Raw genomic sequence first — 57,671 nt, 5'->3', positions numbered from 1 at the left:
CAATTGGAAGTCAAAGCCTGGAACTCGAATTTTTGTAGCAGGAAGAGGTGCAGTCCGCTTTGATGTCCCGGAAGATTGGCATTTTGAACCGGATACTAATTCGTTCCGGTTTACGGATAAAAAGCCGCCGGATGATGATTGTCGTTTGGAGGTTTCGTTTAATTTGCTACCACCTGGTAACTGGGCAGATTTTCCGCTGGTGCCGCTATTACAGAAGGTGGTTGAAGATGATACGCGGAATCCGATCGCTTTTGGGGAAATTATCCAATTGAAGCGGCAAACTGCCCGCGTTGTTTGGACTGAATTTAAGTTTATCGACCCTCCAGAACAGCGGGAAGCTTTTTCGCGAATCTGTATTGGATTGGGTTCTAATGTTCAGTGTTTGATTACTTTTGATTACTGGGTTGACGATGCAGAGCGTTTGACTCCTGTCTGGGATACGGTGATGGATTCGTTAGTTCTGGGTTTGTTTATTAGCGACCCTCGAACGGGGTTCGCACGTCCAGACTAGACCGATTTTCTGGGAAACTTTCAACTACTAATTTTGCTAAGTGTTGGATTGGCAAGCTACCAGTCAGTAAATTTAGAACCTACACTAAACTTTACAACCGCTTTGCCATGTAAATATCTGGCTTGCCAATTCCGTTCGCGTCGGGCATCACTCCCACGATCGCAAAACCCATTTTTTGATAAAATTCGTAGGGATGACCGCGCAAATTTCTAATTTTGGCGACGTGTTCCCAAACGTTAGGATAAAGATTGATGCCTGAAAGAGTGGTTTGATTGTCTTGGTCGTCGGTGCCCACCCACAGCACGATCCCTCCCCGGTTTTTAGCTTCTGCTGCTAAATCAGCTACGAGCGATCGACCAATTCCTTGTCCGCGAAATTCTGTTCTCACTACCAGCGGGTGCAGTTCCCAAACATTACCGTCATACTGTTTAATCCCGCCAATCCATCCCAAAATTTGATTGCTGTCGCCGACAGCAATTCGACTGATGCGATCGGCTCCCAAAGATTCTTGCACTTCTTGCAAAGCAGAATTTATATCGGGCCAAGCATCGGGCCAATGCTCTTTAAAACCTTCAAGTATTAATCTAGCTACCTGTTGAATTTTTGGCTCGTCGCCAGCACGCAAATCGGTAATTTGTACGTTCATGAATTTACATACTAAATTAAGGATTACGGACTAATACGCTCACAAACCGGATTTTATAACCGGGGTAAACGGCAAAAACGAAATATTATTCATAGTCTTCACGCTTATTATGTTCGCAAAGCGAAATTTTTTTATTGAAAACTTGCGATCGCCCGTTAGCCAATCCCTCGAAGAGGATCGCCAATTCCCCGCAAAATACTAACACAAGTGCCGTACAATTATCCCACCATCCGGCATCAACCAACCTGCTAACCTCATGCTTTGCGATTACCTGGTACAAATCCTCACCGCCCGCGTCTACGATGTTGCTCAAGAAACAGCCCTAGAAGTAGCCCCGAATCTATCAGCACGGCTCAACAATAAACTTTTGCTGAAGCGAGAGGATATGCAGTCGGTGTTTTCCTTCAAACTGCGGGGTGCTTACAACAAAATGGCGCAACTGTCGCCGGATTTGCTAGCACAAGGTGTCATTGCAGCTTCCGCCGGCAACCACGCCCAAGGAGTCGCCCTCGCCGCCCGCCACCTGGGAACTCGCGCGATCATAGTCATGCCCGTAACGACGCCGCAGGTAAAGGTAAATGCGGTCATATCCCGGGGTGGAGAGGTCGTTTTGCATGGGGATGCTTACGATGATGCCTACGCCTTTGCGCGCCAATTAGAGGCCGAAAAAGGTATGACTTTTATTCACCCTTTTGATGACCCCTACGTGATTGCTGGACAGGGTACGATCGGCATGGAAATTCTGCGGCAACATCAAAAACCAATTCACGCGATTTTTGTGGCAATTGGTGGCGGTGGATTGATTTCGGGAATTGGGGCCTATGTCAAGCGGTTGCGGCCGGAAATTAAGATTATCGGCGTCGAACCGGTGGATTCCGATGCAATGAATCAATCGCTGAAAGCGGGTAAACGGGTGCGTTTGTCGCAGGTGGGTTTATTTGCTGACGGCGTTGCTGTGCGGGAAGTGGGGGAGGAAACTTTTCGGTTGTGTCAGGAGTATGTGGATGAGATTATTTTGGTGGATACGGATGATGTTTGCGCGGCGATTAAGGATGTTTTTGAAGATACGCGATCGATCTTAGAACCTGCCGGCGCTTTGGCGATCGCAGGTGCGAAAGCTTACGCCGAACGGGAACAAATCGCAGGAGAAACATTAATTGCTGTTGCGTGCGGCGCGAACATGAATTTCGATCGGCTGCGTTTTGTAGCAGAAAGAGCCGAGTTTGGCGAACGCCGCGAAGCCATTTTTGCAGTCACAATTCCCGAACAACCGGGAAGTCTCCGCAGGTTTTGCGAATGTCTGGGCAAACGCAATTTAACTGAATTTAGCTATCGCATTGCGGATGAAAAAGAGGCACATATTTTTATCGGTGTACAAATTCAAAACCGTGCCGATGCGGTGAAGATAGCCGCAAGTTTTGAAGATTGTGGCTTCAACACTTTGGATTTAACTGATGATGAATTAACGAAATTGCACGTGCGGCATATGGTGGGCGGGCGTTCGATGCTGGCACATCACGAATTGTTTTATCGCTTTGAATTTCCCGAACGTCCGGGTGCGTTGATGAAGTTTGTGAGTTCGATGAGTCCTAACTGGAATATCAGCGTTTTTCACTATCGAAATAACGGCGCCGATTACGGGCGAATTGTGGTGGGAATTCAAGTACCGCCCGATGAGATGCAGGAATGGCAGGCTTTTTTGGATACGCTGGGCTATCAGTATGGGGATGAGAGTCAAAATCCGGCGTATAAGTTGTTTTTGAGGTAGGGTTTTTGGGGAAAGTTACCCTCTTTATGAAGTTGAAACCGGGGCAACCAGGGGCAGGGCTGTTTCATTCTCACGAAAATCGCGATTTTGACTCTTGTAGTGCCAAGAATGCCTACCCCCCACAGACGATTTCACAGGCCTTTGGGACATGGGGGCAGCCACGGGGGGCAGCCCCTACAAGAGAATGAAACTGCCCTGCAACCAGGGGGGGATTGCCCCTACAAAAACGAATTACTCGCAACGCGAGACTAAGAAATCAGCCGGATAATGAAGCTGTTAAGTATAATTAAGGAAAGAACACTAAATTTTGATATTTTTATGCAAACACCACAAGCCGGACAAATACCGGAAAACTTAATACAAAGTCTTTATGAAACTGATTTTTATGCTTGGACTCAGGAACAAGCCAAACTCCTCAAACATCGAGAATGGAGTCAACTTGACCTACCTAATTTAATCGAGGAGATTGAGTCATTGGGAAAACAAGAACGCGCCGAATTAAGAAATCGCTTGAGTATTTTGATTGGACATTTGCTTAAATGGGAATATCAAGTCTCGAAACGAAGTCGCAGTTGGGTGAATACAATTTGCATCCAGCGTATCGATATATTAGAGTTACTAAAAGAGAATCCAAGTCTCAAACCTTACCTACAAGAAGCTCTCCAGACAGCTTACCTCAAAGGAATGGCATTAGCTTCTGGAGAAACAAATCTGCCGCGAAAAACTTTTCCAGAGAATTGTCAGTATACGTTAGAAGAAATTTTTAGCGATGCTTTTTATCCTGGCGAACCTGCAACAGATGATGTGATGGAATGAAAGCGATATTAGTTTTTGAATTAGGGCGATCGCGCTTTGGTTTTTTGGTTAGGGCGATCAATCTTAAGCCTAATACTTAGAACTTAAAGTCTTATATGTGTAATTGGATAATTATAATTGGAATCGCATCATACTTAGTTCGCATTTTGGTAGCGATTGAGCTTTGGTTTTTTGGTTAGGGCGAGCTTTGAGAATTATTCACATATTCTACAGCTTGAAGCACGTGTAACTACACCATCAATGTCTAGCAACCGCCAAGGCAGACGTAAACTGGAAGCGCTCCCGAATCATGCGATCACCAAATCCTACCTTTTGGCACGTTCCATGTTGGCATATTCCAGGTTGACATCTTTCAGATTAGCACCACGCAGGTCGGCACCACCCAGGTCGGTACCTTGCAGGTTAGCACCACGCAGGTCGGCACCACGCAGGTCGGTACAACGCAGGTTGGTATTATACAGGTTGGCACCACATAGGTTGGCACCACTCAGGTTGGCATCAATCAGATCGGCAATATGCAGCAAGGCACCACTTAGGTTGGCACCACTCAGGTTAGCATCTTCCATACTGACAAGCATCAGGTTGGCATTTTCCAGGTTGGCATTTTTTAGGTTGGCATTTTCGAGCTTGGCATTTTCGAGCTTGGCACGATACAGGTTGGCATATGTCAGGTTGGCCTTTTCCAGGTTGGCCTTTTCCAGGTTGGCACTTGTCAGGTTGGCACCACTCAGGTTGGCTTTTTCCAGGTTGGCTTCTTCCAGGTCGGCATTTTCCAGGTTGGCACCACTCAGGTTGGCACCACTCAGGTTGGCTTTTTCCAGGTGAGCACTACTCAGGTCAGCACCACTCAGGTTGGCACCACTCAGGTTGGCATCACTCAGGATGGCTATAGTCAGGTCAGCACCACGCAGGTCGGCATTAGGTCCGATTTTCGCTAAGGCAAGTGGATCAGCCATGAGGTTCCAGTAATTAATATTTATTGCTAATGCTGTTAAGTAAAACTCAGATGTAAACAACTACACGGCCTGCTATGTTCCCTTTGTAGACATCTGAATAAATGCCTGCCACCGTTCTGAAAAAGTCAACGCCTAAACGAACCACTTGTCAGAGGTTTTACCCCCATATACTATATCTAAACAGTATATATCTTCTGCCATCTATTTCATCAAGATATCAGGCAGTTTTTGCCCTATATCCTCAATCACATAATCAGAAAAACTCGAAGCAAAATGCCTACCTCCACTCTTCATTTGGTAGCCAGATTGCCGTGATTGGTTATTATACCAATAATGAACATGGTTGCCATCTGGATCAGACTCACTGGCAGGTGCTACAAGGAAGCCTATTACAAGACCTGATGATGTATCAACGTTAAACTTAACTTGATACCCAGGCAATTCAGAGTAAGTATTCCAAGTTCTTGGCCAAACTCGATCTCTTCCCATAAATCACCTCCTAATTTTTTTTCCATCCTAGACCGATCGCACAAAAAATGTAAAGGGGAAAAAGTTGGAAAAAGTGGGAACTTCCTAAAATTCGGATGCGAGGCCCAAAAAGTTGGAAAAAGTGGGAAAAAGTTTGGTATAGTAAGCATACCTATGTCACCATCCCACCTATGGATAGTCCTCAGATATTGCAATTTGTCGATGAAGCTGTCTATACCAACACAGGTAAACGTCTAAATAACTTGCAGCGGAGGATTATCGCAGGAATACTGAATCGTCAAAGATATGCTGACGTTGGAGAAACTTATGGTTATAGTTCCCAGCACGTTAAAAAGGCTAGTCACGAGCTTTTACAAATGTTATCTGAAGTCTTTGGGGAACAAGTTAAAAAAAGTAATCTTGAATCCGTGCTAGAACGGCATATAAATCAGACTATAACAACTTTGGGTAATAATAATACTTTTAAAGATAGTAACAAAATTAGCTACATTAACAATTGTCCTAATCCTTCGACTCCTACCCCCGATATAAGTCAGCCGGAAATTCCCGACTTGCAGGAGGAAAGCAATAATCAAACTAAGATTGAAACAATAGATAAATTACGGCAGTTTGGCTTGAGCGACGAGCAAATTGCAGAAGCGCTAAATATACCTTTAGAGCAGGTTAAACAGGTGGACTTCGAGGAGTAAATCTGTGCTATCTCCGAATTTTACTGGCTCGGGCGATTCCCTACGGGATAGCTTCGCTTCACGCTCTTAGTTGTTTTGTTATAATCATCGAAGGTTGCCTTGTGGAAGTAAAAAAAATATCCCCAGATTTTTTCAGCTATGAACACAAAACTCATTGAATCCTTAGTACAAATCATCCAGACACTCTCAGAAGACGAGCAATTGCTAATAAAAGCAAAACTATTTAATAACATCCCCTATCCTTCTACTGTGGAAATAACCCAGTTAGCCCAAAGCGGAGGAGCATTTCAATTCCTGGAGGACGAACCTGATATTTACACCCTTGAAGATGGAGAGCCAATTTAGTGAAGCTAAAAAAAGGAGATATTGTTTTAGCTGAATTTCCCTTTACAGATTTGAGTCAGAAAAAGTTACGTCCGGCTTTAGTGCTGTGGGCAAGTTCAACCATAGATGAAATTACGATCTGCTTCATTTCTTCGCAAAATGTCACTAGCCTAAGTTTAGATGAATTTGCTTGAAATGCTTCAGATGCCGAATTTCCCAGCACTGGATTAAAAGTATCTTCTAAAGTTAGAGTGACTCGGATTGTCAGTCTTGAACAGAGATTAATCCTGAGACGATTGGGCGAGTTAGGAAGTCAGCAAATGCAGGAATTGAATGCAACTATCATACAAGCATTTCAATTAGTATAGCCTTGTTTACTCTCGCGTACTTGGCGGAAACGATCGCCAATCCCTGCAGTAAAAGTTTCGCCATCAATCGGTGGAGTATGTTCGGACATGGCAACAGCAGCATCTATCTTAACTCGTACACCATCGCTCCACTGGCGATCGGCGCGATCGTACTCATCTAACAATCGCAAAGCAACTTCCAGCACTTCTTCGGCAGAACCATATTTACCAGTTTGCAGTTTAGTTTGGATGAATATCTCTTGGGTTTTTGTCAGAGTAATGCTCATAGTATTGATTTACTCGTTTGCTTTAATTGTATCGCATCAGTCCTCGAAACCAGTGGCAAAATCTGGATTTCGCGCTCGATACCAATGATAAGCTCGATCGCTCTGAGATTGGGCGATCGCATCCTCATCTTTCGACTTATCCTACAACTAGCAATTCATTAAACTTATTTTTCCTATCCGACGATATCGTCAGCGGCTTGTAAACCTCACCTTCATAGAATTTCCAGACATATCCCAAACTGAACGATCGAAAAGCTGGAGGCGAACCAATCGCCTGCCAAATATTATCAGATTTTTCCCATGAAATACCTCGGAAAATCTCAGGATTCGGGGCACCCTACAACACAAACTAGAATCATCGCGCCAACTCATAGGCAATATTCGTGATGCGGCCGCGCCAGTAGGGCAATAGCGAGCCATCAGACAGTTGCCACGCCACCTCACCCGAGAGCGGAATCCGCATACCGTCTCGCAATTCGTAGTCCCAGAAACGGCCTTGCCAGGGCGCAAACACCAGCCCCCCGTTAACTGTACGGGCGCGGGCCTCGGCGCGGATACTGGCGATTAGCCCTGCTTCATCAAAGCGGAAATCCAGGGAAACAGCCGTGTCGCCATCCTGTAGCGTTGCTCTGGCCGAAGAATTGTCGATCGCCTCCCAGCGAACACCCTGACTCGGCAGCAGTCTCGTCGGATACCAAGCCGCCTCCGCGAAAAAGCGCATCAGTTCCCCTTGTGCAGCTTCTGGAGTGCCGCGGATATCCGCCAGAGTCACCAGGCCAAGCAGCGCTGCATGGAGGATGCCTTCGCCAGAAATGTAGGCATCATGAACAAACGCATTGATACCGGGCATCATGGCAATTCGCCCGTCCCAATCAAAGCCAGGGCGCTGAGTAATTACCAGTTGAGTTGAGGTGAAGGCGCTCCATTTTTCTGCCGTTTCGCTCATGTTAAACGTGCCTTCGTGGGAAACCCGCGCTGCTACAATTAGCGGTTGTCCATCCTTGATCACCGCGCGAAAGTAGCGCTGCACTGGCTGGGGTAAATCGGCAATTTCCCGCGCATCAAATGTGAGAGGTTTAATCGGCAAGCGTGCAGCTTCCAGATTGGCTCGCAGTTCCTTGGTACCCAGATGCCAGCGGTATGCTCCAAGGGCGATCGCGCCAACAATGCCAACTACAAGGGCAAGGATGATTAGTACGATCGCCGATCGCCACATGGTGATTCCTCTTGATAGGTAAAAACGAGTTAATCAAGCGCGAGTCCTAAACCCATCGACCCACTACAACTCTCAGCGTTCCATCTGCCAAAGTTTCCTCTTCTTCAACATGAAAACCCTCTGACTGCACCGCCGCCATCAAACTTTTGCGCGCGTATTTTTGACTAATTGAATTGATAAATTCCTGTTGATTAATTCGAGCGCCCCAAAAATCCGCCACCAATTCGTAATCCTCTCCGCTGCGGCGAAAACCCAAATCGTAACCATTGGATTGCCGAATCACGTACTCGGCATTAGTTTTGTCACCCCGATAACCCCGTACCTGCACATTGGACTCTACTTGATAACCCAGCTCTTCCAACACTTGATGCAGCAGTTCGCCGTTCTTGATCTGAACCTTGATAGTTGTGAAGTGTGACATATCACTTTCGGATTTTTGTGTAAAACGCTGATTTGATTATAATACTATAAACAGCAACAGTCAACAAGTTAGAATTTGCGATCTTAAACCTGGTTTGAACGTCAGCGAAAGCAGCCCGGTTACAAGCCCCCGGATTCATATGTTCAGAAAATCACAACAGAGTATCCGATAACAATTGCCCCGATTTATCCGTGCGTGAGTTCGAGTTTTTTACTCATCCAATTCTTCAATCTAAAATCCCAAATCTAAAATCCCAAATCTAAAATCTAAAATGATATGATGGCCGACAATCCTAACCAACCTAGAGAATATGATGCCGTCCTCGGCGGCAAAAGTCAAATCCCGATCGCCGGCGCTGTTTTAGGAGGCATTGCCGGAGTCAAGCAGCGCTTCAACAGCCCTAGTATCGAGTCGCGAATTGCCGCTGTTAAAGATGCTCCTAAATACGGAGGCGCTGGTTTAAATTTAGCAATTGAGGCGCTGCTTGACCCCGCAGCAGAAGTGCAGCGAGTTGCTTATTTAATTTTGCGACCGAGGACAGAACCTCTAGTGCGCCAAGCTTTAAAAGACTTCGTGCCTTACAAGCTTTTTGACTGCATCCGCACGGTCAAAACAGGGACAAATGTTGCGATTAGTCCCGGAGGATATAACACGGCGAGTTTGCACGGGAAAATAATTAGAATTTGCGATGTAGAGACAGGAGAAATACTCTATACTGTTGACAAGTATGCCCGCGCTCAAGAAACTTTTGTGCTTTGCCAAGAAAGCGAAGTTTTTGTGAGGAGCAGAAATACTCCAAAACACCGCGCGATCGAAATTTGGCAGGAAGGAGAATTGCGGCATACTTCCCTCGGACATGAAGCGGAAATTAGCGCAATTGTCATCAGTCCCGACAGTCAAGTTATCGCCAGCGGTTCGGCAGATACTACTATCAAAATTTGGAATTTAGAGACGGGAAAGTTAATCTGTACTTTTGGCAGTCTTTTAACTTGGGGAGCTCATAAAGCAGGAATTGTTAGTCTTGCTTTTAGCCCGATCGCACAAACTCTCGCTAGCAGCAGTTCTGACGGTACAATTAAACTGTGGAACCTCCGCAGCAGAGAGTGCTCCCAAACAATTAAGGGTTATGCGAATTGTCTGGCTTTCAGTCCAGACGGGCAGACTTTGGCTACTGGCGGCTGGGACAGAAATATTCAACTGCGGCAGCTATCGAATCCAGATAGTTCAATCACTTTGGCAGGGCATTTTAACTCGATAAATGCGATCCTCTTTAGTCCTGACGGAGGCACTGTTGTCAGTGCTAGTGCGGATGGTAATATCAAATTTTGGAATGCCAGTACCGGCGAAAATATTCACACTCTCAGCGGACATCAAAACTCTGTTACTTGTCTTACTTTTAGCAGCGATGGTGAAACTATTATCAGCGGCAGTATAGACAAAACTGTCAAAATTTGGGGAGTTAATTGAAGGAAGTTCGGCAACCAGCACTGTACAAGATGTAGCGGATGGAAGAAATAGGGAATAGGGAATAGGGCAGAAGGCAGAAGGCAGAAAGAAGAGGGCATCGACCTCATGATTTTCACAAATTAAGTACCTCCTAACCATTCAGGCGCTGGCTGTATTTACAAATTCCAGATTCCCGATGCCTCGGTGCGTGAATCTACGCAAACAAATATAATAAATTTACAATCCCAGTTCTTGTGCAAGCCGAGGATTGCGGAACTTGTTTTTGCACTAATACAAATACTTACCGTAAAAATACCGACTGGGAGGCATTATTCAGCTTACTATAAATTTGTAAACTGTCGCCCAAAGGCCTGAGCGAGCCGCAATTTGTGAATCCTTTAAAGTACCTTTAATATTATCGCATCTTGGTCGGATGAGTATTCCTGCTAATTGTAATATTTCACTTAAAAAGTTTATGCTTAAAAGATAGGCTGGGGTTAAATATACAGTGCGCCCTAGAGTAACCATGTCACACTGCAACCAATCCATCTGTCGTTCCCGCCATTTCGCAGAAATGTGCGATACTGCTGCCAGTTGGCAGCAAAAAGCCGATCGACTAACGGTAGAATTAAACACCACCCAGGATCTGCTTCACGCAGAAATCGATCGGCTCAAACAAGCCAACGAAACCCTTCACGCCGCTGTCAGTTGTGCCCCAATTTTCCTGTGGGCAACCGACAGAGAAGGCAAGTTAACCCTTGCAGCAGGGAAAGGATTAGAAAATTTGGGACTCAAACCAGGTGCAACTGTCGGGCTATCGATTTTTGAAGTTTACAGCAGCCAGCCAGATATCTTAGAAAATATTGCCGAGGTATTAGCAGGAAACGATCGTACTTGGAACGTCCGAGAGAGGCATTTTATTCACGAAATTCGATCGGCAGCGCTGCGAGATGGAAACGGCGAAGTGGTTGGGGCAGTGGGTGTTTCTACAGAAATTACCGAGCGCGAGCAGTCGATCGCAACTCTGGAAACGGCAAATCAAGAATTAGAAGACAGACTTCAGCAGCAGACGGCAGTCTTCAATGCAGCACTTGCCGAAAGCGAAAAAAAGTACCGCAACCTCCTCGAAACTTCCGAAGAATTGATTTGGTCGATCGATATTGAAGGTTTCTTGACTTTTGTCAATTCCGCCGCCAAACGCATCTACGGTTACGAACCGCCAGAAATGATCGGACGCAGCTTCACCGATTTTTTAGTTCCCGAGCAAAAAACTAGACCAATAGAAATATGTGCACAACTTTTAGCGAGAACTAAAATTCAGTCACAAATCGCTAATTCTCCTTACGAAACAGTACACATTCGCAAAGACGGTACTCCCGTCTACCTGCGCGTCAACAGCATCGTCAACCAAGCGGAAAACGGCGCTATTTTAGGCTTGTGCGGAACGGCGACAGATATTAGCGATCGCAAGCGATCGGAAGAAGCACTCAAAGAAGCTACAGACCAACTTCGGGCCGTGTTGGATGCCGTGCCCGGACTGATTTCTTGGATCAGTTCAGATTTGCGGTATATTGGAGTCAACCAGCACTTAGCAACCTCGTTCAACCTGTCTCCTGAAACCTTTGTAGGTCAAGAAATCAACTTTCTCGACAAAGGCTCGACTTTTGGAGAACTGATCCGAAACTTTTTTAACAGTTCATCTCAGCAAATCTGGCAAGAAATAGAAATAGAAATTAACGGTTCCGTCCGCAACTATTTGATAGTAGCTCAGAAATATAATCAGGGAAATGCAGCAGTTTCAGTAGGGATAGACATTACCGACCGCAAACGCGCCGAAGCTCAAAAAACCCAATTAATCGCTTCTTTGCAAGAGTCGGAACGCAAATTTCGCAGCCTTTACGAAGCCACCAGCGACGCAGTAATGCTACTGGAAGAAGACGAAGTTTTTGACTGCAACCACGCCACCCTAACCCTATTTGCGTGCAGTAATAAAGAACAGTTTTACGGTAAAAAATTAAGCCAATTTTCGCCGCAATTTCAGCCGAGTGGACAAGACTCATCCAGTCTAGTAGCACAGAGAATATCGACAGCAATGAAAACAGGTAGCTGTCGCTTTGACTGGTTACACCAACGGTTAGACGGTTCAGAATTTCCCGCTGAGGTGCTGTTAAATGCAATGGAAATTAACGGGAAAAAAGTAATTCAAGCAGTAGTGCGGGACATTACAGATCGCAAGCGCGACGAGGATGGCATCAAAGCATCCCTTGCAGAAAAAGAAGTTCTACTCAAAGAAATTCACCACCGCGTCAAAAACAACCTCCAAGTTATTTCCAGTTTGCTCAAACTTCAGTCCCGCTACATCCAAGACAGCCGCGTTAGCGAAATGTTAAAAGAAAGCCAAAACCGAGTCAGCTCAATGGCTCTGGTTCACGAACAATTGTATCAATCCAAAGACTTGTCAAAAATTGACTTTGCTGAATATATCCAAAATCTCGCCCACAATTTATTCCAAGCTTATGAAATTCATGCAGAATGCGTTAATTTAGAAACAAATATTATGCCGTGTTTTCTCAATATTGATACGGCAGTTCCTTGCGGATTAATTATTAATGAACTTGTGACAAATGCCCTTAAATATGCTTTTAAAGGACAAATAAAAGGTAAAATAAACATAGATTTTTCTTTAAATAAAAACCTATTTTGCGTCCTAAGCGTGAGCGACAGCGGAATTGGTTTTCCTCAAGACTTAGATTATCGAAAAGCCCGAACTTTGGGTTTGCGACTGGTCGGGTCTTTAGTCAAGCAGATCCGGGGCAAAATAGAGCTCTTAGACACTGCTGGCACGAATTTTAAAATAACCTTTCCCCAACCCAAATACACTCATAGGAGAGAATTTAGTGTCCCAGAAAAAAATTTTGATAGTTGAAGACGAGAGCATCGTTGCGGAAGACATTTCCGACAGTTTAATCTCTCTAGGATATAGAATAACTGGTATGGTCTATTCGGGAGAAGAAGCGATTGAATCGGCAGCCAAATTCCGACCCGATTTAGTTTTGATGGATGTTAACTTGCAAGGAGAAATAGACGGTATTACCGCAGCCGAAGAAATTCGTTCGCGATTTCAAATTCCAGTAGTTTATCTGACAGCTTATGCCGATGAAAATACTTTGCGACGAGTCAATAGTACAAAACCCTTCGGCTATATTGTCAAGCCATTTGAAGAAAAAAACTTGCACACAACTATTCAACTCGCCCTCTACCGACATCAGTATGACAGCTTGACCAATCTGCCGAATCGTTCATTGTTGCGAGAAAAGTTAAGCCGAATATTAGATGGTCAAAAAGAATTGTCAGGAGTCGTTCCGCTTGTCACGCTTAGCTTAGATAAAATCAACCGCATTAACAGTACCTTGGGACACGATATCGGCGACTCTGTGCTTTGTACCATCGCCCAGCGGCTAAGTAACTGCATGGAAAACATTGATATTGTTGCTCGCTTGGAAGCTGCCGAATTTGCGCTGATTTTCAAACCTGTTGAAGAAAAACAGGATGTGGCTAACATTGCTCAAAACATTTTAGATATTGTATCCCAAGGCATGATTGTCAAAGATTGCGAAGTCTATGTCACTGCTAGTATGGGTATCTGCTTGTATCCAGGGGACGGCATCGACGGAGATGAAATGCTGAAAAATGCTTATATAGCAATGTATCAATCTCAGCTAGAAGGCGGTAACACTTATCATTTTTACAGTGCAAAAAATGCCAGTTATTTCATCAATACACTTCTTCAAGAAACTTCCCTGCGCCATGCTTTAAAAAGTTCAGAATTTGAAGTATACTATCAGCCGCAAATAGAAATTAAAACAGGTAAAATGATTGGTGCTGAAGCTTTGGTGCGCTGGAATCATCCAGAACGGGGGCGAGTTTCCCCGGGGGAATTTATTCCAATGGCTGAAGAAATGGGCTTGATTGCACCGTTGGGCGAATGGGTATTAGAGACTGCTTGCAGGCAAGCTCAAACATGGCAAAGAGCAGGTTTGCCGCCCCTGCGAGTGGCAGTTAACGTGTCAGCCCGTCAATTCGAGCGCCAAAATTTCACGGAAAGAGTCAGGGAGATATTAACAGAAACTGGTCTCGATCCCAAGTATTTGGAATTAGAACTGACGGAAAGTCTGGTTTTGCAAGACGAAATTGCAGCAGCTAAAGCTTTTACGGTGTGGAGGGATCTGGGGATTAGGATAGCAATTGATGATTTTGGGACGGGATATTCTTCTTTGAGTTATCCAAAACGCTTTCCATTTGATGCGATAAAAATTGACAAGAGTTTTATTCGGGATATTGCAGACGATCGCCAAAATGCAGCGATTACAGTAGCTATTATTCAAATGGCACACTGCATGAACATGAGGGTGGTTGCTGAGGGGGTAGAAAATGAGCAGGAACTAGATTTTTTGTGCGATCGCGAGTGCGACGAAATTCAAGGTTATTTTTTCAGCCAGCCTTTGCCAAGGGCTGAGTTTGAAGCGCTGCTGAAAAGCGATAAGTGCTGGGAGTTATGCTGCAGGAAGAAGGAAGCAGCAACTTTAAACTCAGGTTTCAGCAAACAAGAAACTCCTAATCGTCTTGGCAGTTGCTATAAAATAGGATAATGGGTAATGGGTAATGGGTAATTTTCCCTAATTACTGATGACTAATGATTAATTCAAAAGATCCGCTCGCCCAACCAACCGTCCCAGCCACAGCCCGAAACCCGAAGTAGCCACCAACAGGATAAACGTATAAAGCCCGCTGCCGTTGTTGCTCAACCTTTCGGCAGCTACCATCCGCGCCACAACTCCAGCAATAATGCCGATCGCAGCCCAAGCCCCATAAACAGTCTTAGACCCGGCGATAGCGAAAGCTTGGACGATCGCCCCCGAACCAGCCCCAGCCCACGCCCCAGCCCACGCCCCAATCCCCAGCCCGATCGCACCTCCGAGCCCGACGGGGCCGTCAGAATTCCCACCTACTTCCGCCGCCAGCCCGCACGTCAAGCCGACAATCGCCCAACACACGGCCGCCGCCAACACCTTAACCCAATTCCCAGAATCGGTTCCCGCCATCAATCCCACCACTGTCACCACTCCCCCTACACCCAAAACAGCAGCCACAGCCCGCGACTCCGCCTCGGAACTGGCGATCGCCCCCAAACCAGCCCCAACGGCGCCCCAAGCAGCCCCTGTTTCCATGCCTCCCGCCTGAAAACCGGCGATCGACCCCCCCACCGCCCCACCTAAAACTAACGCTGCCAGCCACACTCTAGGCGTTGCCGAACCCTCCGCCAGCAAAATCGCGGCCCACAGCCAATCGGCACCACAAATTAAAGCCCACATCCACAGCGGGGCGGCTGATCTCGTCAAAATCCAACCGGTCAAAGCGTAACTCGCCACGGCGATTGCCAGCGGCCACCAAGGGAAGCTTGAATAGTGTTGAGATGGCCGCACTTCCCTCGGCGCGCTTCGCGGTTTTGAGTATTGAGTTGAAAATTCTTTTTTCCTTTTCGAGGTAAGCTTTCGATAGTGTTGAGATGGCCGTGCTTCCCTCGCAACGCTTCGCCCTGGTTGCTTTCTGCCCCGCCACGCTTGACGGCTGTGAGTGGTAAATCGTTTCTTGCTTGAAGAGTTCTTTTGAGTTTGAAATTTTTTGGAGGCGGTTTTTGGGCGGGTTTGACTGCGCTGGGAACCAGGCCTAGCCACTGATTTTCGAGAAGGCCTTCTCAGCGGCTTTTCCGGCGCAGGCGGCGGTGGCTGCGGAAACTGTTTTTCGATCGACCCCGATGATTCAGGCTGACTCAGAAACAACACCAACTGCTGGTAAGCTTCATTAATTTCTGTTAATCTTTGGTGAGCTTTTTGTTGCAGGCGGTCATTGTTGGCAAACCGATCGGGATGCCACACAAACGCTAAATCCCTGTAAGCGCGCTTAATTTCTTCTAAGGAAGCTCCAGGCTCAATTTCGAGGATTTCGTAGCATCGATTAATGTCAGCCATAGGCTTCGATCTGCAGGTGTTTGTAAATTCGCGTGAAGCGAAGCTATCCGGTAGGGAATCCCACTTAACATCTTCTACTATTCTCAGCCAAGCTGCACAGTAAGCCGAGACCCCCTCAACTGTCAACCGTTCTCAAGTCTCTCGGCCATCCTTCCGGTCGATCAATGCCGACTGACAACTGAGTACAATGAGAAAATCCTTTCGTGCGATCGGTAACTGTGTCTGTGTCGGCAAATCAAGCTCCCATCTTCATCTTAGTTGACGGTCACTCCCTGGCCTTTCGCTCCTACTTCGCCTTTGCCAAAAGTCGAGATGGGGGTTTGCGAACTACGACGGGCATTCCCACCAGCGTCTGTTTTGGCTTTCTCAAGTCGCTACTGGAAGTAATGGCGGCCCACGACCCCCAGTACATGGCGATCGCCTTTGACCTCGCCACACCCACATTTCGCCACGAAGCAGACGACACCTACAAAGCGGGTCGAGCAGAAACACCGGAAGATTTTAAGCCGGATCTCAAAAACCTGCAAGAATTGCTCACCTATTTGAATTTACCTGCAATAACTGCTCCGGGCTACGAGGCGGACGATGTTTTGGGAACTTTGGCAAACAAAGCCAGCGCGGCCGGTTATCAGGTCAAAATCCTCACGGGCGATCGAGATTTGTTTCAATTAGTAGAAACCGAAAAACAAATCAGCGTATTGTATTTGAGTACCGATGAGCTCAGGCGATCGGGCAAAGGTAAATCCCAAGAATACGGCCCGGAAGAAGTCAAAGCCAAACTCGGTATTTTGCCCCAACAAGTAATAGATTACAAAGCTTTGTGCGGCGACAAATCCGACAACATCCCCGGAGTCAAGGGCATCGGCGACAAAACCGCCCTGCAATTGCTGGAAGCTTACAATTCCCTCGACGGCATTTATGCAGCCATCGACGAAATTAAAGGAGCAACTAAGAAAAAGCTAGAAGAAGGCAAAGAAGCTGCTTATCATTCTCAACGCATGGCGACAATTGTCCAAGACGTGCCCTTAGAAATCAACTTAGAAGATTGCCAGCTTATAGGTTTTGACGAATCAGCCTTGATTCCCATGCTGGAAAAATTGGAATTTAAAACCTTTTTAAGCAAAGTTAAACAAATTCAAAAGCGGTTCGGCGGTGTAGAAGAACCATTGGCAAAGGGCGGGCAAGATGCCCACCCCACAATCAATTCAATGGAGAGTGGAACAGGCATCTTGCCTGTTGCTTTGGGCGGGCAAGATACCCACCCCACAATCAATTCAATGGAGAGTGGAACAGGCATCTTGCCTGTTGCTTTGGGCGGGCAAGATGCCCACCCCACAATAGATAAGTCACCTCCAACTTCTGAAAGTTCAGAAGACGACGACTTGTCGTTTTTTAGTCCTGCAGAAACCCTAGCCGCCCAGCAAGCAAACAAATTACCCATTAAACCCAGAATTATTCAAACAACCGAACAGTTAAACGAATTAGTCCAACTGCTGCAAACCTTCACAGACAAAGCCTCACCCGTGGCGTGGGATACCGAAACCACCGCCATCGAACCGCGAGACGCCGAATTAGTCGGAATTGGCTGCTGTTGGGGAACAGGCGAAGAGGATGTTGCTTACATTCCCACGGGACATAAAACGGGCAAAAACTTGGATAAAGCCACAGTTTTAAATGCTTTGCGTCCGATTTTGGAAAGCGAGAATTATCCGAAAGCGCTGCAAAATGCTAAGTTCGATCGATCGATCCTGCGCTGTCAGGGAATCAAACTAGCCGGAGTCGTCTTCGACACCATGCTAGCCAGTTACGTACTCAATCCCGAAACCAGCCACAGCCTCAGCGAATTGTCAAGGCACTACTTAAAAATTGTTGGCAAAACTTACAATGAATTAGTGCCGAAAAACAAAACAATTGCTGACATTAGCATTCGAGAAGTAGCCGACTACTGCGGCATGGATGTTCACACCACATTTCAGTTAGTAGGTAAACTTAGAGGAGAATTGGATGAAGCCGATAAAGATAACTTTGCCGATAAGTCTTTGCACAAGTTGCTGCTGGAAGTAGAACAGCCCCTAGAACCAGTTTTAGCAGAAATGGAATTCTGCGGAATTCGCATTGATTCAGCTTACCTGCAAGAACTATCGCAACAGCTAGAAAAGAGCTTAAAAGAAATAGAAGAAAAGACTTATCAAGCAGCGGGGAGAAAGTTTAATTTAGGTTCCCCGAAACAACTCAGCGAAATCTTGTTAGAAAAAATCCCGGATGAGTTTCAGAAAAAGTCTCGCAAAACTAAGACTGGATACTCTACAGACGCCGCTGTATTGGATAAATTGCAAGGAGACCACCCGATTGTAGACGATTTATTAGAACACCGAACATTATCCAAGTTGAAATCAACTTATGTCGATGCTTTGCCGCAGTTAGTGCGTGCGGAGACCGGGCGAGTGCATACAGATTTCAACCAAACTGCAACTGGTACGGGAAGGCTTTCTTCTTCCAATCCAAATTTACAAAATATTCCCATCCGTACCGAGTTTTCACGGCAAATTCGCAAGGCTTTTTTGCCGGAAGAAGGTTGGCTGATGGTGTCGGCTGACTATTCTCAAATTGAACTGCGAATTTTGGCTCACTTGAGTCAAGAACCTGTGTTAATAGAAGCTTACCAAAATAACCGAGATGTGCATACCGTAACAGCTCAACTGCTGTTTGAAAAAGAGGAAGTAACCCCGGACGAAAGACGGTTTGGCAAAACGATTAATTTTGGGGTAATTTACGGTATGGGGGCGATTAAGTTTGGGCGCTCGATGGGCAAAACTTCAGCAGACGGCAAAGAGTTTATTAAGCGATTTAACGAGCGTTACATTAAGGTTTTTGAATTTTTGGAGAAAGTAAAAAAAGAGGCGATCGCCCTGGGATACGTTACCACAATTCTAGGCCGCCGCCGCTATTTAAAATTCGAGAGCGAAAGCCTCCTCGACTTAAAAGGCCGCAATCCCCAAGACATTCACTCGGATAGACTTAAATCTGTCAGCAGAGATGACGCCCAATCTTTGCGGGCCGCAGCCAACGCTCCCATTCAAGGCTCTAGTGCTGATATCATTAAACTTGCCATGATTGAAGTACACAAAATTTTGCAAAACTATCAGGCGCGGCTGCTGCTGCAAGTTCACGATGAATTAATCTTTGAAGTACCTCCCCATGAATGGGAAGAATTGCAACCTAAAATTAGAACTGCGATGGAAAATGCTCTGCCACTTAGCGTACCGCTGATAGTTGACATCCACGCTGGGCAAAATTGGATGGAAACTAAATAAAACAGAGAAATATGAGCCCGACAAAAATCACCCTTTTCCCAACAATCAAAACCTTAAGTGCAGTTGCTCTGCTATTGCTACTATTCGGGTGTCCGCAAAAGTTAGCGCCCAACAACTATGCTGTCAAGCGAGTCAGCGACGGCGACACCCTTGTCGCCAGCGATAGCGCCGGAAAAGATATCAAAGTGCGTTTTGCCTGTGTAGATGCACCGGAAGTCGCGCACACAAATGCTGAGAAAAATAGCAAAGCATCAGCACTAAAAAATCAATTTAAGTGGGGCAATTTAGCGCACCAAAGAATGCAGCAGCTCGTCAAAAAAGGGGGGGGTCGCGTTGTCTTGACCGTCACCGATACTGACCGCTACGGCCGCAAAGTTAGCGAAGTTCGTTTGCCAAACGGCACATTTGCCCAAGAAGTTTTGACCCGCGAAGGATTAGCAATGGTTTACCGTCCTTACTTGAAAAACTGTCCCAGTGCCAGTGTTCTGGAACAAGCGGAAGCCGAAGCTAAGAAAAATCGCCGCGGCGTTTGGGGAGATTCCAAGTTTGTTCCTGCGTGGAAATTTCGGAAGAGTGATAAATGATCGGAAGAAGGAAGTTAGGCAATGGATTGTAGGAGGGATTTAACGGCGGGATTTTGAGTAGCGACACGGCATTGCCGTGTCCTTACGGTTAGCTTTGACTTTTAATAATTGGTATAAGATTGAGGATGGTAGCAAGACTTTTTTAAATTTGTATTATGTTGTTGACAGGGAATCTGGGAACCTGTATCAGAGATTTACAGTCTTGGACAGATTCAGGTCTTGTTAAACCCGGTCTCTACTATAAATCGTAGGTTGAGCTGCGAGGCATCCGCCCAGAAACCAGGTTTCTAGATACTGATGGCGATCGTCCTAATTTAGCTTTCTTCGCCGGAAGCCCCTCGCTATATTTGTACTCAAATTGGCGTCGGGATAAATAGGCGGATTGACCTAGGTACGAAGTCAATCAATAGATGTATTGGATAGACGATCAATCCACTCTTCTACCATCTGAGTGATAGTTTTTTCTATAGCGCTAGCTACAGCCCTAAGTTTATTAATCCTTTTCTCGGATAGTCGAATATGAAGGTTTTTGTTTTTCATGTTGTGTTGTCAATGCGAACACAATAATGCTAACATAGGACTCAAGGAGGGCAACCATGAGAACCGCTTACCAATACCGATTACGTCCAACAAAACAGCAAGTCATTGAAATTGACAAGTGGTTGTCAATGTTGTGCGCTCAGTACAATTACTTGTTGGCTGATAGAGGTAATTGGTTTGAGCAAAACCGTTCTCCTGTTAACGCTTGCCCTTTGGTTTGCCATCTACCCGAACTGCGCGACAACCCAGACTATTACTCTCAAAAAAAGACGCTACCACAACTAAAAAAAACCCATCCTTGGTACAGCGAGATTTATTCTCAAGTCCTCCAAGATGTAGTCAAGCGAGTCAAAGTAACGTTTGACAGATTTCTCAAGGGTGATAGCAACGGGAAACGAAGTGGTAAGCCTCGGTTTAAAGCGCGTAATCGTTATCGCACTTTCACCTATCCTCAGATAAAAGAAGGATGTTTGCAAGGTAATCAGATTGCCTTGCCGATGTTCGGAAAAGTTAAGGTTGTCTTGCATCGTCCTATTCCTGGCGGATTCAAAATTAAAACTGCATCTGTCACTAAGAAAGCTGATGGTTACTATTTGACTCTTTCCTTAGAAGACAAAACCGTTCCTGAAATTAAACCAGACTTTAATCCGGATAAAATTACCGGGATTGATGTTGGTTTAAAGGAGTTATTGACAACTTCCGACGGTGAGACGGTTTCTATTCCTCAGCACTACCGGAAAGCTCAAAAGCGCTTGCGGGTTCTTCAAAAACGAGTATCGCGTCGTAAAAAGGGAAGCAACCGTAGACAGAAAGCCGTCAAACAACTTGGGAAGCAACACAAGAAAGTTGCAGACAAGCGAAAAGATTTCCATTTCAATACCGCTAATCATTTGCTGTCGAAATATGACGTAATCGCTCATGAAGATTTAAACGTAAAAGGACTTGCTCGTACAAGGTTGGCTAAATCTGTGTTGGATGCTGGGTGGTCAAGCTTCCTGTTGATACTGACAAACAAAGCCGTAAATGCTGGTTTGCTAGTAGTTCCAGTAAGTGCCCATAACACCTCACAAGATTGCTCCACCTGTGGTGAGAAAGTACCTAAAAAACTGCATATTCGTTGGCATGACTGTCCTCACTGTGGGTGCAGTCTCGACCGCGACCATAATGCAGCAATCAACATCAGAAGCAGGGCTGAGGGTCATCCAGTCCTTAAAGCGCAACGCCTCCTAAGCAATAGCCGGATTGGTTGCGAAGCCCGTGCCTTATCTGTACTCAGATAGGCGTCGGGAGTATGTCACTACAATACAATCAGGACGAGGTTCTGCTCCTACGGTCTGCAATCTGTGGAGTTTCGGCGATAGCTGACGCCAGATTCATCTCAAACCAGACATGAGTTCGATCGCACTTTTCTCCGACCTGTTTTTTCGGAAAAGTCAACAAATGTGATAGGCTCCAGATAAACTAATAGATTGCTGACAAAAGCGGTCTATTGCAATCACCCAAAATTAACTTTAAGGGACATCAATGAATTTCAAACATCTGGTTATTTCCGGTCTTGCGCTGATCCTCGGTACTGCAATTGTAGGAAATGCGATTGCTCAAGAACTGACCGACAACCAAAAAACGGTTATTTGTCGCTTGAAAACAGAAGTTGACCAGCGGAAAGGCAACGGTCAAAAATTAGTATTTGTGCCGTTGCTGGGCCAGGTTCGCAAGCAAGTTTCATCTCCTTTTAGAGCGACGTTGCATCCTAATGTGGAGTATGTTTTTGTTGCCACTTGCGACGGAAATTGCCAGGATTTAAACCTAGCTCTCAAGGATGCAAGCGGTCAGGAAGTCGCTGTCAGTCAAAAAACAGGCGAACTGGCGTCAATCTCTTTTACTCCCCCATCCCAAGGCGAATATCAAATCAGTGCTAAACCGGGCGAATGCACGACTGCAGAGGGTTGCAGTTACGGCCTGGGAATCTTCGTTCCTGCCTCTGCAAACGTACCTAATGCTTCAAGAATTCCTGCGGAGATATCACAATTTCGACTTTGCCAGTAGGGGAACAGCGAGAGAGTTGTGGGTTGCGAGTAGAGTAGAGTTTTCAATCAGAAATCTAACTCATAACTTGCAACTTATAACTCGCGACTTATATCGCAACCACGCCCGACGGTGAGTACGTCCTTAATGACTGAAACCATGCCTTTGACTGCTTCTTCCTTCTTGCTTTTTTTACTCTGAGCGACTTGCCCGCTCGTATCGCCGAAGGGAAGGGAGCCGAAGGCAGCCGAAGAGCCTTATTCCTTCTGCTATAACTTGTTACGCATAACTCCTCCAAAGTGTCAAGCCGATCGAGCTGTGGAACCCTGCAAAGACCCCACAACTGCCGAAACCTGACTTGAAGCCAGAACTTTATTTACCCTCAGGCAGGCATCAATTAGAATATAGATGGTGCCTCTCAAAGGTGACGAGTACATTGCCCATGTCTTTAACCTTAGCTTTGAAAAATCAACTGCAGAACCCTCCTCAAATAGGCGTGAAAAGTCTGTTGGGCCGCTTAGGTATCAGGCAGAAAATCGGCTGCGGATACGCCTTGGTCCTTGGTATTGCCGTTTTAGGTGCTGTGGCGGGACGGGGAGTAGAATCCTATCACAAACAGCAAGTTAGAGAAAAACTAGCGATCGACCGAGAGAAAGCGGAAATCCTGACAAACCTCAATAACACGGTGCAGGAAGTCAGAATTCAGCAGCAAGAGCTGGCGAGTCTGACGGCCAAACCGCAAATTTTCGATCGCCAACGCTCGGAATTCCTGACTCGCGTTGCTCAGATGAGCGGCATCCTCGAACAACTGCAAACCCCGTCGCAGACGAAGAATCCCGAGATTGCCAAAGACTACCAACAGCTTCAACAGTTCGCTCAAGTCAACGGCAAAACCGTAGAATCATACTTTCAACAAGTACAAAAAATGTTGGCTACTGCGAAATTATCTGCTTTGAATCCGAAGCAGCAGCAGGCATTGAGGCAGAACTTGAACAATTTTGTGGCGGGCGAAACTGCTTTGAAACTCAAAGAGTTTTCCGAGGATTCAGCCAAACTGGCAGGCAACTTTCGCGAGAAAGCAGATGAGGCATTTAGAACCTACGAGGAAGCAGAAAAACTTGGAACTCTGATTCTGGTTTGCTCTCTAGCGGTATCCGCCGGTATCGCAGCCCTACTTGCAGCATACACCAGCCGGGCGATCGCCCGCCCCTTAGAAGCCACCACCCTCATCGCCCAGCGAGTTACCGAAGAATCAAACTTTGATTTGCAAGTACCCGTCACTACTTCCGACGAAGTGGGAATGCTGGCAGTTTCGCTCAACGAACTCATTCAGCGCGTAGCAGAATATACAGAAGACTTGCACGAAGCAAAAGTAGCAGCCGAAGCTGCCAACCGCTCGAAAAGTGCATTTCTCGCCAACATGAGCCACGAACTCCGCACCCCCCTCAATGCCATCATCAACTACAGCGAAATGCTGCAAGAAGATGCTCAAGATTCCGGTTCCGAAGATTTTCTCCCCGACTTAGAAAAAATTCAAACCGCAGGCAAACACCTGTTGGATATGATTAGCGACATCCTCGATATTTCCAAAATAGAAGCAGGTCACGTCACCCTTTATTTAGAAAACTTCGACGTGGCGACCATGATTGAAGAAGTGATGACTACGGCTCAACCGCTAGTAGAGAAAAAAGGCAATGCTTTAGCACTGAAAACCAAAGGCGAACTCGGCACAATGTACGCCGACCAACCGAAAGTGCGGCAAATTCTTCTCAATTTGCTCAGCAATGCTGCCAAATTTACCGAAAAAGGCGTCATTACTATCGGCGTCGAAAGAATTATAATTGAAAAATCAAGACCGGCGAAACAAAATAAAAATAATGATTTTTACTCGGGTTCAAACTACAGTTCTCAAGTGTTAATTTTTAGAGTCAGCGACACCGGCATCGGCATGACAAACGAGCAATTAGAGCAGATATTTAAACCTTTTATTCAAGCTGATGCCTCGACTACCCGCAAGTACGGAGGCACGGGTTTGGGATTGACAATTAGCCAGCGTTTGTGTCAAATTCTCGGCGGCGAAATTAGCGTCGAAAGTGAAGACGGTAAGGGTTCAACTTTTATTGTCAGTCTCCCGGAACGGGTGGTAATGCAGGCATGAAGTCTGGCAAAATATGGATTTTGACACGGATATACGTATTAATGATTGAGCATTAGTCAATAGTCAGGGGGCAGATGTTCAAGGACAAAGAAAGAGCGAGGAAGGAAGAGGGAAATTTTAAAATCTATTGATATAGCAACCGCCAAGGCGGTTAGGCCATCAAGTGTAAATAGCCCCAATTGCCGTGCGATCGCAAAACCCATCTCCAAAGTTGTACTCTTCAATATCAATACTTCGGACAATTTTTGATTGCCAACCGTAATATAAGGGTTTCAAGACTTCAAGGCGATCGAGCTACCAACGGAAAATCGAGGGTTTCAGACTACGAAATAAAAACATCCAGACTATTGAAATATCAGGGCTTATGAATATTACTCGCGTCTCAGTTGACTCAGCAGGCAATCAGGGCAATCAAAGCCCATTCTCCTTCTCCTATCCTTCCATTTCGCCCGACGGGCGGTTTGTGGCATTTGAGTCTTATGCCACCAATCTCGTGCCGGGGGATACTAACCGTAGCCGGGACATCTTCGTGCGGGACACGCTCACCAATACCATCACCCGCGTCTCTGTAGATCAGGCAGGCAATCAGGCGAATGCAGACTCCTTCCGCCCCTCCATCTCAACCGACGGGAGGTTTGTGGCGTTTCATTCAGATGCCACCAACCTCGTGCCGGGGGATACTAACGATAACTCTGACATCTTCGTGCGGGACACGCTTACCAATACGACCACCCGCGTCTCTGTAGATCAGGCAGGCAATCAGGCGGACAATGAGCTGTACAAGGGTTCCGCCTTCCCCTCCATCTCTGCCGACGGGAGGTTTGTGGCGTTTTATTCAGCTTCCGCCGACTTCGTGCCGGGGGATACTAACGAAACCTACGACATCTTCGTGCGGGACACGCTCACCAATACCACCACCCGCGTCTCTGTAGACTCAGCAGGCAATCAGGGGAACGATACCTCCGTATCCATAGGCAGCATCTCAATCAGCGGGTCTTTCAGCCCCTCCATCTCAGCCGACGGGCGGTTTGTAGCGTTTCATTCATATTCCTCCAACCTCGTGCCGGGGGATACTAACGACACCTACGACATCTTTGTGCGGGACACGCTCACCAATACCACCACCCGCTTGTCAGTAGATTCAGCAGACAATCAGGCGAACGGTGGCTCCGGCACCCCTTCCATCTCACGCGACGGTCGGTTTGTGGCGTTTAATTCAGATGCCACCAACCTTGTGCCGGGGGATACTAACGAAAAGACAGACATCTTCGTGCGGGACACGCTCACCAATACCACCACCCGCGTGTCAGTAGATTCAGCAGGTAATCAGGCTCTCGGTGCCTCTTTCGACCTGTCCCTCTCGGCCAACGGGCGGGTTGTGGCGTTTGGATCTGATGCCACCAACCTTGTGCCGGGGGATACTAACGAAAAGACAGACATCTTCGTGCGGGACACGCTCACCAATACCACCACCCGCGTGTCAGTAGATGCAGCAGGCAATCAGGGAAACAATGACTCCTTCGACCCCTCCATCTCTGCAGATGGGCACAGAGTAGCGTTTGATTCAGAGGCTTCCAACCTCGTGCCGGGAGATACTAACAATACCTTCGATGTCTTTGTTTCTGACATAGGCAACACTCCAGGCAATAACCCTCCTAATAACAACATCAACGGTACTTCCGGCCACGACATCCTGTTTGGCACCAGCGGCAACGATATCATCAACGCTGTGGAAGGGAATGACGTACTCATCGGTTTGCGGGGCAATGATATCCTGGTCGGGGGCGACGGCAGCGATATCCTGTATGGCGGCAAAGGTTTTGACACTCTCAACAGCGGTTTGGGAAACGATATTCTAGTCGGCGGTTTGGGAAACGATGTATTTGTTTTAGGTGCCGGATTGGGAGTTGATACGATCGCTGATTTCGCCAACTCTCAAGATACCGTGCAATTAATCAATGGCTTGACCTTCGGACAGCTATCAATTTCGCCGGGAACTGACGGCACATTAATTACAATAGCCAGCAGCGGTGAAGTTTTAGCTTCTTTGATAGGTGTTGCTCCCAATCTCATCGGTTCAGAAGATTTCATCTCGGTTTAGAGATAGTAAAGTGGTCATTTGTGAAATTACTTTTGCTCAGGGAACATGATTAAAATTGGCCAACAATCATTGTAAGTTTTGATAATTCCCAGGTCAAAACGTGGGAATATAGCAAGCCTAAAGAACAAAGCCTTGTACAACAGTAGTTTTCAAGACTCCCTCAAAAGTGCGTTCTGTCTTGTCCACCAGGACAACGACATTGCGCCCGTTCGGAGACAAACGAACTTCTCGGATTGAATAAGAGAACACCCAATCTTGAAAATTGTTCAGCGATCCGAGGACACGCTGCCGACCGTTATGATTAATTACAAGACGCATTGCCGCGCTTTCTTTGCCAGCAGAAGCATTTTTTTGCCGCTGTTCCAGGCGAATTTGTAAAGGCTTTGCTGTATTGACTTTGACGGCGACTGTCTCGCTTCCATTGGCTCCGGGAGTACGAGAAATAATGTTCAGTTTAGTTCCAGCTTGAGGAGGAGTTAACTTCAAAGTTTGCCTGCTATTCCAACTTTTTTTAAGCAAGTCATCTTCTGCCATTTTAGTGCTTTTATTGGAGTCGGGTTCGCCATATTTAGTTTCGATACACCCATTTTTGATGCAGGAATTGGCAGCAACTTGAACAATTTGCAATTCTGCTTTGGGAATTCCCGCTCCTGTATCTCTGGAACTTTCTAGATACAAGTAGTAATTGCTGTCGGCGGAAAAACCAGACATCCTGTGTGCGGCACGCCAGGTATTTGCCAAAGCTTCAGGGGCTAGTGCGATCGCCGCACTTGCTATAATTCCTAACGAAATTAAAGGTAAAATTTTCATGGCTATATTTTCCAGTTGTGAGAGTTATAGCGGCTGTTATTGATTAGTAAAACAATAACGCTTTGGGTTTAGCTATAGGACTCTGACGCTGCTCAAGTCCTCTCTCCTATTTACATGAGTGTTTCTCCATTTTCCGCAGGAGACCGTTTAAAAATGTGCTGTTTTTTCAAGTGGCACTAGAAAGAATTTTTAATGTGAGAGTTGCTCCTATCCAAGAGTGCAACTTTTAGGCGCGACAGTTTGCTTTTCCCTGCGAGGGACTGCTACACAGGACGGAAATACCTATCTCAAGATAGGGGAACACCGATCCGATCGCCCTCGGCAACTCCCTACAATGACAATTGTACGGGCGATCGAGCAATTGCCCCTACAGCAGCCATCATTTTTAAGGCAGGGAATTAAAATTTATGCAACCAAATAATCCAAACCAATTTACCGAAAAAGCCTGGGAAGCCCTCGCCCGCACCCCCGAAATCGTCAAAGCAGCCCAGCAGCAGCAGCTAGAAAGCGAACATTTGATGAAAGCTTTGCTGGAACAAGAATCGGGGCTCGCTAGCAGCTTATTTAACAAAGCGGGAGTTTCTGTAGCAAAGTTGCGCGATCGCACTGATGAGTTTATCAGTCGTCAGCCGAAAATCTCAGGAAGCGGCGGCAACGTTTATCTAGGTCGTTCTCTCGACACTTTGCTCGATCGCGCCGAAACTTATCGCAAAGACTACGGCGATGAATTTATTTCGATCGAGCATTTGATACTAGGTTACGTTAAGGACGATCGTTTCGGCAAAAATCTACTACAAGAATTTAAACTAGATGAAGCCAAGCTCAAAGATATCATTACCCAAGTCCGGGGGAAGAACAAAGTGACCGATCAAAATCCAGAAGGCAAATACGAAGCGCTGGAAAAATACGGCCGAGATTTGACTGAAGCCGCGCGTCAAGGCAAACTCGATCCGGTAATCGGACGGGATGACGAAATCCGCCGCACGATTCAAATTTTGAGCCGTCGCACCAAAAATAATCCGGTATTGATTGGGGAACCGGGAGTCGGCAAAACTGCGATCGCCGAAGGACTCGCCCAGCGAATTATCACCGGAGATGTGCCGCAATCTCTCAAAGACAGACAATTAATTAGCTTAGATATGGGCGCGTTAATTGCCGGCGCAAAATTCCGGGGAGAATTTGAAGAACGCTTGAAAGCAGTGCTCAAAGAAGTGACCGACAGCAACGGCAAAGTCATCTTATTTATCGATGAAATTCACACCGTTGTCGGTGCCGGCGCAACTCAAGGCTCGATGGATGCCGGCAACTTACTTAAACCCATGTTAGCGAGGGGAGAATTGCGCTGTATCGGCGCTACAACTCTCGACGAATACCGCAAGTACCTCGAAAAAGATGCGGCACTAGAACGCCGTTTTCAACAAGTTTATGTTGACCAACCGACAGTTGAAGATACTGTCTCGATTTTGCGGGGCTTGAAAGAACGGTACGAAGTTCACCACGGCGTTAAAATTTCTGACAGCGCCCTAGTGGCGGCGGCTACTTTGTCTACTCGATATATTAGCGATCGCTTCCTTCCAGACAAAGCCATTGACTTAGTGGACGAAGCAGCCGCTAAACTCAAAATGGAGATTACCTCCAAGCCGGAAGAACTAGACGAAATCGACCGCAGGATTTTGCAGCTAGAAATGGAAAGACTGTCGCTGCAAAAAGAAAGTAACTCTGCTTCGATTGACCGTTTGGAAAGACTGGAAAAAGACTTAGCAAACCTCAAGGAACAGCAAAGCGCTTTGAATGCCCAGTGGCAATCGGAAAAAGGTGTCATCGGCAGCATTCAAAAGATTAAAGAACAGATAGACAAAGTTAACATTGAAATTCAACAAGCAGAGCTAAAATACGACTTGAACCGCGCTGCTGAGTTGAAATACGGCACTTTAACCCAATTGCAAAAACAACTGCAAGAAGCAGAAGCTCAACTTTCAGCAACTCAAACCACAGGTCAAACTCTGCTGCGGGAAGAAGTCACCGAATCCGACATTGCCGAGATTATTTCCAAGTGGACGGGAATTCCGATCAGCAAGTTGGTTGAATCGGAAATGCAGAAACTTCTGCACTTGGAAGATGAACTGCACAAGCGGGTAATTGGACAGGATGAAGCGGTGACTGCGGTTGCAGATGCAATTCAGCGATCGCGCGCAGGTTTAGCCGATCCCAATCGTCCGGTTGCGAGTTTTATCTTCCTCGGCCCCACGGGTGTTGGTAAAACTGAGTTGGCGAAAGCATTAGCGGCTTATCTGTTCGACACCGAAGAAGCGATCGTGCGAATTGATATGTCGGAATACATGGAAAAACACGCGGTTTCGCGGTTAATTGGCGCGCCTCCGGGATACGTCGGCTACGATGAAGGTGGACAATTAACGGAGGCTGTGCGCCGCCGTCCTTACTCCGTGATTCTATTCGATGAAATCGAGAAAGCGCACCCGGATGTATTCAACATCATGCTGCAAATTCTGGATGACGGCCGCGTTACCGATGCTCAAGGTCACACGGTAGACTTTAAGAATTCTGTGATTATTATGACATCGAATGTCGGCTCTCAATACATCTTAGATGTGGCCGGAGATAACGAACAAATGCGGAGTCGGGTGATGGAAGCCATGCGGGGAACTTTCCGCCCGGAATTCTTAAACCGGATTGATGAGATGATTATCTTCCACGGTTTGAGTAAGACCGAACTGCGGCAGATTGTGCTGTTGCAAGTTAAGCGCTTGGAAAAACGGTTAGCCGAGCGCAAAATGTCTCTGAAATTGTCGGAATCTGCGATCGACTTCTTAGCAGAAATTGGTTACGATCCGGTTTACGGTGCGCGGCCTCTGAAGCGGGGAATTCAACGCGAGTTGGAAACGCAAATGGCGAAGGGTATTTTGCGGGGAGATTTTGCTGACGGCGATACCATTTTTGTGGATATCGAGAATGAAAGGTTGGCGTTTAAGCGGCTGCCGGCTCAGTTGGTGACTGCGAAATAATTTGAGTAGGGTGGGCTGCGGCCCACCTTATTTTTTTGAGGCGGTGGTTCTTTTTTTGACCGCAAATGTAGGCGGATGGAGGCGGATGGAGGCGGATGGGATTGCGGGCGATCGCCCGTCTTTTACCCACTCAGCAATGGATTATTGTTGCCCGCTTCCGCAGTCGTTCAGATGCAGACGGGCATTTTCAGTTTTTGCAACAAACTATACCTCACGTCAAGTTTGAGGTTGTGTTCGATCGCAGTGGGGACAGTCACCGTTTATCGGCGTTGGGCCGCCCTTCCAATCCCGTCACCAGCGCGTTATAAATGGTAATTTTCGCGCCGATTTCAGTTAACTAAACATTTGCGATCGCACTTTTTTTGATAAGTGCGATCGCTTTTACGAAGTAAGTCCCAAATTTTTATGGTAAAATCATAGTACCGATAAGTCTATTCACTCCGCAATATCCGATTATTATTTAATAATATGCGATCGAAACTAGAAATTACCGAGCAACACAAAAAGGTTGATGCTGCTGAAGCCGAAATCCGCGACAAGCAGCAGCTAGTTAATTACGATACCAAACAGTATCCAGTCGAAATACTCGTTCAAAAATATATGGAAGGAAAGGATGATGATACCAATGAGTTGTTTATCCCCGACTACCAAAGTGACATGGCTTGGGATGAAGCACGGCAGTCAAAATTTATTGAATCTATAATTTTAGGTCTGCCAATACCTTCTATTTTTGTTGCTGAGATATATGATGACGAAAACGATGAACCCCGTTTAGAAATAATAGATGGTACACAACGCATTCGGACTATAACTAGATTTATTAATAACGAATTAACCTTGACAGAATTAAAGAAAATACAGAGTTTAAATGGATTTAAATTTGCTGATTTGCCCCTTGCCCGTCAGAGGCGCTTCAACCGCACTACACTTCGGATGATTCAACTAACTGAAGGTACAAATGAGGAAGTGCGAAGAGATATATTTGAACGCATTAATACAGGTAGCATCGATCTAAACGAGATGGAAAAGCGCAGAGGCATACTGCCCGGCCAGTTTCTCGAACTGATTGAGGAACTATCGAAACATGACAAGTTCCGCAAATTATGCGCTTTTTCTGAGTCTGCTATTCGCAGCCGCGAACCGCAAGAATTTGTGTTGCGTTTTTTTTCATTTTTAAATAACTATGATAATTTTAATAGTAACATAAACATATTCCTTGATGAGTATCTGAAGCAAGTAAATGCAGATCCGAAATTCGAGCGCGAAAAAATGCGGGCAGAATTCGAGTCAATGCTAAATTTTGTAGAAAAATATTTTCCTCAAGGATTTCGCCAAGGTAAAAATGGCGCGAGAACAACAACTCGGATTAAATTCGAGTCTCTGGCTGTCGGCGTTGCTCTTGCTTTGAGAAAAACCAGCAATCTTGAGCCAAAGTCAACAGAATTGCTCAATTCACAACAATTTAAGGATCTCACAAAATCTGATGCTAGCAGTTCTAAAAATAAAGTAGTTTCACGCATTGAATATGTCCGCGATCGACTGCTAGGCTAAAGATGAATACTGTACTCTTAGATTTCAATACACGCGCTCAAGAGGTAGATGATTACTTCATCTTTTTACATGGCTTAATCAAACAAACCACTAAGTTAGCTGTCGCCGATAGTGCTGGACAATATCAAATACAAAGTCTTAATCCTGAGTTGGCAAATACTCTAAAAGCCAATGGCTTTTTGTTATTGTATAACTTAGTTGAATCCACAATGCGAAATGCCATTGAAGCCATATTTGATGAGTTTAAAAATCAAGCGATATCCTTCGATCAACTCAAACCAGAAATCAAAATGATTGTTCTTCAAAATCTTAAAAACCGTTCTCCTAAGAAAATTCATTTACAAATCAACCAAATATCTATAGACATCATCACAGCTACATTTGAACGCGAAGAACTATTTTCAGGGAATGTGGATGCTAGGTTGATTAAAGAAATAGCCGAAAAATACGGTTTTTCATATCAAACAGACTTTGCTAAGACAAAGAACGGGCAAAACCTTGTAGTTATTAAACGCAACAGGAATGACTTAGCGCACGGGATTAAGTCTTTTGAGGAAGTGGGGCGAGATCAGACTATTGAGGAACTTTTAGAGATTAAGGAGGAAGTCATAGAATACCTACGTCAAATACTGGAGAATATTAAAACTTATCTTGACAATCAAGAGTATTTGGATGTAACTACAGGTACTCCATAATTTTAGGCTAAGAAACCGGGTTTCTCTGATAATTTAGGTTGGATGGCGAGATATCTCGGAAGAAACCCGGTTTCTGGGGATGATGCGAAGGCTACTGCCGCACCATCACAGACTTAATTACAGCATTCGGCTGATACTTATTAGTCTGAAAAAATCCCCCTTGACCAGCGCCATAAACTCCCCCAAATTGTTTGCCTTCAGCCTTGGGAACAAACATAATGTTTCTAGTGGGTTGCTTAGCAAATACAACCCCTTCTCTCATCTCATTATCCACGTTATAAGATAAAGTAGCCTTGCCGTAAATGGCCTCAGCTTGTTTCAGAGTCATTCCCGGCCCGACGCCCTGAACAGTTTTATAATTAGAATTATCAGTCATCAAAAGTTCAATGACATCCGAATCTTTTAGCTTTGTACCCGCAGCATAAATAATCCAATATTGCACTTTTCCCGACTGGCTGACAGCCACAGCATCAAAGTCTACCATAAAAGGAGACTGTACCTTAAACTGTGCTGTGGAACCCAGAGCCTTTTTCAATTGTCCGAAAGTCATTCCCACCTTCGCCGCTCCAATTCCGCGATCGGAAATTGTTAAACTTGCAGCGGGTGTTTTTTGAGCAGCATTTGCCGCTTCTCCCAGGACATTTGTAGCCCCAGGCGCAACAGCGGAACCCGGAACCGAAATTAAAGTGAGGTAACTGCCGATCGCCAGCAAAGCAGCTATCATTGATCCAGACAAAACTTTAACATTCAACATGACTAATTCTCCTAGATTTCAAATGCGACTATCTACCCGCATCTTTTTGACTATCCTGGGCTTCACCCTCCTAGTTTGGATTCTCAGAGGTGTTGGCCTATTGACATTCATTCCCGGTGGTGTCATTTGGATACTGATTTTTCTTTCTTTTGTTGCGGGCATTCTCAGCACTTTACTCCGTAGGTAAGCCAGCATCCGGCAAATAACAATTAACAATTCAAAATTAACAAATTATTTTAATTTTGCTTGTTTCATAGCCTTTCCCACTGTCACATTCAACTGAGCGCCTATCAGCATCACCAAAGAAGAAATATCCAGCCACAGCAGCAACACAATAAAACTTCCGATTGTGCCGAAAGTCCACGTGAAATTGCCCAAATGCAAAACATAAAACCGAAATAAAGCTGAAAATAGCGCCCACAAAATAGCAGCAAAAACAGCTCCCGACAAAATAGGAATATCTGGTTGACGGCGGCTAGGCCCGTAGCGGTAAACAAAAGCAAAAGCCAGCGATACAATTCCCAAAGAAATCGGCCACCGCCACAGCCGCCAAGCACCTAACAGTTGCGACTCCAAAGGGCAATTTCCGGCGAGGAGCAAGCAATTTTGGACATCTTTTAAATCGCAATTGGCTACCGACTCCAGCAGGCAACTCTGGCGGGCAATAGCTTGTACAATTAAGTCGCTGACAAATACTACTCCCGATGCTAGAATTAACAGCACTATTGTACCGATACTCAGCGCCAGAGAAATAAGTTTGGCTTTCCAAAATGGTCTAGTTCGATCGCTCGGGATTTCATGGATGCGATCGAGTGCAGCCATCGCCGCGCTCATTACTCCAGAAAATATCCAAATCGCCCCAAGAAAGCTCACCGAAAACAGCCCTTTACTCCGAGTTAAGAGAATTTCTTTGATTAAGCGACCAATCAAATTCCGCACGTCATCGGGTATAACTTCGCCCAAAAGACGGGCGATTTGATACAGTGTTGACTGCAAAGGTTCAAAGAGGGCGATCGCAGATAACATAGCCAACAGCCCCGGAAACAGCGCCAGCATAGAATTGTAGGCCATTTCCGCAGACAGCCCAGGCAAGCGCTGCTCTCCCGCCTTCGCCCCGACTTCCTTGAGCGTACCCCAAGTCAAACACCGACAAAACAGCCAAAAACCCCCGAATTTCCGTTTGAGAGCTCTAAGCAAGCTTAAAAGCGCCTTAAACAAAGCTAAAATCAGGTAGCGCAACGAGTAAAAAATGTTCATAGCGCACAGGCAACGGGGCGAAAGATGAGGTAACACAAGTCGTTAATTAATTAAGCCATTATCAACTCGCAATTGCCAATTCCCAATTGCCAATTCCCCATTCCCCAATCTAAAATCTAAAATCTAAAATCTAAAATCAATATTATGGCTCAGGATGTCAGACAATGGTTAGATGAAATCAAGCGGCTGCAACAGCAGTTAACAGAAGTTTCGCGCGATCGCGATGAGGCCGGTGAAAGTGCGGCTCAGTGGCGACAACTCTACAATACCGAAGCCGAACAGCGGCGGAATGATGCTAAATTAACTCAGCAAACCATCGCTTCTCTGGAAGCACAAATAGAGCAATTACAAAATTTTTCCCCCATTGTGTCCGAAGGCGACGATGCTGGAGTTGCTCGCCAGCAGGAAATCGCACAACTGCAAACAGTAGCCGAACTTAAAGCTAAGTTAGCAGAAGTTCTCGAAGAGCGCGATCGGGCGATCGAACAAGTAAAACAACTCACTCAAGCCCTCAAACAAGAAGAAGCCCGCCACGCTGAAACTAGCAAAAATTTAACTAGCGCCCTCGGAGATGCCGTTGACTTGCTCACGAAAGCCCAAAATCCTGCCCCTGCAAAAACCGAGACAGTATATTCTTTGGAGATAGTACCTACTCGCACTGCAAATCCTGGCGAAACTGCTCTGGAAATCCGCCAAACTTCCGCCCCAGGCAAAAAACCCGCCCAGCTTCCACCTTCTAAAAATCAGTTACTCGATTTACCGCCCTTTGGGAATTAGGAGTTAAAAATTCAGGAAGTGTCGGCATGGCGATTACCATCGGCAGGTGGGATTTAGTCAGCGATTCCTTGTTTTTGTTTTTCCTGCAATTAAGCGGCATTAATTCATCGGCTTCTTTATTATTCCGCGCCTACAGGAAGTTTACTAATCGATGTAACTGTACTATATCCCAACCTATAATCCGCATTCAAAATTTTGAAACCTGCCAAAAAATCGGCCTCGCGTCGTAGCAATCTACAGCCTTTAGATAGAACTTAATCGAGCTAAATTTTACTACTATCGACAACGGCTGATTCGCGAGGAAACTTCATGAAGGCAGAGATATCCATAGTCTGGAAAAAGATTCAGAGCATGATCGACAGCTTTATGATCATGCTGCCCAATATTGTGCTGGCATTAATTGTCTTTGCAATTTTTTACTTTGTGGGTAGGCAAATTAAGAGAGTGGTCAGGCGAGTTACCCGCAACCACCACCAAGCTCGAAATTTGGGGCTGGTGTTAGGACGGTTGGCGCAGGGTACGATCGTTCTAGTGGGTCTGTTTATTGCTCTTTCGATTGTAATTCCCACATTGAAAGCTGGGGATTTGGTGCAACTGCTGGGAATTAGCGGGGTGGCGATTGGTTTTGCATTTCGCGAGATCTTGCAAAACTTTTTAGCCGGTATCCTAATTCTGTTGACGGAACCGTTCCGAATCGATGACCAAATTGTCTTTAAAAACTTTGAGGGAACGGTAGAAAATATTGAGACCCGCGCTACAACAATCCAAACTTATGATGGTCGGCGGATTGTCATTCCTAATGCCGAATTGTTTACGAATACGGTGACAGTGAATACCGCTTTCGATCAACGCCGCATGGAATACGATATTAGTATTGGTTACGGCGACGATATTGACCACGCCAAGCAGTTAATCCTGGAAGCACTGTACAGCCTGAAGGAGGTTTTGAAAGCTCCTGCACCCGATGTGCTGGCGATGGATCTAGCAGAAAGTACGGTCAATCTCCGCGTTCGGTGGTGGATTGCTCCGCCGCGCCGAATTGACGATCTGCGATCGCGCGACAAGGTAATTTGTGCTATTAAAAAAAAGCTATATGTCGAAAACGGCATCGATTTGCCTTATCCCACGCGGAATATCTTGTTGCACGATCGAACCGAAGAAACCGATGGCGATCGCTCCCAGCAGCGTGAAGGATGGCCCGCAGACAAACGTAAAGTTCCGAAACTTCGTCGTATTAGTGGCTCTGTGCGAAAACTGACCCAAGGGCGATCGCAACAAGACGGCAACGGAAAATCTTAACCGCGTCACAAGTCATGAAAAATGTCCAGTGGAGCAAACTTTGGGATTCGCTGCACTTGGCTCGTGCAACTGGAATTTATATTAATCACCGAGCGATCGAAGGAGTAACAAACCCGATCGAGCTCATGCCTAATTTTTAAGCAAAAACCACCGTCCGATTGCCATAAACTAAAACACGATTTTGTAAATGATATCGCACGGCTCTTGCTAACACAACTCTTTCTAAATCTTTACCTTTGCGAACCAAATCAGACACTTCATCGCGGTGACTGACGCGCACAACATCTTGTTCGATAATCGGGCCAGCATCTAAATCTGGTGTAACATAGTGGGCTGTTGCACCGATAATTTTTACCCCTCTTTCATAAGCCCTTTCGTAGGGATTTGCACCCACAAACGCGGGTAAAAATGAATGGTGAATATTAATCACATTGGGAAATTTTCTGATAAAGTCTTGACTCAAGATTTGCATATATTTAGCCAAAACTACTAAATCAATATTATATTTTTTAATAATTTCTAACTGTTGTGCTTCTTGAATAGCTTTATTGTCTTTAGTAATGGGAATATACTCAAAGTCGATACCGTATTGTTCGGCAATAGGCTTTAAATTTTGATGGTTGCTAATAATCAAAGGTATTTCACCTCTGATTTCTTGCGCTCGCTGTCGCCAAATCAAGTCTAATAAACAATGATCTTGACGGCTTACAAAAACCGCGATCCGCCGAATTTGATGGGAGAAATGCAGTTGCCAATTTGCTTGTAAATCCTTGGCTATTTCACTAAAAGCAGGTGTTATTTGTTCGGTGGTTAAATCAAAATCATCTAATTGCCATTCTAGCCTGCTCAGAAATAATCCGGCGGTAAAATCTGTATGGTGATCCGCGTGAATGATATTGCCGTTGTGGGATGCGATAAAATTGGCAAGTAAGGCGACGAGTCCTTTGCGATCGGGACAGGCAATTAACAGGGTTGCAGTAGGGCTAGTCATAATATAATCGCTAAAGTTTTATTGATGCTCCGCACCATATAAGCTCTTTGAAGTTATTCTGTAGGGTGTACGCTACGCAGCTTACTGTTACTCGAACTACCGCCGTTTGGTAATCAGGAATTTAAAATACTGCTTGCTCCGAAGATTTGTTGTGCGGTTAACTGCAAGTCTGGGAAGAGTGAAGAAATCAGTCTATCGCTCTTTTGAAACAACTGTTTTTGATACTCATCTTCTCGCAGCATACAAATCGTAATTGTCGGCTGTTTGGGTTTGCCAATATATTCTCTGCCGCCAATGCCCAGATAATCCACAATCCAATACTCAGGCACTCCCAGCAGTGCGTAATCTTCAACTTTGCGGGCGTAGTCGTTCTGCCAATTGGTGCTGACGATTTCAGCGATTAGTTTAATTGAGTTTCCCGATGTAATTACAGGTTCTTGTTGCCACAAAGGTTCATTAATTAGTTGAGTTCGATCTACTACAAGTACGTCGGGGCGAAACGCTGTTGCTGATCCTAATAATTTGATGAGACAGCGAGGGGGAATAAAGTAGGGTAGATCCACACGATCGATTTCTACATTGAGTTTTCGCCCGAGGAAGGCGGATACTTGTTCGTGCGGCCCCGTTGGTTCCTTTTCGGTTAATTCACCATCGATTAGTTCGTAACGCTGGCTGTCGCCAAAGTTGGCAATAAATTCATCAACACTTAGAAGTTTGGCAGGTGATTGAACCATTCTGTTTGCTCCTGGTGATGAATTAAGAATTTTTTTAACGAACCGCAGAGGACGCAGAGGACGCAGAGGAAGAGAAGAGAGAGAAGATGACAAAGAGTTTTCATATTTCCCTGTTCCCTCTTCCTTTTTTTAAAATCCCATCGCCCCAGCTACTGCATCCAAAGTCGGAGCAATACCGCTTTTAAACAGATTGTTGCTGTGATTAATTGCGGTATCCGGGTCTTTCAAACCGTTACCAGTCAACACGCAAACCACCGTCGCCCCAGTCGGAACTTGGTCTTTTACCTTCAGCAAACCGGCCACAGAAGCTGCACTCGCCGGTTCGCAGAAAATCCCTTCCTGCGATGCTAACAAACGGTAAGCGTCCAGAATTTCGGCGTCGGTGACTGCGGCAAAACCGCCGCGGCTGGCTTCGGAAGCTGCGATCGCCTGTTTCCAGCTAGCCGGATTCCCAATCCGAATTGCCGTCGCCAGGGTGTCCGGGTGCGCCACCGGTTCTCCCGTCACCAACGGTGCAGCCCCGGCCGCTTGAAATCCCATCATCTGCGGCAGGCGCGAACATTTTTTGGCTTGGTGGTATTGACAAAAACCCATCCAGTATGCTGTGATGTTTCCCGCATTTCCTACGGGAATGCACAGCCAGTCTGGGGCGTCGCCTAAAGCGTCCACCACTTCAAAAGCCCCGGTTTTCTGACCTTCCAAGCGGTAAGGATTCACCGAATTTACCAAAGTCACGGGGTAGTTAACAGCCATTTCGCGGACAATTTCTAGGGCTCGATCGAAATTTCCGCCAATCGAAATGACTTCCGCACCGTAAAGCAAAGCTTGCGCCAACTTGCCCAAAGCCACGTAACCCTCGGGAATCAACACGAAAGCTCGCATCCCCCCGCGTCGGGCGTAGGCGGCGGCGGCGGCCGAAGTATTGCCGGTACTGGCGCAAATTACTGCCTCGGCACCAGCTTCCTTCGCCTTGGAAATCGCCATTGTCATCCCCCGGTCTTTGAAACTACCAGTGGGGTTGAGGCCGTCGTATTTCACCAGGACGCGCACGTCTCGACCAATGAGAGAGGCGATCGCCGGTGCTGGAATCAGGGGAGTATTGCCCTCTTGGAGAGTGACTACCGGCGTGGTTTCCGTCACCGGCAGGTAGGGGCGATAAGCTTCGATCAAGCCCGGCCAGCCGTAGCGTTTCGGCGAGGCTGCGCGGGCAGCGGAGTTAACAGCAGAGTCAGTAGTAGGTAGAATCAGGGTCACGATGTCAAGGGTTTTAGGCAATGGCCGAAGAATTTACACTAATTTTAGCTCGATCGGTTAATTTGATGTTTAATACGATCGGTTCAGGTTAAAGTATCTTAATGGTGTGAGTAAGTAGAAATGTCTACACAATTACTGATGTCAAATAGTTCATCCACTCTTTCAAGACCTCAAACCGAGGCTAGCAATTCCGAAATGGCTAGTTCTTCGGTTCGATCGACCAGTTTTGCCCGCAAAGTAGATTCGGTGAAGTGCCCGTACCAAGCCGATCAGCAAGTTAAGTTCCTGCACCTGCAAGCGGAAATCGACTCCTTGCTGCTGCAAGTGCAAAGCCTCAAACAGCAACGCTCGATCGCTGGCTTGCCGGCTCTCGACCCGATTTCTGGTAGCAACAGCAATTAGCAGACAACAGCCGCTAATGCTAACTGTGCTTCCCCTGTGTTATAAAAACAAAGGTTTTGCTACCCGCAGTATTTTTTGCCAAAAGTGCTAGAAATTCCTAACTGCGGATAGCGATCGCTAGCATTTGCTAAAACGCGTTTGCCTACTGCTCAACTCGTCTGCCACAAGCTGGCAACGAGCTGACATTTTATTGCGCTTTTTTATGGCGCTAATTTGTTAAGCCATCCTCATGGCATACGGAGAATCGAAATCTATTTATGACAGCATCGATCGAAAAACCACTAAATTTGACATCCGCAAGTGACATTTCCAACCTGCGCCTCAAAGATATTCTCAAAACCCTGCCGCGGGAAGTGTTCGTCAAAAACCCCCGCAAAGCTTGGACAAAAGTAATCGTCAACGTTTTGTTAGTTGCTGTCGGTTACTGGGGCTTAGCAGTATCGCCTTGGTATCTACTGCCCTTGATGTGGATTTTCACAGGCACCGGATTAACCGGTTTTTTTGTGATCGGTCACGACTGCGGTCATCGATCATTTGCTAACCGCCGCTGGGTCAACGATTTAGTCGGACATCTCGCATTTCTGCCGTTAATTTTTCCGTTTCACGCATGGCGGCACGGACATAATTACCACCACAAGCACACCAACAAAATGGGCGAGGATAATGCTTGGCAGCCGATGACAGCAGAAGACTACGCTGGCGCGTCCAAGCCTTTACAAATAGCTTATAGTTTAATATTCGGTCGGATGTGGTGGATCGGCTCGATCGCCCACTGGGCAAAAGTACACTTTAAGTGGTGGCGCTTCAAAGGCAAACAGCAGCAAGAACAAGTGCGGTTTTCAGTTTTTGTCGTTTTAATCGGTGCTGCGATCGGATTCCCGATTTTAATTGCAACAACAGGCATTTGGGGATTTGTCAAATTTTGGTTGGTGCCCTGGCTGGTTTACCATTTCTGGATGAGCACTTTTACGATCGTCCACCACACAGCACCAGACATTTCATTTAAAGAACCCGAAGAATGGAACGAAGTCCAAGCGCAACTATCGGGAACAGTTCACTGCGATTATCCCCGCTGGATAGAGTTTCTGTGCCACGACATTAACGTCCACGTTCCCCACCACCTTTCAACTGCTATTCCCTGGTACAATTTGCGCCTCGCCCACAGCAGCTTAAAGGAAAATTGGCAAGATCATCTCTACGAAACAGAATTTTCTTGGTCTTTAATGAAGCGGATTGCCGACAACTGTCACCTATACGATCCGGCTGGCGGCTATCAAACATTGCAGGAATTTAACGCTCAAAACAAGTAAGTTTGAAACGGGATAAATCCCTAAACAACCCGGTTTTTTAAACAAAACCGGGTTTTTCGATATTACAATCCGTAGCCTTTGTAAGGTGCGGAATGCGTACCCTACTTTCAATCTCACAATCCGTACCATTATTAAATCAGTCATTCCCAATCTAAAATCTAAAATCTAAAATCTAAAATCGAATGACTTTCAATCCCAATAACTGTCGCAACGAAAGCGAAGTAGAAAGCAAACTCATTGTCAGCTATCTGCTACCAAAGTTAGGCTATACGCCGGACACTTGGCACCAAGAAATCGCATTTGGGAATATTCGTCTAGACTTCCTCTCATTTGCCACCCAAGTTATCCCCATAGTTGTCGATGCAGACTCGCCAATGAGTGTAGTTATGGAGGCTAAACATCCGAAGGAAAATTTAGACCGCCACCGGCGAAAACTCCATCGCTATTTAACAAGTTTGAGCATCCGCTACGGCCTCATAACTAACGGTAAAGAAATTAGAATTTACCAAAGAGTCGCCGATGATATTCAGCTAGTCTTTAAGTGTGCTGGACAAGACCTTGAAACTAGAATTGATGAAATTATCGCTTTAATTGGCAGAGATAGTTTAAATTTTATAAAAAATCCCGATAATCCCAAACTGGAAGATAGTAAAATTAATTTTGTTAGTCCTGAGTTAATTACCGAAGTCCCAGTACAGCCAAACAATCCCGCCACCGAAGAACCGGAGCAAAGCCAAATCTCAGAACCGGAACAAATACCTGAAAATTATCCAGTTAATATTCAAGTAAAATCAGATGTAACCGTTCCCCAAAAAACTCAAAATACGATGAAAATCATTGCAGTGTACCACAATAAGGGCGGCGTTGGCAAAACTACAACTGTAGTCAATTTAGCGGCAGCGCTGAGCAAAAAAGGTAAGAGAGTCTTGGTAATCGACTTAGACAGTCAGGCAAATACAACCTTTGCGACAGGTTTAGTTAAATTTGAGGATGAAGAACAAGACGATTTGAAAGATTGCAACATTCTTCACGTTTTGCAATATGAAGATGGTTACTCGATCGCAGAAGTAGCTCGCAAGTCAAGTTTTTGCCATCCCGAAATTGATGTGATTCCTTCCCACATCAATTTAATGCACGAAGAAACCGAATTCAATCAACTAGATTACAGTCGCCTGATTTTAATTCAGAAACTAGCAGTAGCACAGGATAAATATGATATTGTACTGATCGATACGCCGCCCTCTTTGAATTTTTACGCCAGAGTTGCCCTGATTACGGCGGATTATTTAATTATTCCTTCTGACTTAAAACCTTTTGCCAATCAAGGATTGGTTAATGTCAAGGATTTTATCAAAACAGTCAACGGATTCAAAAAACTAATCGGCAAGAAACCTTTAGAAATTTTAGGCATCCTCCCTTGCAAGATATCAACTAATAATAAATTTGTACAGTATAGTTTGCCCAAGCGGAGGGAGGCAATTCCCAAACGCTACGCCCTGGAAATCATGGACAGCGTAATTTACGAGAGAGACGATTTAGCAAAGTGTGCAGAACAAATGCAAATCGTGGGAAATATGGAAATCGCCGATCCCATTTCAGTGCTAGACTTTAAGCCTGATTCCATCGCATCCCAAGAATTTGAAATGCTAGCAATCGAAGTTTTGGAAAAAATAGGTAAATACTCATGAAAAAATTATTTCCGTCCCTGGTTGCAGTGAAAAGAATTACTTCCACAGTGCCCCGTTCCAATTTTGCAGAGCCGGATCTGGATAAATTAGCGAGACTGATTTTAGAGTCAGGAGGATTGATTAATCCGATAATTGTCCGCCGAAACGGTATGGATGCTTACGAAATAGTAGACGGAGACTTTGAATACTACGCGGCGGCGAGAGCAAAGGAAATAGATGCTCTCAAAGGCGAGACAATTGGAGCATTCATCCTGGAAGAAGAAAATGAAGGAATTCTCCTCGAACAACTTGAAATTCTCAGAAAAACCGCAATCACTGAGAATCCGACTGTAAGTGTGGTTCCGCAACCGTCCTCCAGCTTTGAACAGCGGCTGACCAATATTGAAACTCGATTGGAAAACAGAATTAATGAATTGAAAGCCGAGTATACGCAGGAAAAACAGGCGTTGATAGAGAGGGTTAAAGATGTTGAAAGTCGGATTCCAAAACCTGTTCCGCTGTTGGAAGCACTCAACACTCAAGATAAATTCAAATTGGCTACAAATTTGAAAAATGCTGGCATAAAAGCTCAAACAATAGAACAAATCATCAAAGAGCGAGATTTGCAGCAGTTTGCATCTTTTGACAATGTGTTGGAACGCATGAAAGGTAAAGGGTTAGGCGAGAAAACAATGATTAAGCTTATTGACAAGTGGCAAAAATATTTATAAGCTTTCAGCCATCTCAATTGCATTTTTGGGGCGCTCAAAGCCCGCCCGACAAAAGTTGAAAAACCCGATATGACTCGGCGGTTGAAACCCATCCTATACAAACTTCCGTCCCTCTCGCTTGAGACTAAAGAATAAAGGGGATATTAAAGCTGGCTTTCGTATAAATCGCAATTTCGATCGCCACTCGCAACGCCAGCCCGATCGCCCTGACGCCAAAAAAAGTAAAGATGAGTAAAGCACTGTATCCTTGGTGTCCCACAGCCAGTTAAACTCATCACAGTAGCTTTTTTAGGAATTGCAGTAACTTTTGCCGTAGCTTGCGGGGCGGGACGCCATCGCCCGGGCTGTCACCGCACAGCCAGTCACACAGTTACAGCAGCAACGCCATATCTCCCCCAGATAACCGAGTTCGATCGCAGACGGGGAAGACTCAGCCCAAGAAACCCTTTAACTTACCACGGTCTGGGTAAGGTGTTTGTCTCGCACCTTACAATTAGAGTCCTTGGGTTAGTCCTGCATCCCTTAAAACGCAGGCTGTAAAGTGCAAACATCCATAAATACCTACACACCAGATTTTAATGACAAAAGGGGACTTGTAACAAGATGGATCGATCGTCCGATCAAAACCGAATAGTTGAATATTTGCGGATTAAGCCAATTAGTCACAGTCAGATTTACACTTCCCAAATTGCAGTACCAGAGCTTCAGAAGGGCGAAATTCCTCGCGAACGCCGCGAAGCTCTCAGGAGAAGTCTGATCGAGCAAGGCAGCAATTTGATTCCTTTAATTGTACGTCGAACAGAAGCTTACAGCAACGAAGAAGAATATGAAGTTGTTTGCGGCTCAGATTGGTGTATTGTTGCTAAAGAACTCGGCATCGAGCAAATGTGGGCGTGGGTATTTGAAATGACCGACGAGGAGGTAGCTGTTGCTCAAGCAGAGATGGAACATTTAGCTCCGCAACCGACTCAGAAACCTGCACAAATTGAGACTCTACTGCAAGAATTTGAGCTATCATTTCAAAAAAAGGTAGAGAGTCTAACAAAACAAATAGAACAATCTGTTAAAAAAAATGAAGACCTGCTAAAAAAGCACGTAAAAGCCCTGACTGAGCATAATTTTGAGCGTAACCAAATAGAACAGATTAAGCATTTGCTCGAACAAGTGGAAAAAGCATTTCATGAAAAGGTAGATAAAATGGCTAAAAAAATTGAACAATCGAGCAGCAACCTTCCGCCAACATCGGCTGTTATTTCTGAGGTAAATCTTGAAGGTGCTTTGAGACAGTTGGATGAACTGGAAAGACTGCTGTCAATAAAATTAGAACGCACAGTCCAAACAATTAATCAGTTTGTTTCCGAGGCCATTGAAGACGTAGAAAATGACCTGAAAAATCAAATTGAAACGCTCCGCGCCCAACTGGGAGCCGCAGCGACTAACTCAGAAAGACAGCCCGAGGTACAGCCGAAGAAGCAGTCAAAAACACAGTCGAAGAAGCAGTCGAAAGCACAGCAGAAACCTCAGTTACCGCAGTTGCAGTTAGAGTTGCCGTTTCCGTCCCCTTCCCCAGAAGAAGACTACGAAAGTCTTTCGCTGAGACGGTTGAAGGCGATCGGCAAAGACAGGAAAGTGCGGGGCTACGCGCGCATGAAACGACCGGAAATTCTGGCGGCTCTCAGACAAGCTGACGGCAGATAAAAGGGTAGTTGCTAATAGTTAAAAACTAATTATTGGCTGTTCGATCGCGTTTTTGAGCAAAAAGCGCGATCGGGCTTTCAGAATCGTCCTCGGCAGAGATATGAAAAGCTTGCTAAAATAGACACAAAACCTCTTACTCCTCACCAAGCAGCCATGTCCGCAACCGCAGAATTAGCTACTACCCAAGAGATACTAGAACAAGAGATACCAGAAAATGTTATCTTTCCTTCAGGCGATTTATACAGTGACGAACCTCCCGTGGAAACAGAACTGCATCTCCGACAAATAATCCTACTCCTCAACTGTCTAGAATGGCTGTGGCGAGATAGAAACAATTTTTATGCTGCTGGAAACCTCACCATTTATTACAGTCCCAAGCAACTCAAATCGAAAGACTTCCGAGGCCCAGACTTTTTTGTGGTACTCGGAACTGAACGAAAAACTCGGAAAAGCTGGGTAGTTTGGGAAGAAGAGGGAAAGTACCCCAATATTATCGTTGAAATCCTGTCTCCCAAAACAGCGGATATAGACAAAAACTTTAAAAGACAACTCTATCAAGATACTTTTCGCACTCACGACTACTTTTGGTTTGACCCAGAAACTTTAGAATTAGCTGGGTTTCATTTAGTTGACGGGGAATATGAACCAATTGCACCGAACGAATTCGGACATCTGCGGAGTCAGCAGCTCGATTTGAGTCTCGGAATTTGTGGCGGAAAATTGCGTTTCTTTACCGCAGAAGGAGAGCTTGTCCCTACTCCTGAAGAGGTTGCAGAAAGGGAGACTGAACGAGCCGACCAAGAGGCTCAACGAGCCGGACAAGAAGCTCAACGATCCGATCGCCTGGCCGCGAAACTGCGAGAATTAAATATTGATCCCGATACAATTTAGCGATCGTCCTTTCCTTCAAGTTTCCTGTATTTAAGCGCGTTTAGGCGATCGCATATCCCGTATGTTGCCGAACATGATACGGATGAAACCCTAAAACTATCTTGTCTTTAGGCACTCCTAATTCTACAAGTTCTGGGGTAATTCCCGTTTCTATACCATCTTGTTGAATCCAGATTTTGCCGTCGATAATTTCCACATGGACGACACACCCGTGAATTCTTTGAGGCCCTTGCCAGCCTTCGTGCATCAATAAAAAATTGTTTTGTTCGCTATCAACAATAACGCTGTTTTTAACTTGTCCGTAACTGTTAGGAATACTGGCATAACTCTCTAAAACAGTGCGAACAATTTGGCGATATTCATCTAGTCTATCCATCTGATAATTATCTCCCTGGATGAATCAAAAACAATTAGTTTTAGTCTTTTTTTTCGTAACAAAAGTTGCCCCAGTGGCTCCGAAAAAATATCTAGATAAACTTCTTCCCGAACAGCCAGATAGATATTACGTTCGGGTTCCGAAAGCTCTAGGATATCTTCGTAGACAATATACTGTCCAAGAGCTTCTTCTAAGTCATGAACGGGTGAAATACTCAAAAAACTTTTTACTTCTACAGCAATTTTGCGACCTTGCTTTTCGGCAGCCAGTATTTTTTCTGCACCCAAATCGACGAATAGTGAACGATCGCCAATTTCTAGAGTTAAGGGATCATTTGTTATCGTCCACCCGTCTTTTTCTAGAGCTGTTCTGACAGTATTGTGGTAGATGTCTTTTGCTGGCATATTTTAAGCTGAACCATCAAATCTCACCCTAATTATAGAATAACATAAGAGTTTTGAAAACTGATAACTCATCAATTCAAACTACTTACTGCCGCGTGTATCTGTGCTTCACCCCAATCGGAAAATACTCCGCATCGCCCATCGCAGTTAATGTCACCACAGGTAACTGATATTCTGGCGGCACGTAATTAGCAAATTCGCTGTTTAGCCGCCGCAATTGCGCGAGAATTGAAGATGCGATCGCCTCCTGCATCTCCGCGTCGCCCTCCACCCCCGCTGCTAATTCCACAACCACCGATAAAAACCGATTTTGATCGGGATTTTCCTTGACTTGCAGCACAAATTTTCCAGTCACCCATTCCCGAATGGTGGGAACTTCTAAACCTACGGTGACATTTTCCGGGTAAATGTTGGCACCGAAATAGGAAACGGTAAAGTGCGATCGCCCGAATACATAGACAAAGGGCAAGCAGCGAATTCCTCTGGGGAAATCAGAAACTTTCATAGCTGCTGCTTGCTGCAAATGCGCCACAGGGTTAAATCCCCATTCAGCCAAAAAATTGAGCATTGCTTCGTAACAAATTAAACCGCCGTTATCCGAGATGTGATAGCGTATTAGCGGGATGCCATTGTCGCCAGAAAATAACAGCGTGCCGTCATTATTCACTTCAAAAAAGCGACTTTTCGGATCGTACTGCACCAGCGTTGGCAACCGCGATTCCCCGAATAAATTGCGTGCTGCTTCCGGCTTCTTTGCTAAAAAGCGGCGGATGCAAATGCTCAGCGGTGTCTCGTTGCCCAAAACGCCCGCGTCTGCCGTACCGTAAAGGCTCGCAGAGTTGTAATATAGATTGTCAGAATTAGTGCGATCGCTCACCAAACTCCGCCATTCTTCGCTAAACACTTCCCCGGCAAACACCATCTTAATTCGGTATTTTTGCCACTCCACACCGCCAGCAATTCCGCTATCAATCACATCCTTGATAAACGGCGGATATCCCAACAATACTACTTGCTCGAAATGCTCCCCAAGTTCCTGCACAACTCGGAATATTTCAGTCTTATTATTCCCGGGCGTCACAACTGTAACTGGATAGCCCTTACTCGCTAGATAGCGGCAGCAATTCGCCGTGTACATTCCGCCTACCCAAGTTCCCAACGCAAAGCAAATGACAGCTAAAGTTGAGCGATTGTCGGCGTAAAAACTGTCGTGAAATATTTGTTCAAAACGAGCGGCAATTTGCAACTCGTCGCTGATAAAACGCGGCCAAAATGTCGGGTTTCCTGTCGAACCCGATGAAACAGCAATGAAATCGCAAGTTTCTAATTTGCCCTGATAGCACAACTGAGGTAGCGGGTGACAGCGTAAATAATTCTCTTTGGTAATTAGCGGCAATTTTTGGAATTCTTCAAAGGTTTGAATTGAGGCGGGATTGATGTTGAGTGCAGCTAGGAAAGTCTGGTAAGCTGGTACTGTGGCCGCGACTTTTTGGAAAAGCGCGATCGCCCCGGATTCGGCAACTCGATTCTGCTGGTGTTGCAATCGTTCCTCAAGCGGCGCCCTCAAAAACTCTTCAAACCCCCCCATTGCTCGCTGACGCTGTTCTGGCTGCATGATTGGCTCCTTAAAATGGATATTTTGCACCTCGATCGCTCAAGATTCAATTAGTAGCGCGGCGCGACCCGATCGCACATTGGGCTGGACACTAAAAATTTGAACACATTTTGAGGTCGATCGAAAATATGTCGCACTGGATAAACTTCAATAGCACGAAACCGCTGTTTTCACAATAACCACAGGGGATAGCCAAGCTGCCGCTCGACTAATAAACACTGACACACTATGTCAAGATTAATTCAGCGATCGCCCAAAACTCCTAGTCTCAGTCAAGCGTGAAAATCCGACGCAGCAAGTTCCAATGAACAATCCCATCTACCCCGGCATAACTCTCAACAACCACTACCGCATCGTCCGCGAATTGGGACACGGAGGCTTCGGGCGCACCTACCTAGCTGAAGATGCCCACCGATTTAACGAACCCTGCGTTTTAAAAGAATTTGCGCCCCAAGTACATGGAAGTTACGCTTTACAAAAATCCGAGGAACTGTTCGAGCGGGAAGCAGGAGTGCTCTACAAGCTGCAACACAATCAAATCCCCCGCTTCCGCGAACTCTTCCGCGTCAGTATCAGCGATCGAGGCTACCTATTTCTCGTCCAAGACTACGTGCCCGGCCAAACCTACCGCTTTCTGCTCGACGCTCGCAAGCGTCAGGGTTTGCGGTTCATAGAAGCAGAAATCAATCAACTGCTGCTCCAGATTTTGCCAGTGCTCGAATACATTCACTCTTTGGGAGTGCTTCACCGCGACATCTCCCCCGACAACCTGATTCTGCGGAGTTCTGACGGAATGCCAGTGCTCATCGACTTCGGCGGAGTAAAACAAGTCGCCGCCACCGTAGAGTCTCTTTTCGCTGAGGCTAACGGCGCTCCCGGCCCCGCGACTCGCATCGGCAAGCTCGGCTACGCTCCCGTCGAACAGATGCAGATGGGCATTGTCTCTCCCCACAGCGATTTGTACGCTCTGGCGGCCACGGTTTTGGTGTTGCTGACGGGGAAGGAACCGCATCAGTTGCTCGACAGCCAAACGCTGAATTGGAACTGGCGGGCGGAATGTTCTCTGTCTCCCAATTTGTCCCTGGTGCTCGATAAAATGCTTGCTCAACAGCCGAGCCAGCGTTACTCCTCGGCTCGCGAGGTAATGCTCGCTCTCTCCGGCAATCCCCCTTTACAGCCGCCTTTGCCGCCAGCCCCGGATTTTGGGATCGCGCAGCCGCCGGATCTCTCGCCTATACCCGTGCCCGCCCCCGCGCCAAAACTGCCGGGAACTCCGGTGCGAGTTGCTGCTATTGGCAATCAGCAAAAAATGCCTGCTTGGAAAATGGTTTTGTTCGTGGTGGCGGTGCTCTCAAGTATGGGGGGAGTTGGCTGGTTGGCGGGCAATTCTTTGTTAAATCTACAATCAAAAGTACAGAAAGTTCCCCAGCCTCCAAACCCGAAGCAGCAGCAAGAAGATGCTTTGCAAGATCGCTTTGTAAAGCTCAAAATTGACGATCGATTCTATAACGGTTACGTCAACCTTGTGGACGAGACTTTCTATGCCAAATACCCGGAATTGGGGGGACGATTGTTAAAAGAAGGCGAAGAAGATCGCCAATGGCGCGAAAGGTGGCAGAAAATCGGCGAGGAGTTGCTCGATAAGCTGGAAAACCTCAGCAGCGACGCTAGAGCGCGGTTGGGCAGTTACGACACCACAGATATCGATCGCTGGAAAACTGAGGTTAACAACCTGAATTTGAGCAGTCGGGCTTTGTACGATTTGGCTGATGCTAGGTTCTTTTATTGGTTTCCACAACAGCCGCGCGATCGCAATCTCATTGGTTTGCCGATCGGACAAATTTGGCAAGCAATTACCGCCGACGAACTCGAAGCCTTACAAGCTGGAGCAACTATCGAAAGCGTTGAATTTGACCGCCTCTCGAACAGCAAACGCCTCACAGGCAATCTCAAACCCGGAGAAGGGAAAGCTTACATTGCCAGGTTCGCTCAAAATCAAACTTTGCGCGTGAATTTGCAAGCACCGCGCAAATCTACTCTACTGTCAATTTATACTCCGGGGCGGACAAAGGGCGCGCGAGCTTTGCTGGAAGATGCAGAGGGGCTTAGTTGGTCTGGATTGCTGGATGATGCTGGTTATTATGAATTCGTGGTAGTTTCTCAAGCATCTGAGCCGAGCGCTTACGAGTTGAACCTGACGGCGGAATAACTGCTATTGACGCTCTCTATCCACCCAGGCAATAATAAGGTAATACCAATCAGACAAGTTGTCGGGTTCAAACAAAGAATATGCTGAGATTCGCGATCGTAGCTTTAGTGACTTTTGGGTTAGTATTAGTGACTGCACTAGGTTTACATCCGGCCAATGCGACAGTCAGCACTCCCGAATTTTATGCTTGGAACTTTGCCTCTGTAGGCAGTAGCGAGCTGGTTTGTAAAAAGACCGTGGTAGTTCCGCAAGACCGGATAATTCCGTCATCATCCATGCACGCTGTCACTATCAATTCTGCAATTGTAGATGAAAAGTTTTGCGCGAATTCCACTAAGCCCGTGAATTAAGGTCGTGGATAATATGATTTCCGGTTAGAGAAGCATAATTAAGTTCTCCGTTAGTCGATTTGAGAGTTGAGATTTTAGATTCACTTCACAGATGAATCTGGCAGGTTGAACCTTAATCTAAAATTTTATCTCTCCACGACTGTTGTCTGAAAGCAAGTATCCTTTTTTGGGCGCGCTCAGGACTCTGCCTCCTGATTCATCCATTGAGATAAGACTATAGTTGTCAGTACAAATACAGACTAATTATGAATAATTAACCGGAAATCATATAAGTGATTGCCTGCATCCGCGCACTTAAACTGTTAGCTGAATTTTTTTTTATGAGAAATCTCGGCTATTTTGTAATAAAAGTTTATTCAACGATTCGGGCGCAACAGTTTTCTGCTCTTGAAAAAGATCGAAATCTTCCCTATTTGGGCAGTTATTTGATTGTGACTTAAGAACCGAGGAGAAATATTCAGCCATTTGGCTTATCATTTATTGGCTAATTAGCTGAAGTATTAATTTGCTAGTTTGAGTATGCTAGAGTTAGTCAGGTTCAGATATATAGTGCCATCTGTTATCTAAGTATCATGCTCAAAATTTTGGTGATTGAAGACGACGAATTAATCCGGGAAACTCTTCTGCAACTCCTGGAATCTCACAGCTACCGGGTCATTGCGGCTGAAAACGGTCGAGCTGGGGTGCAGATGGCACTTTCGGAGATACCCGATTTAATTTTGTGCGATGTGCAGATGCCGGAACTCGACGGTTATGACGTGTTGCGGACTCTGCGGCAAAACTCGCTAGCTGCAACAATTCCATTTATTTTCCTCACGGCTCAAAGTGATAAAACCGATTTTCGTCGGGGGATGGATTTGGGGGCAGACGATTACCTGACAAAACCGTTTACCAAGGCTGAATTGCTGGGAGCCATTGCTTCTCGCGTCTTGAAACGGCAAACTATTACTCAACCGCTGACAGTCGCGCTTCACCAAGCAGAAGCCAGACTCAAAGATTTAGTTAACGACTCCACCAAGGTTACGACTCTCTCTCCTGAAAAGTTTGCTCTCGAAGCTTTGCTGCGCCACGCTTTGGCACAAGGTGAGTTTCAGGTATACTATCAGCCACAAGTGAATATTGCTACCGGCCAAGTTATCGGCGCGGAAGCTTTAGTGCGCTGGCAAAATCCCGATCGAGGTATAATTTCTCCCGTCGAATTTATTCCCTTAGCAGAAGAAACAGGTTTAATTATTCAGATTGGGGAGTGGGTACTGCTTTCAGCTTGCGCTCAAGCCGCTAGTTGGGTGGCTGCAGGGTTTTCGCCCTTTACAATATCAGTAAATTTGTCTGCGCGACAGTTGTCAGACCCGGAACTCAAGGCGCGAATCGTGCAAATATTGGAAACTACAGGTTTAGATCCTGCTAATTTAGAATTAGAAATGACCGAAAGCGCTTTGGTGGAAAATGCGACAGTAGCAGGCGCTACTTTAAACGAACTTAAAGCTCTAGGAATTCGGATTGCTATTGACGACTTCGGCACCGGTTACGCTACTTTAGGATATCTCAAGCAATTTGCTTTTGACAGTTTAAAGATCGATCGAATTTTCGTCCGTAATGCCAACGAAGATACTCAAAATGCTGCTATTACTACAGCAGTAATTTTACTGGGTCACAGTTTGAATATGACTGTAATTGCTGAGGGAGTGGAAACAGAAGCAGAACTAGATTTTTTGAAACAACATCAGTGTGATATCATGCAGGGCTATCTGTTCAGCCGCCCCGAACCAGCAGCGATAATTGAAAGTATGTTGGTTGCCGGCCCGAGTTTGTTCGCGCCGTCCCCAGCAGCAGGACATGCTGGCGTTGTCCCTTTTGTACCTGTGTCCGAACCCGAAAAATCTAAAAACCTTTCAATGTCGGGTCTAGGAATAGTGTAAGTGTCACCAAGATTTCTGTATAATAGGATAAAATTCTTTCTTTTACCTTCTATTTTCTGCATAAAAGTTGACGCTACCTCATAAAAAGTTGTAGCTTTTGATGATCGGCGAATCAAAGAAGGAGATTGTTCCCCATATTCCTCTACTGCTTCCCCTTTTATGCGCTCGGCGCCCCTAATTGGAATATTTGAGAAATTGTGGCGTCTTGAAATTGCGAGCCTTCATCAAGTGGCAGCAGGTAAACTCATTTAAGTTCCTACTTTGGGACTGGCAGTTTCAAGAACTGTCCAACTGGAATTGGTGCAAGCCTGTCATGGAAAGAATATTAGTGGTTGACGACGAAGCAGACTGTCAAACAGTCTTAGCAATGTACTTGGAAAGTCAAGGATATCGGGTGGAATGCGCTACTTCCGGGGTTGAGGCGCTCTCGATTTTTGAAAATGCCCCCCCAGATTTGGTAATTTCAGATGTCATGATGCCGGAAATGGACGGGTTTGAGTTTTGTCGCCGTTTGCGAACTACCCGTTTGGGACAGTTAGTCCCCTTTATATTTTTGTCGGGTCAAGGCGAGTTGGAGTCAAAAGTTGAAGGTCATTCGATCGGAGCTGACGATTATCTGGTAAAACCTTTTCAGTCTGAAGAAATCTTAGCTAAGGTAAAAGCGCAGTTAGAACGCTCTCACCGCATTCACGCCGAGATTGTCCGACTGCTTCAAACTTCTAGCAGGGCGGTGGAACCACAAGTGGTGGCAGTATTGCCAGCACCTGCACCTTTGCCTTTAACACCAGCCGAGGAAAGAGTTTTTTGGGAAGTAATCCAGGGTTATACTAACAAACAAATTAGCGATCGGCTGTTTATTAGCCCCCGGACTGTGCAAGCTCATTTAGGCAGTATTTTCAGTAAATTACAGTTAGAAAATCGTGCCCAGCTTGTGAGATTTGCCCTAGAAAGAGGATACAAACCACCTCAAACTTAGCTCGGAGATCAACATAGGGTGCGCCAGCCAGTCAGTGGATTTTAGATTTTAGATTTTAGATTTTAGATTTTAGATTTACTCTAGAGATTCATCTGGGAGCTGGAACTTTAGTCTAAAATTTTGATCTTTCCACGGCTAAAGTCGGGGGCTTCTATCCGTTTTTGGGCGGCATCAAAAAGCCCCGTAGCTGCCAAAAAAATGGAGGCTGACGCACTCAGCAAGCAGATTATTCCACATTGAAAACACAATAAGGAAAATTAGTTATCACGCAAACCCCTGACCCCAAATTCGTACCTCGCAAGTTGGCACGTTGCAAATCTGCCTGCCGCACGTTATTCGCCGCATCAATATTTGTCCCGGTCAATTGAGCCCCAGGAAGCCTAGTATTTGACAAAATAGCATTCTGCAAATTAGTATCGCGCACATCGGCGAAAGACATATCGGCTCCGCTTAAATTTGCACGATGCAAATTAACTCTAAACAACAGCGATCGCCTCAAATCGGCATTCGACAAATTAGCTTGCAGCAGATAAGCTTCCCCAAGATTCGCATTAAAAAGTTTAGCACCGCGCAAATCCGCACTCGTCAGATTCGCTCGCCCCAAAAAAGCATTAGACAAATCCGCATTTCGCAGATTAGCCCCATTCAATTCAGCACCGTACATCTCGGCATTAACTAAGTTAGCATTTGCCAAATTAGCATCACTTAAATCCGCTTCTAGCAAATTAGCTTCATAGAGATTTGCTCCGCTTAAATCCGCTCCTCTTAAATTAGCTCTGTACAAGCTAGCCTTGAACAAATCAGCATTTCTCAAGTCACAGCCCTCGCACTCTTTACTTTCCAGCAATTGCCTAACATGATCTGGATTTTGAGCTTTAACGGGAGCTGGCAGCCCAAACAAAGCTAAACAGGCCGTTACAGTTGCCAAGAGTTTAAGTTTCACAAACAAACCTCACTGCTACTTCAAACAAATTATACTAGCAAACTGTAGGCTTTAAACCTATATCCTTTCTCCTTCTCTCTTTTCTCTTGCTCTGCATTCTCTGCGCCCTCTGCGGTCAATCTTCAAAAACATGATTCGCAGCCAAGGATTTATACCTGCTTCCAGCAAGGCGGGCTTTGCCCGCCCTACTTAACTTAATTAAGCTTCATCTAAAGCAGCAACACCAGGCAATTCCTTACCTTCGAGCAGCTCCAAACTAGCACCGCCACCAGTAGAAATGTGGCTCATTTGTTCACCTAAATTCAACTGTTCCACAGCCGCCACCGAGTCACCACCACCGATAATTGTGGTAGTACCAGTTTTAGTAAGTCCAGCCAAAGAATGAGCGATTCCTTCAGTTCCCACAGCAAACTTCTCCATCTCAAACACGCCCATCGGCCCGTTCCAGATTACAGTTTTGCAATCGGCCAAAGCATCTTGGAAAGTTTTCACAGAATCGGGGCCAATATCCAAACCCATCCAACCGTCGGGGATGCTTTCAACAGAGACAGTTTGAGTGTTAGCATCAGCAGCAAACTTGTCAGCAACTACCACATCAGTAGGTAACAGAAAAGTAACTCCCCGTTCCTTCGCCTTAGCTTCCAAAGACTTAGCCAATTCCAGCTTGTCCTCTTCCACCAAAGACTTGCCAACGCTCAAACCGCGAGCTTTGTAGAAGGTGAAAACCATGCCACCGCCCAACAGCAGTTTGTCGCACTTTTCGAGCAGTTTTTCAATGACTCCAATCTTGCTGGAAACCTTAGAACCGCCGATAATAGCAGCTAAAGGACGCTGAGGATTGTCGATCGCACTGCCGAGATATTGCAGTTCCTTCTCCATCAAAAACCCAGCCACAGAAGGACTCAGATACTTAGTAACGCCCTCTGTAGAAGCGTGAGCCCGGTGAGCCGTACCAAAAGCATCGTTGACATACAAATCGGCCACAGAAGCTAAATTCTTAGCAAATTCCGGGTCGTTTGCCTCCTCCTCTGGGTAGAAGCGCACATTTTCTAGCAAAACCACATCGCCATCTTGCATCGCGGCGACTGTAGCAGCGACTTCATCGCCGATGCAGTCATCAGTCTTTTTGACTTCTTTACCCAACAATTCCGACAGCCGTTTAGCAACCGGTGTCAAGCGCAACTTCTCCGTCACACCCTTGGGACGGCCGAAGTGGCTGCACAAAATGACCTTAGCACCCTTGGACGCTAAATCTTGAATTGTCGGCAGAGCCGCCCGGATGCGAGTATCATCGGTGATATTGCCGTTGTCGAGCGGCACGTTAAAGTCCGCCCGCACCAGTACCCGTTTGCCCGATAAGTCCGATGCCGATAAATTTGCTACAGTTTTTTTTGTCACAGGATTAACCTCCTAATATGTGTGTTTTTGTGGAATTCCGTTGAAATGGCGGCACTGGTCACTTGCACTTGGGCCTCGGACGCATTCAACCGCGTCCGTACAAAAAACGGAAGATGAAACAAACGGCACTGATTGGCTCAACGTAAACATTTTATCGGAGTCCGCGTCCCGGAGATGCGCAGTATGTTCAAGACTGTCTTATTTCCTGTAGATCAAAGCCGAGAAGCCCGCGAAGCTGCCGAAAAGGTGGTCAATATCGTGAAAACCTACGCCTCTCGCTTAGTTATTCTCTCGGTAGTCGAGCCCCCAGCCGAGGAGGCCGGCGCCCCGGCGCGAGAGGTGATGACTTCCCCCGAAGCCGTCGCCAAACTTCTTTCTGAGGCCCAATCGATGTTTTCCCAGCAGGGAATTGAAGCTGAAATCATCGAACGGGAAGGCAAACCTGCTTTCACGATTTGCGATGTGGCTGACGAAATTGGGGCCGATTTGATTGTGATGGGCTGTCGGGGGATGGGTTTAACCGATGAGGGGGCGTTTGACAGCGTTACCAATCGGGTGATCAATCTGTCTCCTTGTGCAGTTTTGATTGTGCCTTAAGGAAGGAAGAAGGAAGAAGGAAGAAGGAAGAAGGAAGAGGGAAGAAGGAAGAAGGAAGAGGGAAGAAGGAAGACGGAATAAGGAAGAAGCCAGAAAGAAAACTCTTTCTTTTTACTTAATTTCAGCAGTGTAAGTTAGATACCTAACAGCTTACTTTTTCATTTTCCCTTTTTCATTTTTTCTTTTCCCTCTTCCCTCTTGCCTCTTCCCTCTTCCCTCCTTACTTCTTGATTCCTTACTTCCTGATTGCCTCCCTAGTTCCTTCCTTTGTGATTCTCTCTTTCCTTACACTCATCGTAAGGATTCAGGTGGTGGGTATTGACAAGTGTGATCCTGGAAAGTAGAATATAGCAATTATGAAAAAAAACCTGCC

General features: G+C 45.9%; 51 protein-coding genes and 1 pseudogene (1 of these 52 running past the window's edge). 33 read left to right on the top strand and 19 right to left on the bottom strand.

Going from position 1 to position 57,671, the window contains the following annotated elements:
* Positions 1–511: the 3' portion of a hypothetical protein gene (locus QUB14_RS06515; protein ID WP_333216510.1), read on the top strand. The gene continues 59 nt to the left of window position 1, outside the view; only the last 511 of its 570 coding nucleotides appear in the window; its start codon lies off the left edge, out of view; its stop codon occupies positions 509–511.
* 91 nt (positions 512–602) lie between these two features.
* Here QUB14_RS06515 and QUB14_RS06510 read toward each other — a convergent pair whose 3' ends face one another.
* Positions 603–1,157 carry a GNAT family N-acetyltransferase gene (locus QUB14_RS06510; RefSeq protein ID WP_333216512.1) on the bottom strand — a complete coding sequence of 185 codons (555 nt, stop codon included), beginning with the start codon at positions 1,155–1,157 and terminating at the stop codon, positions 603–605.
* 256 nt (positions 1,158–1,413) lie between these two features.
* Here QUB14_RS06510 and ilvA point away from each other — a divergent pair, with 256 nt between their 5' ends.
* Both ilvA and QUB14_RS06500 read left to right on the top strand, forming a co-directional pair.
* Positions 1,414–2,925, top strand: coding sequence for a threonine ammonia-lyase, biosynthetic (gene ilvA / locus QUB14_RS06505; RefSeq protein WP_333216514.1), 1,512 nt, complete (start codon positions 1,414–1,416; stop codon positions 2,923–2,925).
* A gap of 318 nt (positions 2,926–3,243) precedes the next feature.
* Positions 3,244–3,741 (top strand): DUF29 domain-containing protein, encoded by a 498-nt coding sequence (locus QUB14_RS06500; protein WP_333216516.1) that lies wholly within the window; start codon positions 3,244–3,246, stop codon positions 3,739–3,741.
* Positions 3,742–4,046: 305 nt separating this feature from the next.
* Here QUB14_RS06500 and QUB14_RS06495 read toward each other — a convergent pair whose 3' ends face one another.
* Positions 4,047–4,697 (bottom strand): pentapeptide repeat-containing protein, encoded by a 651-nt coding sequence (locus QUB14_RS06495; RefSeq protein ID WP_333216518.1) that lies wholly within the window; start codon positions 4,695–4,697, stop codon positions 4,047–4,049.
* 201 nt (positions 4,698–4,898) lie between these two features.
* A complete protein-coding gene (locus QUB14_RS06490) occupies positions 4,899–5,186 on the bottom strand; it encodes a hypothetical protein (RefSeq protein WP_333216520.1) in 288 nt (95 codons plus the stop codon).
* A gap of 170 nt (positions 5,187–5,356) precedes the next feature.
* Here QUB14_RS06490 and QUB14_RS06485 point away from each other — a divergent pair, with 170 nt between their 5' ends.
* From QUB14_RS06485 to QUB14_RS06475, 3 genes and pseudogenes are all read left to right on the top strand, one after another.
* Entirely contained in the window at positions 5,357–5,875 is a 519-nt protein-coding gene (locus QUB14_RS06485; RefSeq protein WP_333216600.1) for a hypothetical protein, read from the top strand.
* A gap of 138 nt (positions 5,876–6,013) precedes the next feature.
* Entirely contained in the window at positions 6,014–6,220 is a 207-nt protein-coding gene (locus tag QUB14_RS06480) for a hypothetical protein (RefSeq protein ID WP_333216522.1), read from the top strand.
* Positions 6,220–6,567, top strand: a pseudogene (locus QUB14_RS06475) (type II toxin-antitoxin system PemK/MazF family toxin). Before QUB14_RS06480 ends, QUB14_RS06475 begins: the two are co-directional and overlap by 1 nt.
* Here the strand turns inward: QUB14_RS06475 and QUB14_RS06470 are convergent.
* From QUB14_RS06470 to QUB14_RS06460, 3 genes are all read right to left on the bottom strand, one after another.
* Positions 6,555–6,833 (bottom strand): type II toxin-antitoxin system ParD family antitoxin, encoded by a 279-nt coding sequence (locus QUB14_RS06470; protein WP_333216524.1) that lies wholly within the window; start codon positions 6,831–6,833, stop codon positions 6,555–6,557. The pseudogene QUB14_RS06475 and the gene QUB14_RS06470 sit on opposite strands and share 13 nt — an antisense overlap.
* Positions 6,834–7,188: 355 nt before the next feature.
* Entirely contained in the window at positions 7,189–8,049 is an 861-nt protein-coding gene (locus QUB14_RS06465; protein ID WP_333216525.1) for a DUF6920 family protein, read from the bottom strand.
* Positions 8,050–8,095: 46 nt separating this feature from the next.
* Positions 8,096–8,470 carry a DUF1257 domain-containing protein gene (locus tag QUB14_RS06460; protein WP_190743059.1) on the bottom strand — a complete coding sequence of 125 codons (375 nt, stop codon included), beginning with the start codon at positions 8,468–8,470 and terminating at the stop codon, positions 8,096–8,098.
* Positions 8,471–8,746: 276 nt separating this feature from the next.
* On the opposite strand from QUB14_RS06460, the gene QUB14_RS06455 reads away from it, so the two are divergent.
* The 3 genes from QUB14_RS06455 to QUB14_RS06445 all read left to right on the top strand — a co-directional run bounded on the left by QUB14_RS06455 (position 8,747) and on the right by QUB14_RS06445 (position 14,565).
* Entirely contained in the window at positions 8,747–9,937 is a 1,191-nt protein-coding gene (locus QUB14_RS06455) for a WD40 repeat domain-containing protein (protein ID WP_333216527.1), read from the top strand.
* Between the two features lie 505 nt (positions 9,938–10,442).
* Positions 10,443–12,842: a PAS domain S-box protein gene (locus QUB14_RS06450; protein WP_333216529.1), complete on the top strand. Its 2,400-nt coding sequence runs from the start codon at positions 10,443–10,445 to the stop codon at positions 12,840–12,842.
* On the top strand, positions 12,814–14,565 hold the full coding sequence (locus tag QUB14_RS06445) for an EAL domain-containing protein (RefSeq protein ID WP_333216531.1): 1,752 nt from the start codon (positions 12,814–12,816) through the stop codon (positions 14,563–14,565). The genes QUB14_RS06450 and QUB14_RS06445 overlap by 29 nt, the downstream gene beginning before the upstream one ends.
* Before the next feature lie 48 nt (positions 14,566–14,613).
* Here the strand turns inward: QUB14_RS06445 and QUB14_RS06440 are convergent, their stop codons facing one another.
* On the bottom strand, positions 14,614–15,945 hold the full coding sequence (locus QUB14_RS06440) for a J domain-containing protein (protein ID WP_333216532.1): 1,332 nt from the start codon (positions 15,943–15,945) through the stop codon (positions 14,614–14,616).
* 203 nt (positions 15,946–16,148) lie between these two features.
* On the opposite strand from QUB14_RS06440, the gene polA reads away from it, so the two are divergent.
* The 6 genes from polA (at position 16,149) to QUB14_RS06410 (ending at position 26,667) form a co-directional block, all read left to right on the top strand.
* Complete coding sequence (gene polA / locus QUB14_RS06435) at positions 16,149–19,259, top strand: DNA polymerase I (protein WP_333216534.1); 3,111 nt, start codon at positions 16,149–16,151, stop codon at positions 19,257–19,259.
* A gap of 11 nt (positions 19,260–19,270) precedes the next feature.
* Positions 19,271–19,843 carry a thermonuclease family protein gene (locus QUB14_RS06430; RefSeq protein WP_333216536.1) on the top strand — a complete coding sequence of 191 codons (573 nt, stop codon included), beginning with the start codon at positions 19,271–19,273 and terminating at the stop codon, positions 19,841–19,843.
* A gap of 596 nt (positions 19,844–20,439) precedes the next feature.
* Complete coding sequence (locus QUB14_RS06425; protein ID WP_333216538.1) at positions 20,440–21,663, top strand: transposase; 1,224 nt, start codon at positions 20,440–20,442, stop codon at positions 21,661–21,663.
* A 244-nt stretch (positions 21,664–21,907) separates the two neighbouring features.
* Positions 21,908–22,429, top strand: a complete 522-nt coding sequence (locus tag QUB14_RS06420) for a hypothetical protein (protein ID WP_333216539.1) — start codon at positions 21,908–21,910, stop codon at positions 22,427–22,429.
* 421 nt (positions 22,430–22,850) lie between these two features.
* On the top strand, positions 22,851–24,566 hold the full coding sequence (locus tag QUB14_RS06415) for an ATP-binding protein (RefSeq protein ID WP_333216541.1): 1,716 nt from the start codon (positions 22,851–22,853) through the stop codon (positions 24,564–24,566).
* A gap of 463 nt (positions 24,567–25,029) precedes the next feature.
* Positions 25,030–26,667, top strand: coding sequence for a calcium-binding protein (locus QUB14_RS06410; protein ID WP_333216543.1), 1,638 nt, complete (start codon positions 25,030–25,032; stop codon positions 26,665–26,667).
* 117 nt (positions 26,668–26,784) lie between these two features.
* On the opposite strand, the gene QUB14_RS06405 is transcribed toward QUB14_RS06410, so the two are convergent.
* Positions 26,785–27,477: a DUF2259 domain-containing protein gene (locus QUB14_RS06405; RefSeq protein ID WP_333216545.1), complete on the bottom strand. Its 693-nt coding sequence runs from the start codon at positions 27,475–27,477 to the stop codon at positions 26,785–26,787.
* A 407-nt stretch (positions 27,478–27,884) separates the two neighbouring features.
* Between QUB14_RS06405 and clpB the strand changes: the two genes are divergently transcribed.
* The 4 genes from clpB (at position 27,885) to QUB14_RS06385 (ending at position 32,746) form a co-directional block, all read left to right on the top strand.
* Positions 27,885–30,500, top strand: coding sequence for an ATP-dependent chaperone ClpB (clpB, locus tag QUB14_RS06400; RefSeq protein WP_333216547.1), 2,616 nt, complete (start codon positions 27,885–27,887; stop codon positions 30,498–30,500).
* Positions 30,501–30,595: 95 nt separating this feature from the next.
* Positions 30,596–30,808, top strand: coding sequence for a hypothetical protein (locus QUB14_RS06395; RefSeq protein ID WP_333216549.1), 213 nt, complete (start codon positions 30,596–30,598; stop codon positions 30,806–30,808).
* Between the two features lie 160 nt (positions 30,809–30,968).
* A complete protein-coding gene (locus QUB14_RS06390; RefSeq protein ID WP_333216551.1) occupies positions 30,969–32,051 on the top strand; it encodes a DUF262 domain-containing protein in 1,083 nt (360 codons plus the stop codon).
* Positions 32,052–32,053: 2 nt separating this feature from the next.
* A complete protein-coding gene (locus tag QUB14_RS06385; protein WP_333216553.1) occupies positions 32,054–32,746 on the top strand; it encodes an MAE_28990/MAE_18760 family HEPN-like nuclease in 693 nt (230 codons plus the stop codon).
* Between the two features lie 91 nt (positions 32,747–32,837).
* On the opposite strand, the gene QUB14_RS06380 is transcribed toward QUB14_RS06385, so the two are convergent.
* Together QUB14_RS06380 and QUB14_RS06375 are read right to left on the bottom strand one after the other, a co-directional pair.
* The gene (locus QUB14_RS06380) at positions 32,838–33,500 is read right to left on the bottom strand and encodes a hypothetical protein (RefSeq protein ID WP_333216555.1); all 663 of its coding nucleotides are present in this window, start codon (positions 33,498–33,500) and stop codon (positions 32,838–32,840) included.
* Positions 33,501–33,731: 231 nt separating this feature from the next.
* Positions 33,732–34,757 (bottom strand): YihY/virulence factor BrkB family protein, encoded by a 1,026-nt coding sequence (locus QUB14_RS06375; protein ID WP_333216557.1) that lies wholly within the window; start codon positions 34,755–34,757, stop codon positions 33,732–33,734.
* A gap of 144 nt (positions 34,758–34,901) precedes the next feature.
* Here QUB14_RS06375 and QUB14_RS06370 point away from each other — a divergent pair, with 144 nt between their 5' ends.
* Together QUB14_RS06370 and QUB14_RS06365 are read left to right on the top strand one after the other, a co-directional pair.
* Positions 34,902–35,534 carry a hypothetical protein gene (locus QUB14_RS06370; RefSeq protein ID WP_333216558.1) on the top strand — a complete coding sequence of 211 codons (633 nt, stop codon included), beginning with the start codon at positions 34,902–34,904 and terminating at the stop codon, positions 35,532–35,534.
* 309 nt (positions 35,535–35,843) lie between these two features.
* A complete protein-coding gene (locus QUB14_RS06365; protein ID WP_333297120.1) occupies positions 35,844–36,833 on the top strand; it encodes a mechanosensitive ion channel family protein in 990 nt (329 codons plus the stop codon).
* A 136-nt stretch (positions 36,834–36,969) separates the two neighbouring features.
* On the opposite strand, the gene purU is transcribed toward QUB14_RS06365, so the two are convergent.
* The 3 genes from purU to thrC form a co-directional block, all read right to left on the bottom strand.
* The gene (gene purU, locus QUB14_RS06360) at positions 36,970–37,824 is read right to left on the bottom strand and encodes a formyltetrahydrofolate deformylase (RefSeq protein WP_333216562.1); all 855 of its coding nucleotides are present in this window, start codon (positions 37,822–37,824) and stop codon (positions 36,970–36,972) included.
* 113 nt (positions 37,825–37,937) lie between these two features.
* Positions 37,938–38,558, bottom strand: coding sequence for a Uma2 family endonuclease (locus QUB14_RS06355; RefSeq protein WP_333216564.1), 621 nt, complete (start codon positions 38,556–38,558; stop codon positions 37,938–37,940).
* A 129-nt stretch (positions 38,559–38,687) separates the two neighbouring features.
* Positions 38,688–39,812: a threonine synthase gene (thrC, locus tag QUB14_RS06350; RefSeq protein WP_333297117.1), complete on the bottom strand. Its 1,125-nt coding sequence runs from the start codon at positions 39,810–39,812 to the stop codon at positions 38,688–38,690.
* A gap of 120 nt (positions 39,813–39,932) precedes the next feature.
* Between thrC and QUB14_RS06345 the strand changes: the two genes are divergently transcribed.
* The 4 genes from QUB14_RS06345 (at position 39,933) to QUB14_RS06330 (ending at position 43,922) form a co-directional block, all read left to right on the top strand.
* Positions 39,933–40,214: a hypothetical protein gene (locus QUB14_RS06345; RefSeq protein WP_333216565.1), complete on the top strand. Its 282-nt coding sequence runs from the start codon at positions 39,933–39,935 to the stop codon at positions 40,212–40,214.
* A gap of 257 nt (positions 40,215–40,471) precedes the next feature.
* The gene (locus tag QUB14_RS06340; protein ID WP_333216567.1) at positions 40,472–41,524 is read left to right on the top strand and encodes a fatty acid desaturase; all 1,053 of its coding nucleotides are present in this window, start codon (positions 40,472–40,474) and stop codon (positions 41,522–41,524) included.
* 182 nt (positions 41,525–41,706) lie between these two features.
* Positions 41,707–43,212 (top strand): AAA family ATPase, encoded by a 1,506-nt coding sequence (locus QUB14_RS06335; RefSeq protein WP_333216569.1) that lies wholly within the window; start codon positions 41,707–41,709, stop codon positions 43,210–43,212.
* Positions 43,209–43,922, top strand: a complete 714-nt coding sequence (locus tag QUB14_RS06330; protein WP_333216571.1) for a ParB N-terminal domain-containing protein — start codon at positions 43,209–43,211, stop codon at positions 43,920–43,922. Before QUB14_RS06335 ends, QUB14_RS06330 begins: the two co-directional genes overlap by 4 nt.
* Before the next feature lie 124 nt (positions 43,923–44,046).
* Here the strand turns inward: QUB14_RS06330 and QUB14_RS06325 are convergent, their stop codons facing one another.
* Positions 44,047–44,181: a hypothetical protein gene (locus QUB14_RS06325; RefSeq protein WP_333216573.1), complete on the bottom strand. Its 135-nt coding sequence runs from the start codon at positions 44,179–44,181 to the stop codon at positions 44,047–44,049.
* A gap of 344 nt (positions 44,182–44,525) precedes the next feature.
* Between QUB14_RS06325 and QUB14_RS06320 the strand changes: the two genes are divergently transcribed.
* A complete protein-coding gene (locus QUB14_RS06320; protein ID WP_333216576.1) occupies positions 44,526–45,620 on the top strand; it encodes a Rho termination factor (modular protein) in 1,095 nt (364 codons plus the stop codon).
* A 153-nt stretch (positions 45,621–45,773) separates the two neighbouring features.
* Positions 45,774–46,511 (top strand): Uma2 family endonuclease, encoded by a 738-nt coding sequence (locus tag QUB14_RS06315; RefSeq protein WP_333216578.1) that lies wholly within the window; start codon positions 45,774–45,776, stop codon positions 46,509–46,511.
* 40 nt (positions 46,512–46,551) lie between these two features.
* On the opposite strand, the gene QUB14_RS06310 is transcribed toward QUB14_RS06315, so the two are convergent.
* The 3 genes from QUB14_RS06310 to QUB14_RS06300 all read right to left on the bottom strand — a co-directional run bounded on the left by QUB14_RS06310 (position 46,552) and on the right by QUB14_RS06300 (position 48,906).
* Entirely contained in the window at positions 46,552–46,887 is a 336-nt protein-coding gene (locus QUB14_RS06310; protein ID WP_333216580.1) for a XisI protein, read from the bottom strand.
* Entirely contained in the window at positions 46,875–47,291 is a 417-nt protein-coding gene (locus QUB14_RS06305) for a XisH family protein (RefSeq protein ID WP_333216582.1), read from the bottom strand. The genes QUB14_RS06310 and QUB14_RS06305 overlap by 13 nt, the downstream gene beginning before the upstream one ends.
* An 85-nt stretch (positions 47,292–47,376) precedes the next feature.
* A complete protein-coding gene (locus QUB14_RS06300; RefSeq protein WP_333216584.1) occupies positions 47,377–48,906 on the bottom strand; it encodes a phenylacetate--CoA ligase family protein in 1,530 nt (509 codons plus the stop codon).
* Between the two features lie 304 nt (positions 48,907–49,210).
* Between QUB14_RS06300 and QUB14_RS06295 the strand changes: the two genes are divergently transcribed.
* From QUB14_RS06295 to QUB14_RS06280, 4 genes are all read left to right on the top strand, one after another.
* On the top strand, positions 49,211–51,115 hold the full coding sequence (locus QUB14_RS06295; RefSeq protein ID WP_333216586.1) for a serine/threonine-protein kinase: 1,905 nt from the start codon (positions 49,211–49,213) through the stop codon (positions 51,113–51,115).
* A gap of 80 nt (positions 51,116–51,195) precedes the next feature.
* Positions 51,196–51,465 carry a hypothetical protein gene (locus tag QUB14_RS06290; RefSeq protein WP_333216588.1) on the top strand — a complete coding sequence of 90 codons (270 nt, stop codon included), beginning with the start codon at positions 51,196–51,198 and terminating at the stop codon, positions 51,463–51,465.
* A 572-nt stretch (positions 51,466–52,037) separates the two neighbouring features.
* The gene (locus QUB14_RS06285) at positions 52,038–53,384 is read left to right on the top strand and encodes an EAL domain-containing response regulator (RefSeq protein ID WP_333216590.1); all 1,347 of its coding nucleotides are present in this window, start codon (positions 52,038–52,040) and stop codon (positions 53,382–53,384) included.
* A gap of 313 nt (positions 53,385–53,697) precedes the next feature.
* Entirely contained in the window at positions 53,698–54,360 is a 663-nt protein-coding gene (locus tag QUB14_RS06280; protein ID WP_333216602.1) for a response regulator, read from the top strand.
* Between the two features lie 226 nt (positions 54,361–54,586).
* On the opposite strand, the gene QUB14_RS06275 is transcribed toward QUB14_RS06280, so the two are convergent.
* Together QUB14_RS06275 and QUB14_RS06270 are read right to left on the bottom strand one after the other, a co-directional pair.
* The gene (locus QUB14_RS06275) at positions 54,587–55,303 is read right to left on the bottom strand and encodes a pentapeptide repeat-containing protein (RefSeq protein ID WP_333216592.1); all 717 of its coding nucleotides are present in this window, start codon (positions 55,301–55,303) and stop codon (positions 54,587–54,589) included.
* 198 nt (positions 55,304–55,501) lie between these two features.
* Positions 55,502–56,701, bottom strand: a complete 1,200-nt coding sequence (locus QUB14_RS06270) for a phosphoglycerate kinase (protein ID WP_333216594.1) — start codon at positions 56,699–56,701, stop codon at positions 55,502–55,504.
* A 183-nt stretch (positions 56,702–56,884) separates the two neighbouring features.
* Between QUB14_RS06270 and QUB14_RS06265 the strand changes: the two genes are divergently transcribed.
* Both QUB14_RS06265 and QUB14_RS06260 read left to right on the top strand, forming a co-directional pair.
* Positions 56,885–57,298: a universal stress protein gene (locus tag QUB14_RS06265; RefSeq protein ID WP_333216596.1), complete on the top strand. Its 414-nt coding sequence runs from the start codon at positions 56,885–56,887 to the stop codon at positions 57,296–57,298.
* Positions 57,288–57,431 carry a hypothetical protein gene (locus tag QUB14_RS06260; RefSeq protein WP_333216598.1) on the top strand — a complete coding sequence of 48 codons (144 nt, stop codon included), beginning with the start codon at positions 57,288–57,290 and terminating at the stop codon, positions 57,429–57,431. The genes QUB14_RS06265 and QUB14_RS06260 overlap by 11 nt, the downstream gene beginning before the upstream one ends.
* Positions 57,432–57,671 lie beyond the last annotated feature (240 nt).

Source organism: Microcoleus sp. B3-D2 (assembly GCF_036705345.1).
In the GTDB taxonomy this organism is placed as follows: Bacteria; Cyanobacteriota; Cyanobacteriia; order Cyanobacteriales; family Microcoleaceae; genus Microcoleus.
This window is presented reverse-complemented; position numbering and strand designations above follow the sequence as displayed.

Bases quoted from the DNA above. Each gene is read 5' to 3' on its own strand.
- QUB14_RS06510 (WP_333216512.1), bottom strand. From the start codon at position 1,157: ATGAACGTACAAATTACCGATTTGCGTGCTGGCGACGAGCCAAAAATT.
- ilvA (WP_333216514.1), top strand. From the start codon at position 1,414: ATGCTTTGCGATTACCTGGTACAAATCCTCACCGCCCGCGTCTACGAT.
- QUB14_RS06500 (WP_333216516.1), top strand. From the start codon at position 3,244: ATGCAAACACCACAAGCCGGACAAATACCGGAAAACTTAATACAAAGT.
- QUB14_RS06495 (WP_333216518.1), bottom strand. From the start codon at position 4,697: ATGGCTGATCCACTTGCCTTAGCGAAAATCGGACCTAATGCCGACCTG.
- QUB14_RS06490 (WP_333216520.1), bottom strand. From the start codon at position 5,186: ATGGGAAGAGATCGAGTTTGGCCAAGAACTTGGAATACTTACTCTGAA.
- QUB14_RS06485 (WP_333216600.1), top strand. From the start codon at position 5,357: ATGGATAGTCCTCAGATATTGCAATTTGTCGATGAAGCTGTCTATACC.
- QUB14_RS06480 (WP_333216522.1), top strand. From the start codon at position 6,014: ATGAACACAAAACTCATTGAATCCTTAGTACAAATCATCCAGACACTC.
- QUB14_RS06470 (WP_333216524.1), bottom strand. From the start codon at position 6,833: ATGAGCATTACTCTGACAAAAACCCAAGAGATATTCATCCAAACTAAA.
- QUB14_RS06465 (WP_333216525.1), bottom strand. From the start codon at position 8,049: ATGTGGCGATCGGCGATCGTACTAATCATCCTTGCCCTTGTAGTTGGC.
- QUB14_RS06460 (WP_190743059.1), bottom strand. From the start codon at position 8,470: ATGTCACACTTCACAACTATCAAGGTTCAGATCAAGAACGGCGAACTG.
- QUB14_RS06455 (WP_333216527.1), top strand. From the start codon at position 8,747: ATGATGGCCGACAATCCTAACCAACCTAGAGAATATGATGCCGTCCTC.
- QUB14_RS06450 (WP_333216529.1), top strand. From the start codon at position 10,443: ATGTCACACTGCAACCAATCCATCTGTCGTTCCCGCCATTTCGCAGAA.
- QUB14_RS06440 (WP_333216532.1), bottom strand. From the start codon at position 15,945: ATGGCTGACATTAATCGATGCTACGAAATCCTCGAAATTGAGCCTGGA.
- QUB14_RS06430 (WP_333216536.1), top strand. From the start codon at position 19,271: ATGAGCCCGACAAAAATCACCCTTTTCCCAACAATCAAAACCTTAAGT.
- QUB14_RS06425 (WP_333216538.1), top strand. From the start codon at position 20,440: ATGAGAACCGCTTACCAATACCGATTACGTCCAACAAAACAGCAAGTC.
- QUB14_RS06420 (WP_333216539.1), top strand. From the start codon at position 21,908: ATGAATTTCAAACATCTGGTTATTTCCGGTCTTGCGCTGATCCTCGGT.
- QUB14_RS06415 (WP_333216541.1), top strand. From the start codon at position 22,851: ATGTCTTTAACCTTAGCTTTGAAAAATCAACTGCAGAACCCTCCTCAA.
- QUB14_RS06405 (WP_333216545.1), bottom strand. From the start codon at position 27,477: ATGAAAATTTTACCTTTAATTTCGTTAGGAATTATAGCAAGTGCGGCG.
- clpB (WP_333216547.1), top strand. From the start codon at position 27,885: ATGCAACCAAATAATCCAAACCAATTTACCGAAAAAGCCTGGGAAGCC.
- QUB14_RS06395 (WP_333216549.1), top strand. From the start codon at position 30,596: ATGGGATTGCGGGCGATCGCCCGTCTTTTACCCACTCAGCAATGGATT.
- QUB14_RS06390 (WP_333216551.1), top strand. From the start codon at position 30,969: ATGCGATCGAAACTAGAAATTACCGAGCAACACAAAAAGGTTGATGCT.
- QUB14_RS06385 (WP_333216553.1), top strand. From the start codon at position 32,054: ATGAATACTGTACTCTTAGATTTCAATACACGCGCTCAAGAGGTAGAT.
- QUB14_RS06380 (WP_333216555.1), bottom strand. From the start codon at position 33,500: ATGTTGAATGTTAAAGTTTTGTCTGGATCAATGATAGCTGCTTTGCTG.
- QUB14_RS06375 (WP_333216557.1), bottom strand. From the start codon at position 34,757: ATGAACATTTTTTACTCGTTGCGCTACCTGATTTTAGCTTTGTTTAAG.
- QUB14_RS06370 (WP_333216558.1), top strand. From the start codon at position 34,902: ATGGCTCAGGATGTCAGACAATGGTTAGATGAAATCAAGCGGCTGCAA.
- QUB14_RS06365 (WP_333297120.1), top strand. From the start codon at position 35,844: ATGAAGGCAGAGATATCCATAGTCTGGAAAAAGATTCAGAGCATGATC.
- purU (WP_333216562.1), bottom strand. From the start codon at position 37,824: ATGACTAGCCCTACTGCAACCCTGTTAATTGCCTGTCCCGATCGCAAA.
- QUB14_RS06355 (WP_333216564.1), bottom strand. From the start codon at position 38,558: ATGGTTCAATCACCTGCCAAACTTCTAAGTGTTGATGAATTTATTGCC.
- QUB14_RS06345 (WP_333216565.1), top strand. From the start codon at position 39,933: ATGTCTACACAATTACTGATGTCAAATAGTTCATCCACTCTTTCAAGA.
- QUB14_RS06340 (WP_333216567.1), top strand. From the start codon at position 40,472: ATGACAGCATCGATCGAAAAACCACTAAATTTGACATCCGCAAGTGAC.
- QUB14_RS06335 (WP_333216569.1), top strand. From the start codon at position 41,707: ATGACTTTCAATCCCAATAACTGTCGCAACGAAAGCGAAGTAGAAAGC.
- QUB14_RS06330 (WP_333216571.1), top strand. From the start codon at position 43,209: ATGAAAAAATTATTTCCGTCCCTGGTTGCAGTGAAAAGAATTACTTCC.
- QUB14_RS06320 (WP_333216576.1), top strand. From the start codon at position 44,526: ATGGATCGATCGTCCGATCAAAACCGAATAGTTGAATATTTGCGGATT.
- QUB14_RS06315 (WP_333216578.1), top strand. From the start codon at position 45,774: ATGTCCGCAACCGCAGAATTAGCTACTACCCAAGAGATACTAGAACAA.
- QUB14_RS06310 (WP_333216580.1), bottom strand. From the start codon at position 46,887: ATGGATAGACTAGATGAATATCGCCAAATTGTTCGCACTGTTTTAGAG.
- QUB14_RS06305 (WP_333216582.1), bottom strand. From the start codon at position 47,291: ATGCCAGCAAAAGACATCTACCACAATACTGTCAGAACAGCTCTAGAA.
- QUB14_RS06300 (WP_333216584.1), bottom strand. From the start codon at position 48,906: ATGCAGCCAGAACAGCGTCAGCGAGCAATGGGGGGGTTTGAAGAGTTT.
- QUB14_RS06295 (WP_333216586.1), top strand. From the start codon at position 49,211: ATGAACAATCCCATCTACCCCGGCATAACTCTCAACAACCACTACCGC.
- QUB14_RS06290 (WP_333216588.1), top strand. From the start codon at position 51,196: ATGCTGAGATTCGCGATCGTAGCTTTAGTGACTTTTGGGTTAGTATTA.
- QUB14_RS06285 (WP_333216590.1), top strand. From the start codon at position 52,038: ATGCTCAAAATTTTGGTGATTGAAGACGACGAATTAATCCGGGAAACT.
- QUB14_RS06280 (WP_333216602.1), top strand. From the start codon at position 53,698: ATGGAAAGAATATTAGTGGTTGACGACGAAGCAGACTGTCAAACAGTC.
- QUB14_RS06265 (WP_333216596.1), top strand. From the start codon at position 56,885: ATGTTCAAGACTGTCTTATTTCCTGTAGATCAAAGCCGAGAAGCCCGC.